Source organism: Curtobacterium sp. MCBA15_001 (assembly GCF_001864835.1).
Taxonomy (GTDB): domain Bacteria; phylum Actinomycetota; class Actinomycetes; order Actinomycetales; family Microbacteriaceae; genus Curtobacterium.
Map to the genome: position 1 here is coordinate 271355 of NZ_MJGI01000027.1, position 56364 is coordinate 327718.

Annotated in this window: 55 protein-coding genes (1 of these 55 running past the window's edge); 29 read left to right on the forward strand and 26 right to left on the reverse strand. The window is 72.1% G+C overall.

Going from position 1 to position 56364, the window contains the following annotated elements:
* Positions 1-137: 137 nt before the first annotated feature.
* Genes BIU90_RS17295 through BIU90_RS17305 form a run of 3 tightly spaced genes read right to left on the reverse strand, consistent with a single transcriptional unit; the run spans position 138 to position 3563 of the window.
* Positions 138-866 (reverse strand): copper homeostasis protein CutC, encoded by a 729-nt coding sequence (locus tag BIU90_RS17295; RefSeq protein ID WP_071301413.1) that lies wholly within the window; start codon positions 864-866, stop codon positions 138-140.
* Complete coding sequence (locus tag BIU90_RS17300; protein ID WP_071301414.1) at positions 863-2386, reverse strand: M81 family metallopeptidase; 1524 nt, start codon at positions 2384-2386, stop codon at positions 863-865. Before BIU90_RS17300 ends, BIU90_RS17295 begins: the two co-directional genes overlap by 4 nt.
* The gene (locus tag BIU90_RS17305) at positions 2379-3563 is read right to left on the reverse strand and encodes an ROK family protein (RefSeq protein WP_083404059.1); all 1185 of its coding nucleotides are present in this window, start codon (positions 3561-3563) and stop codon (positions 2379-2381) included. The genes BIU90_RS17300 and BIU90_RS17305 overlap by 8 nt, the downstream gene beginning before the upstream one ends.
* Positions 3564-3750: 187 nt before the next feature.
* Here BIU90_RS17305 and BIU90_RS17310 point away from each other — a divergent pair, with 187 nt between their 5' ends.
* The 5 genes from BIU90_RS17310 (at position 3751) to BIU90_RS17330 (ending at position 10106) form a co-directional block, all read left to right on the forward strand.
* Positions 3751-5547: a peptide ABC transporter substrate-binding protein gene (locus BIU90_RS17310; RefSeq protein ID WP_071301416.1), complete on the forward strand. Its 1797-nt coding sequence runs from the start codon at positions 3751-3753 to the stop codon at positions 5545-5547.
* Between the two features lie 95 nt (positions 5548-5642).
* The gene (locus BIU90_RS17315) at positions 5643-6602 is read left to right on the forward strand and encodes an ABC transporter permease (RefSeq protein WP_071301417.1); all 960 of its coding nucleotides are present in this window, start codon (positions 5643-5645) and stop codon (positions 6600-6602) included.
* Positions 6599-7504, forward strand: coding sequence for an ABC transporter permease (locus BIU90_RS17320; RefSeq protein ID WP_071301418.1), 906 nt, complete (start codon positions 6599-6601; stop codon positions 7502-7504). Before BIU90_RS17315 ends, BIU90_RS17320 begins: the two co-directional genes overlap by 4 nt.
* A complete protein-coding gene (locus tag BIU90_RS17325; RefSeq protein ID WP_071301419.1) occupies positions 7501-9198 on the forward strand; it encodes an ABC transporter ATP-binding protein in 1698 nt (565 codons plus the stop codon). Before BIU90_RS17320 ends, BIU90_RS17325 begins: the two co-directional genes overlap by 4 nt.
* A complete protein-coding gene (locus BIU90_RS17330) occupies positions 9195-10106 on the forward strand; it encodes an ROK family protein (protein ID WP_071301420.1) in 912 nt (303 codons plus the stop codon). Before BIU90_RS17325 ends, BIU90_RS17330 begins: the two co-directional genes overlap by 4 nt.
* Positions 10107-10244: 138 nt before the next feature.
* Here the strand turns inward: BIU90_RS17330 and BIU90_RS17335 are convergent, their stop codons facing one another.
* Entirely contained in the window at positions 10245-10703 is a 459-nt protein-coding gene (locus BIU90_RS17335) for a DUF4383 domain-containing protein (protein WP_071301527.1), read from the reverse strand.
* 220 nt (positions 10704-10923) lie between these two features.
* Between BIU90_RS17335 and BIU90_RS17340 the strand changes: the two genes are divergently transcribed.
* From BIU90_RS17340 to BIU90_RS17350, 3 genes are all read left to right on the forward strand, one after another.
* On the forward strand, positions 10924-11655 hold the full coding sequence (locus tag BIU90_RS17340) for a trypsin-like serine protease (RefSeq protein WP_071301421.1): 732 nt from the start codon (positions 10924-10926) through the stop codon (positions 11653-11655).
* A gap of 110 nt (positions 11656-11765) precedes the next feature.
* Entirely contained in the window at positions 11766-13235 is a 1470-nt protein-coding gene (locus BIU90_RS17345; RefSeq protein ID WP_083404060.1) for an ATP-binding protein, read from the forward strand.
* 115 nt (positions 13236-13350) lie between these two features.
* Positions 13351-14238: an SDR family oxidoreductase gene (locus tag BIU90_RS17350; protein ID WP_071301422.1), complete on the forward strand. Its 888-nt coding sequence runs from the start codon at positions 13351-13353 to the stop codon at positions 14236-14238.
* Position 14239: 1 nt separating this feature from the next.
* Here the strand turns inward: BIU90_RS17350 and BIU90_RS17355 are convergent, their stop codons facing one another.
* The gene (locus BIU90_RS17355) at positions 14240-15091 is read right to left on the reverse strand and encodes a helix-turn-helix transcriptional regulator (RefSeq protein WP_071301423.1); all 852 of its coding nucleotides are present in this window, start codon (positions 15089-15091) and stop codon (positions 14240-14242) included.
* An 86-nt stretch (positions 15092-15177) separates the two neighbouring features.
* Here BIU90_RS17355 and BIU90_RS17360 point away from each other — a divergent pair, with 86 nt between their 5' ends.
* The gene (locus BIU90_RS17360) at positions 15178-15963 is read left to right on the forward strand and encodes an SDR family NAD(P)-dependent oxidoreductase (RefSeq protein WP_071301424.1); all 786 of its coding nucleotides are present in this window, start codon (positions 15178-15180) and stop codon (positions 15961-15963) included.
* 53 nt (positions 15964-16016) lie between these two features.
* On the opposite strand, the gene BIU90_RS17365 is transcribed toward BIU90_RS17360, so the two are convergent.
* Complete coding sequence (locus tag BIU90_RS17365; RefSeq protein WP_071301425.1) at positions 16017-16868, reverse strand: helix-turn-helix transcriptional regulator; 852 nt, start codon at positions 16866-16868, stop codon at positions 16017-16019.
* Between the two features lie 103 nt (positions 16869-16971).
* Between BIU90_RS17365 and BIU90_RS17370 the strand changes: the two genes are divergently transcribed.
* Entirely contained in the window at positions 16972-17655 is a 684-nt protein-coding gene (locus BIU90_RS17370) for an SDR family NAD(P)-dependent oxidoreductase (protein WP_071301426.1), read from the forward strand.
* 66 nt (positions 17656-17721) lie between these two features.
* On the opposite strand, the gene poxB is transcribed toward BIU90_RS17370, so the two are convergent.
* A complete protein-coding gene (gene poxB / locus BIU90_RS17375) occupies positions 17722-19446 on the reverse strand; it encodes a ubiquinone-dependent pyruvate dehydrogenase (RefSeq protein ID WP_071301427.1) in 1725 nt (574 codons plus the stop codon).
* A 69-nt stretch (positions 19447-19515) separates the two neighbouring features.
* Here poxB and BIU90_RS17380 point away from each other — a divergent pair, with 69 nt between their 5' ends.
* Complete coding sequence (locus BIU90_RS17380) at positions 19516-20235, forward strand: phosphatase PAP2 family protein (RefSeq protein ID WP_071301428.1); 720 nt, start codon at positions 19516-19518, stop codon at positions 20233-20235.
* 284 nt (positions 20236-20519) lie between these two features.
* On the opposite strand, the gene soxR is transcribed toward BIU90_RS17380, so the two are convergent.
* Positions 20520-20990 carry a redox-sensitive transcriptional activator SoxR gene (gene soxR / locus BIU90_RS17385; RefSeq protein ID WP_071301429.1) on the reverse strand — a complete coding sequence of 157 codons (471 nt, stop codon included), beginning with the start codon at positions 20988-20990 and terminating at the stop codon, positions 20520-20522.
* Positions 20991-21087: 97 nt separating this feature from the next.
* Here soxR and mgrA point away from each other — a divergent pair, with 97 nt between their 5' ends.
* Together mgrA and BIU90_RS18855 are read left to right on the forward strand one after the other, a co-directional pair.
* Positions 21088-22131 carry an L-glyceraldehyde 3-phosphate reductase gene (gene mgrA / locus BIU90_RS17390; protein ID WP_071301430.1) on the forward strand — a complete coding sequence of 348 codons (1044 nt, stop codon included), beginning with the start codon at positions 21088-21090 and terminating at the stop codon, positions 22129-22131.
* 94 nt (positions 22132-22225) lie between these two features.
* Complete coding sequence (locus BIU90_RS18855) at positions 22226-22396, forward strand: hypothetical protein (RefSeq protein ID WP_175470252.1); 171 nt, start codon at positions 22226-22228, stop codon at positions 22394-22396.
* A 180-nt stretch (positions 22397-22576) separates the two neighbouring features.
* Here BIU90_RS18855 and BIU90_RS17395 read toward each other — a convergent pair whose 3' ends face one another.
* Entirely contained in the window at positions 22577-23392 is an 816-nt protein-coding gene (locus BIU90_RS17395; protein ID WP_071301431.1) for a hydrolase, read from the reverse strand.
* A 154-nt stretch (positions 23393-23546) separates the two neighbouring features.
* Between BIU90_RS17395 and BIU90_RS17400 the strand changes: the two genes are divergently transcribed.
* The gene (locus BIU90_RS17400; RefSeq protein ID WP_071301432.1) at positions 23547-24776 is read left to right on the forward strand and encodes an MFS transporter; all 1230 of its coding nucleotides are present in this window, start codon (positions 23547-23549) and stop codon (positions 24774-24776) included.
* Between the two features lie 201 nt (positions 24777-24977).
* Here BIU90_RS17400 and BIU90_RS17405 read toward each other — a convergent pair whose 3' ends face one another.
* From BIU90_RS17405 to BIU90_RS17435, 7 genes are all read right to left on the reverse strand, one after another.
* The gene (locus BIU90_RS17405) at positions 24978-25331 is read right to left on the reverse strand and encodes a monovalent cation/H(+) antiporter subunit G (protein WP_083404061.1); all 354 of its coding nucleotides are present in this window, start codon (positions 25329-25331) and stop codon (positions 24978-24980) included.
* Entirely contained in the window at positions 25328-25657 is a 330-nt protein-coding gene (locus BIU90_RS17410) for a hypothetical protein (protein ID WP_083404062.1), read from the reverse strand. The genes BIU90_RS17405 and BIU90_RS17410 overlap by 4 nt, the downstream gene beginning before the upstream one ends.
* Positions 25654-26238 (reverse strand): Na+/H+ antiporter subunit E, encoded by a 585-nt coding sequence (locus BIU90_RS17415; protein WP_071301433.1) that lies wholly within the window; start codon positions 26236-26238, stop codon positions 25654-25656. The genes BIU90_RS17410 and BIU90_RS17415 overlap by 4 nt, the downstream gene beginning before the upstream one ends.
* Positions 26235-27902 carry a Na+/H+ antiporter subunit D gene (locus tag BIU90_RS17420; protein WP_071301434.1) on the reverse strand — a complete coding sequence of 556 codons (1668 nt, stop codon included), beginning with the start codon at positions 27900-27902 and terminating at the stop codon, positions 26235-26237. The genes BIU90_RS17415 and BIU90_RS17420 overlap by 4 nt, the downstream gene beginning before the upstream one ends.
* On the reverse strand, positions 27899-28351 hold the full coding sequence (locus tag BIU90_RS17425) for a Na(+)/H(+) antiporter subunit C (RefSeq protein WP_071301435.1): 453 nt from the start codon (positions 28349-28351) through the stop codon (positions 27899-27901). Before BIU90_RS17425 ends, BIU90_RS17420 begins: the two co-directional genes overlap by 4 nt.
* The gene (locus tag BIU90_RS17430; RefSeq protein ID WP_071301436.1) at positions 28348-31230 is read right to left on the reverse strand and encodes a Na+/H+ antiporter subunit A; all 2883 of its coding nucleotides are present in this window, start codon (positions 31228-31230) and stop codon (positions 28348-28350) included. Before BIU90_RS17430 ends, BIU90_RS17425 begins: the two co-directional genes overlap by 4 nt.
* A 111-nt stretch (positions 31231-31341) precedes the next feature.
* A complete protein-coding gene (locus BIU90_RS17435; protein WP_071301437.1) occupies positions 31342-32301 on the reverse strand; it encodes a zinc-binding alcohol dehydrogenase family protein in 960 nt (319 codons plus the stop codon).
* A 75-nt stretch (positions 32302-32376) separates the two neighbouring features.
* On the opposite strand from BIU90_RS17435, the gene BIU90_RS17440 reads away from it, so the two are divergent.
* Positions 32377-32790: a MarR family winged helix-turn-helix transcriptional regulator gene (locus BIU90_RS17440; RefSeq protein ID WP_071301438.1), complete on the forward strand. Its 414-nt coding sequence runs from the start codon at positions 32377-32379 to the stop codon at positions 32788-32790.
* On the opposite strand, the gene BIU90_RS17445 is transcribed toward BIU90_RS17440, so the two are convergent.
* Positions 32791-33540 (reverse strand): SDR family NAD(P)-dependent oxidoreductase, encoded by a 750-nt coding sequence (locus tag BIU90_RS17445; protein ID WP_071301439.1) that lies wholly within the window; start codon positions 33538-33540, stop codon positions 32791-32793.
* 59 nt (positions 33541-33599) lie between these two features.
* Between BIU90_RS17445 and BIU90_RS17450 the strand changes: the two genes are divergently transcribed.
* From BIU90_RS17450 to BIU90_RS19205, 6 genes are all read left to right on the forward strand, one after another.
* On the forward strand, positions 33600-34334 hold the full coding sequence (locus BIU90_RS17450) for an SDR family oxidoreductase (protein ID WP_071301440.1): 735 nt from the start codon (positions 33600-33602) through the stop codon (positions 34332-34334).
* 104 nt (positions 34335-34438) lie between these two features.
* Positions 34439-35545: a sorbosone dehydrogenase family protein gene (locus tag BIU90_RS17455; protein ID WP_071301441.1), complete on the forward strand. Its 1107-nt coding sequence runs from the start codon at positions 34439-34441 to the stop codon at positions 35543-35545.
* A 21-nt stretch (positions 35546-35566) separates the two neighbouring features.
* Positions 35567-36388 (forward strand): aldo/keto reductase, encoded by an 822-nt coding sequence (locus BIU90_RS17460; protein ID WP_071301442.1) that lies wholly within the window; start codon positions 35567-35569, stop codon positions 36386-36388.
* Entirely contained in the window at positions 36388-37287 is a 900-nt protein-coding gene (locus BIU90_RS17465) for an SMP-30/gluconolactonase/LRE family protein (RefSeq protein WP_071301443.1), read from the forward strand. The genes BIU90_RS17460 and BIU90_RS17465 overlap by 1 nt, the downstream gene beginning before the upstream one ends.
* Positions 37288-37294: 7 nt before the next feature.
* Positions 37295-38446, forward strand: a complete 1152-nt coding sequence (gene rlmC / locus BIU90_RS17470) for a 23S rRNA (uracil(747)-C(5))-methyltransferase RlmC (protein WP_071301444.1) — start codon at positions 37295-37297, stop codon at positions 38444-38446.
* 385 nt (positions 38447-38831) lie between these two features.
* A complete protein-coding gene (locus BIU90_RS19205) occupies positions 38832-39506 on the forward strand; it encodes a transglycosylase family protein (RefSeq protein WP_071301445.1) in 675 nt (224 codons plus the stop codon).
* 102 nt (positions 39507-39608) lie between these two features.
* Here BIU90_RS19205 and BIU90_RS17480 read toward each other — a convergent pair whose 3' ends face one another.
* The gene (locus BIU90_RS17480; RefSeq protein ID WP_071301446.1) at positions 39609-40649 is read right to left on the reverse strand and encodes an LCP family protein; all 1041 of its coding nucleotides are present in this window, start codon (positions 40647-40649) and stop codon (positions 39609-39611) included.
* A gap of 68 nt (positions 40650-40717) precedes the next feature.
* The gene (locus BIU90_RS17485) at positions 40718-41125 is read right to left on the reverse strand and encodes a MarR family winged helix-turn-helix transcriptional regulator (RefSeq protein ID WP_071301447.1); all 408 of its coding nucleotides are present in this window, start codon (positions 41123-41125) and stop codon (positions 40718-40720) included.
* Between the two features lie 74 nt (positions 41126-41199).
* Here BIU90_RS17485 and BIU90_RS17490 point away from each other — a divergent pair, with 74 nt between their 5' ends.
* The 5 genes from BIU90_RS17490 to BIU90_RS17510 all read left to right on the forward strand — a co-directional run bounded on the left by BIU90_RS17490 (position 41200) and on the right by BIU90_RS17510 (position 47108).
* Complete coding sequence (locus BIU90_RS17490; protein WP_071301448.1) at positions 41200-43338, forward strand: efflux RND transporter permease subunit; 2139 nt, start codon at positions 41200-41202, stop codon at positions 43336-43338.
* A 74-nt stretch (positions 43339-43412) separates the two neighbouring features.
* Positions 43413-44063 (forward strand): GntR family transcriptional regulator, encoded by a 651-nt coding sequence (locus tag BIU90_RS17495; RefSeq protein WP_071301449.1) that lies wholly within the window; start codon positions 43413-43415, stop codon positions 44061-44063.
* Between the two features lie 105 nt (positions 44064-44168).
* Positions 44169-45695, forward strand: a complete 1527-nt coding sequence (locus BIU90_RS17500; RefSeq protein ID WP_071301450.1) for an LCP family protein — start codon at positions 44169-44171, stop codon at positions 45693-45695.
* Positions 45696-45737: 42 nt separating this feature from the next.
* Positions 45738-46316 carry an RNA polymerase sigma factor gene (locus BIU90_RS17505; RefSeq protein ID WP_139195356.1) on the forward strand — a complete coding sequence of 193 codons (579 nt, stop codon included), beginning with the start codon at positions 45738-45740 and terminating at the stop codon, positions 46314-46316.
* A 9-nt stretch (positions 46317-46325) separates the two neighbouring features.
* Positions 46326-47108 (forward strand): endonuclease/exonuclease/phosphatase family protein, encoded by a 783-nt coding sequence (locus BIU90_RS17510; protein WP_071301452.1) that lies wholly within the window; start codon positions 46326-46328, stop codon positions 47106-47108.
* 60 nt (positions 47109-47168) lie between these two features.
* On the opposite strand, the gene BIU90_RS17515 is transcribed toward BIU90_RS17510, so the two are convergent.
* On the reverse strand, positions 47169-47897 hold the full coding sequence (locus BIU90_RS17515) for a hypothetical protein (protein WP_071301453.1): 729 nt from the start codon (positions 47895-47897) through the stop codon (positions 47169-47171).
* A gap of 176 nt (positions 47898-48073) precedes the next feature.
* Here BIU90_RS17515 and BIU90_RS17520 point away from each other — a divergent pair, with 176 nt between their 5' ends.
* The gene (locus BIU90_RS17520) at positions 48074-48955 is read left to right on the forward strand and encodes an SDR family oxidoreductase (protein ID WP_175470256.1); all 882 of its coding nucleotides are present in this window, start codon (positions 48074-48076) and stop codon (positions 48953-48955) included.
* A gap of 78 nt (positions 48956-49033) precedes the next feature.
* Here BIU90_RS17520 and BIU90_RS17525 read toward each other — a convergent pair whose 3' ends face one another.
* Complete coding sequence (locus BIU90_RS17525; protein WP_071301454.1) at positions 49034-49342, reverse strand: hypothetical protein; 309 nt, start codon at positions 49340-49342, stop codon at positions 49034-49036.
* 194 nt (positions 49343-49536) lie between these two features.
* Between BIU90_RS17525 and BIU90_RS17530 the strand changes: the two genes are divergently transcribed.
* On the forward strand, positions 49537-50214 hold the full coding sequence (locus BIU90_RS17530) for a TetR/AcrR family transcriptional regulator (RefSeq protein ID WP_071301455.1): 678 nt from the start codon (positions 49537-49539) through the stop codon (positions 50212-50214).
* 24 nt (positions 50215-50238) lie between these two features.
* Here the strand turns inward: BIU90_RS17530 and BIU90_RS17535 are convergent, their stop codons facing one another.
* Positions 50239-51756, reverse strand: a complete 1518-nt coding sequence (locus tag BIU90_RS17535; RefSeq protein WP_071301531.1) for a threonine/serine exporter ThrE family protein — start codon at positions 51754-51756, stop codon at positions 50239-50241.
* A gap of 70 nt (positions 51757-51826) precedes the next feature.
* Here BIU90_RS17535 and BIU90_RS17540 point away from each other — a divergent pair, with 70 nt between their 5' ends.
* Positions 51827-52531: a hypothetical protein gene (locus BIU90_RS17540; protein ID WP_071301456.1), complete on the forward strand. Its 705-nt coding sequence runs from the start codon at positions 51827-51829 to the stop codon at positions 52529-52531.
* Positions 52532-52618: 87 nt separating this feature from the next.
* Here BIU90_RS17540 and BIU90_RS17545 read toward each other — a convergent pair whose 3' ends face one another.
* The 4 genes from BIU90_RS17545 to BIU90_RS17560 form a co-directional block, all read right to left on the reverse strand.
* A complete protein-coding gene (locus BIU90_RS17545; protein ID WP_071301457.1) occupies positions 52619-53059 on the reverse strand; it encodes an OsmC family peroxiredoxin in 441 nt (146 codons plus the stop codon).
* A 159-nt stretch (positions 53060-53218) separates the two neighbouring features.
* Positions 53219-53920 (reverse strand): GntR family transcriptional regulator, encoded by a 702-nt coding sequence (locus tag BIU90_RS17550; RefSeq protein ID WP_254787102.1) that lies wholly within the window; start codon positions 53918-53920, stop codon positions 53219-53221.
* A 13-nt stretch (positions 53921-53933) separates the two neighbouring features.
* A complete protein-coding gene (locus tag BIU90_RS17555; RefSeq protein ID WP_071301458.1) occupies positions 53934-55601 on the reverse strand; it encodes an ABC transporter ATP-binding protein in 1668 nt (555 codons plus the stop codon).
* Positions 55585-56364, reverse strand: partial view of a gamma-glutamyltransferase family protein gene (locus BIU90_RS17560; protein ID WP_071301459.1) — the 3' portion only. It continues 1104 nt past the right edge of the window; the window shows 780 of its 1884 coding nt (coding positions 1105-1884); its start codon lies beyond the right edge, outside the window — the gene reads right to left on this strand; its stop codon occupies positions 55585-55587. Before BIU90_RS17560 ends, BIU90_RS17555 begins: the two co-directional genes overlap by 17 nt.

The window sequence follows — 56364 nt, forward strand, 5'->3', positions numbered from 1 at the left end:
TGGCACCGGGCCTCCCGTCCTGCGTGTGGTCCGGTCGCGACGCGGTGCGGTGCAGGCGTTCGCACCCCGCTGCGGACATCGCACCCCGGTGCACCGGGGTGCGATGTCCGTCACGGGGTGCGATCCCGCCGCACGCGTCAGGCGTCGAGCGCTGCGCGTGCCGCGGCGACGACCGAGGCGTCGGTGACGAAGTGCGCCGAGCCGTCGTCGCCGGTGCCCATCGGGACCCCCTCGTGCGCGGACCCGGCCGAGCGCTTGGCCGACAGGTGCACCGCGGCGACGCCGGTCCCGACGAGTGCGGGCACGTCGTACGGGGTGACCCCGGCCCCGGACATCACCTGGACGGGGCCGGCGGCCGACACCATGCGGCTGATCGTCGCCGCACCGGCAGCTGCCGTCGTGGCGCCGCCCGAGGTCAACACGCGGGTGAACCCGAGGTCGGCGAGCAGGGCGACCGCGGCGACGGGGTCGACGGCGTGGTCGACGGCCCGGTGCAGGGTGACCTCGGCGGTGGCCCGGACGGAGCGTGCGGCGTCCACGAAGCGCCGGAGGGCGTCGACGTCGAGCGTGCGGTCCGGTCGGAGGGCCCCCACCACGACACCGGCGGCACCGGAGCGGAGGACCGAGGTCACCTCGCGCACCATGAGGTCGACCTCGTCGGCGTCGTGCACGAAACCACCCGGACGGCAGCGGACGAGCGCGTGCGCCGGGATGCCGGTCTCGTGGGTGGCCTCGACGAGGGCCTGCGACGGGGTGAGCCCGCCGAGTTCCAGCCCGACGCAGAGCTCCACCCGGTCGGCCCCGCCGTCCCGGGCGACGACGGCTCCGGCGGGCGAGGTCACGGCGATCTCGAGCGCGACGGTCACAGGACGACTCCGAGCGGTTCGTTCGACGGCGGGATGATCCGGGCGCCGAGGTCGGGCGCCGTGTCGAACTCCCGATCGTACGGGAACACCGGGCGCACGATCCGGTGGTGGCCCAGGCGCTCGAGGTCCTGGTCGACCCCGCCGGGCGTCAGCGCGAGCATCCAGTCCGCGGCCATGTCGAACAGCTCCGGCTCGAGGTACCCGATCTTCACGACGACCACGTCGGCCTCGCGCGGGCGGAGGTCGAGGTCGGTGAAGTCGTGCTCGTGGTGGTAGGGCTTCCGCAGCTTCGTCAGGATCGCGAACACGCTGCCGACCTGCAGCACGACCTCGGTCTCGGCGTCCCGGTCTCCTTGCTTGACCGCGTGCACCCGTCCGGTCATGGTGATCGGTCCGGCGTGCAGGTCGTCGACCGCGGCACCGGCCGTGACGGTGACGGTCGCACCGACCCCGGCCGCGACGGCGGTGGCGACGGCCTCGGGTCCGGGCACGCTCGCGTAGATGAGCGTCGGTCCCGCGGGGTCGGCGAACGCCGGGTGCGCCAGCACCTGCGTGAGCCCCCACGTCATGTCGCCGGACCCGCCGGCGGTCGGGTTGTCCCCCGAGTCCGAGACGAAGTACGGTCGCGCGGCACCGGGTGCGAGCGCAGCGGCCAGGCACGCGTCGAAGGAGCCCGTCGGTGCGACGAAGACGAAGTCCTCGCGGACGTCCCAGAACGCGCGGGCCAGTCGCTCGGCACCGGCTGCCACGGCGTCCCGGTCCCAGCCGGTCACGACGGTGACGGCACGGTCGCGGGGTTGGTCGGCCCAGGCGTACCCGACCCAGATCGCCGCGTCGAGCACGCCGTCGGTGGCCTCGACCGCCGGCACCTGGGCGTACAGCGACGCCGCGGGCTCGATGCGCGTCGAGGTCTGCTCGCCGGGCAGCAGCACCGGGATCGGCACCCACGCCTTGACCGGGCGCTGCGACCCGACCGGACGGGTGGTGAGCACGTCGACCAGGTTCCGGACGGCACGCTCCTTCGTCTCCGTCGCGTCCTCGTGCGGGGCCATCCGGTAGCAGGTGACCAGGTCGACCTGGTGCGCGAGCTCGGCGGTGACGTTGCCGTGCAGGTCCATCGACGCCGACACGATGACGTCCGGCCCGACGACGGCGCGGATGCGGCCGAGCAGGTCGGTCTCGGCGTCGTCCAGGCCCTCGACGACCATCGCCCCGTGGATGTCGTACCAGAGGCCGTCGACGGGGCCGATGTCGGTCAGGCGCGACACGATCTCGGACGCGAGCGACTCGTAGGCGTCCCGCGCGACGATCCCGCCGGGCAGCGCGTGCCCGATGAGTGCCCCACGGAAGTCCGCCTCGAGCGATGCCAGGAACGGGTAGCGCGCCACGACCTCGTCGCCGCGGTCCGGGTGGAACGCCGGCGCCAGTGTCCGGGTCGGCGTGAACGTCGAGGTCTCGATCGCCAGTCCGGCGATGGCGATGACCGGGCGACGGGCGGTGGTGGTGGTCGTGTCAGACACGGACGCTCCTGTTCCTGGTGGTCGACTGGGGTATCGGTGCCGAGCGCTCCTGCAACGACGCCGCCAGGCCACGCTGCAGGGCGAACTGCCCGGCACCGACGAGACCCGCGTCCGCCCCGAGCGAGACGCGCTCGATGGCGAGGTGTTCGGTCATGAGCGGGTGGCAGCTCTCGTAGAGCTGACTCCGCACGGCCGCGACGAACGGGTCGAGGGTCGAGAGGATGCCGCCGAGGTACACGGCGTCGGGGTTGAAGAAGTTCACGTTGGCGGCCAGCACCTCACCGAGGTACCGGCCGGCCAGCCGGACCGCACGGGTGGCCTCGGGGTCGGCGTCGGAGGCCAGCCGGACGACGTCGGCGGTCGAGGCGACGGGCGCGCCGGCGGTCGAGAGGATCCGGACGAGGGCAGCCCCGGACGCCACGGTCTCCAGGCACCCGGTGTTGCCGCACGAGCACGGGGTGTCCCCGGCCGCGTCGATGCGCACGTGGGTGATGTCCCCGGCCGCCCCGGTCGATCCGCGGTACAGCCGACCGTCGATCACGATGCCCGCACCGATCGCCGACCCGGCCTTGATCGTGATCGCCTGGCGTCGGGCCGGGTCCTGCACGGTCTGCTCGCCGGCGGCCATGCAGTTCGCGTCGTTGTCGACCGCGGCGGGCACCCCGAACCGCTCCTCGAGCCACGCCGCGACCCGGAAGCCGTTCCACCCGGGCATCCGGCTCGGCAGGTCGACGACGCCGGCCTCGACGTCGACGGGTCCGGGCAGGCTCAGGCCCACGCCACGCAGTCCGTCGGCACCGCGCGACTCGACCAGGTCCGACAGCAGGGCCGCCAGGCGCGTCAGCCCGGCGGTCGGACCGTCGGAGAGCGCGAACGGGACGTCCGCGACCGACTCGAGCGAGCCTCCCGGCAGGACGATGCCGATGCGCGCGTGCCCGCCGCCGACGTCCGCGGCGACCGCGTACTCGTCCACGCCGCCGATCCGCAGCACCTTGCGGGGGCGACCCCCGGTGGACACGTCGGTGCCCTCCTCGGCCAGGATCCCGTGCTCGAGGAGCTGTGCGACCACGTGCGAGACGGTCGACGGTGCCGCGCCGAGGAGCTGGGCGATCTCGGTGCGGCTGGACGCCTGGCCGGTGGCGATGAGCTCCAGGACCCGGGAACTGAGGTCGGCCACGACTTTCTCCAATCACGCACGAAGCACGACCAGATCGGCCGCCTACAGCCCAACGTAGGGCCTCGGGCGCCGTGGTCTGTTTCGCCCGATCGGCAGAAACAGACTATTTACACGAGAACGTTTGTTTTTTCGATCACTTCGGCCATTGACTGTGCACATCCCGACATCCCTTGCACAAGGAGTCCCCATGATGAAGCCCCGTCGCTGGGCACTGCTCACCGGAGCAGCCCTCGCGGTGAGTGCCCTGCTCGCCGGTTGTTCCGGAGGCGGTTCCGCCACCACGAGCACGAAGTCCGACACGATCAACTACGCGCTGCCGGCGAACTTCACACCGAACTGGCTCCTGCCGATCGGCACCGCCGCGCACCTCAACACGAACAACGGCTCCATCGCCCAGTCGCTCTACGAGCCCCTCGTGGCCTACGACGGCTCGACCGGCAAGATCGCCTGGAACAAGGCCGGCTCGGTCGCCACGGCCGCGGACTTCGCCAGCGACGGCACCAGCGTCACGATGACCCTGGGTGACCGGCACTGGTCGGACGGCAAGCCGATCACCAGCCGCGACGTCGAGTTCTGGTTCAACCTGATCAAGGCGAACAAGGACCAGTGGGGCTCGTACTCCGAGGGCAAGGCGCCGGACAACTGGACCTCGTTCACGGCCGTCGACGACACGCACTTCACGATCACCTTCGACAAGGCGTACAACAGCGACTGGATGCTCGCGAACCAGCTGAGCCACATCATCCCGCTGCCGCAGCACGCCTGGGACAAGACGGGTGCGAGCGCGAAGGTCACCGACGCCGACCGGACCACCGACGGCGCCAAGGCCGTGTGGAAGTACCTCAACACCGCCGCGGGCAAGATCTCCGACTACGCCAGTGACGACCTGTGGAAGACCATCTCCGGCCCGTACGGCGTGACGTCGTTCACCACGGCCGGCAAGGTGCAGCTCACCGCGAACAAGCAGTACGACGGCGGCGAGAAGCCGTCGATCACGACGGTGAACCTGCTGCCCTACACGACCACCGACGCCGAGACCAACGCGGTTCGTTCGGGCGCGGTCGACTACGGCTACATCAACGCGACCGACCTCGACCAGAAGGACTCCTTCACGTCGAAGGGCTACGACGTGAAGCCGTGGACCGGGTGGGCCATCACGTACATGCCGTACAACTTCAACAACCCCACGATGGGTGCCGTCTTCAAGCAGCTGTACGCCCGCCAGGCCGTCCAGATGTCGATCGACCAGACCAGCCTGTCCAAGGTCGTCTTCAACGGCACCGCGACCTCGACCTACGGGCCGATCCCGCAGGCCCAGGCGTCCGACTACGTGTCGAGCACGCAGAAGGACAACCCGTACCCGTTCAGCACGTCGAAGGCCAAGGCCCTGCTCACCAGCCACGGCTGGACCGAGAAGGGCGGCACGATGGTCTGCTCGGACGCTGGTTCCGGCGACAGCCAGTGCGGCGAGGGCGTCGCGGCGGGCACGAAGTTCACGATGTCGGTCCTGTCGCAGTCCGGCTCGACCGTCACCGACAACATGATGAGCGCCATCCAGTCGTCGCTGCAGAAGACCGGCATCGGCTTCACCATCAAGACGGCCCCGGTGTCGAGCGTGCTGTCGCAGACCCCGACCTGCACGAGCGACGAGGCCAGCTGCGACTGGGACCTGTCCTTCTTCGGCACGGCGGGCAGCTGGTACTTCCCGGCGTACCCGACCGGTGAGTCGCTCTTCCAGACCGGCGGTTCGGCGAACTTCGGCAGCTACTCGAACAAGGAGGTCGACGGGCTCATCAACGCGACGACCACCTCGACCGACGCCGCAGCGGTGCAGGACTACAGCGCCGCGGTCGCGAAGGACCTGCCGGTGATCTGGCTGCCGAGCCCGGACTACCAGATCTCGGTGGTCAAGCAGGGCCTGACCGGGTTCGACCAGGACTCGCTGGCCAACTTCCACCCGGCCCAGTGGAAGTGGAGCAAGTAGGTCGCTGACGCGACCACGGCCTGGAGGCGCGGTGCGGGTCCGACCCGCACCGCGCCTCCCGGGTCCTCACCATCCATCCCGATGACGGAAGCCGCATGACCACAGTCCTCTACCTCACCAGGCGGGTGCTCCAGGCACTCGCGGTGGTCTTCATCGTCACGATCGTCGTGTTCTGCCTGCTGCACGCCCTGCCGGGCGGACCCGCCCGCGGCGTGCTCGGCGTCTCCGCGACGCCCCCGCAGATCGCCGCGTTCAACCAGGCGCAAGGGCTCGACCAGGCGCTGCCGATCCAGTACCTCCGGTTCCTCGGGCGGCTGCTCAGCGGCGACCTCGGCACCTCGTACACGCTCAACGAACCGGTCGCGCAGCTCATCCGCGAGCGCCTGCCGAAGACCCTCGTGCTCACCGGCCTGTCCGCGGTGCTCGGTCTGGTCATCGCGATCCCGGTCGGCATGTGGCAGGCGGCCCGTCGCAACGGCGCGGTGGACTACACGGTCACGGCCCTGGCGTTCGTCTTCTACTCGACGCCGGCGTTCTTCCTCGGGCTCATCCTGATCGTCGTCTTCAGTCAGCAGCTGCCCTGGCTGCCGTCCCAGGCGCCGAACGGGAACACCCTGGCCGAGGTCTTCGCGGACCCCGCCGGACTCGTGCTGCCCGTGCTGACCGGGGCGCTCGCGATGATCGCCGTGTTCAGCCGGTACATGCGGGCCGCGACGCTGGAGAACCTGCAGGAGGACTACGTCCGCACCGCCCGCGCCGGTGGGGCGTCGACGGCGACGATCCTGCGGCGCCACGTGTTCCGGAACTCGCTGACGCCCGTGGTCGCGATGCTCGGGTACTACCTGCCGGTGCTGTTCGGCGGCGCGCTCGTCACCGAGCAGCTCTTCAACTACCCCGGGATGGGCCTGCTGTTCTGGAACGCGGCGCAGTCCTCGGACTACCCGACGCTGCTCGGCTGCGTCCTCGTCATCTCGGTCGCGACGGTCATCGGCACGCTGCTGGCCGACGTCGCGCAGTCCCTGATCGATCCCCGTGTGAAGGCAGGTCGCGCATGACCGTCCAGCTCGCTCCCGAAGCACCCGGCAGCACCGGCGGCGGCGTCGCGCCCGTCGCGGCCACCGGGTTCCGCCTGGCCGCCCGCCGCTTCCGGCACAACCGACTCGCGGTGATCGGCCTCGTCGTCATCGTCGTCATCGTGCTGTTCTGCTTCGTCGGGCCGTTGGTGTACCCGACCGACCAGACCCACACGCTGCTCGAACAGGCCAACCGCGGGCCGAGCGCCGCCCACCTGCTCGGCACCGACGCCGTCGGGCACGACGTCCTCGGCCGCCTGATGTACGGCGGCAAGGTCTCGCTCCTGGTCGGCATCGCCGCCGGGGTGCTCGCGACGGTGGTCGGCACGCTGTGGGGCTCGGTCGCCGGGTACGTCGGCGGCTGGGTCGACGCCGTCATGATGCGCATCGTGGACGCCGGCATCGCGATCCCCGCACTGTTCATCCTGCTCGTCATCTCGGCGATCACCACGCCGGGCGTCGCCGGGCTCATCGTGATCCTCGGACTCGTGTCGTGGCTCGTGCCCTCGCGACTCATCCGCGCCGAGACCCTGACGCTGAAGAACCGCGACTACGTCCTGACGCTCCGCGCGATCGGCGGGTCCCACGCCCGCGCGATCGGCAAGCACCTGCTGCCGAACTCGGTCTCGACGATCGTGGTCGCGGCGACGTTCCAGGTCGCCGACGCGATCCTGCTCGTCGCCTACGTGTCGTACCTCGGTCTCGGGGTGCAGCCGCCCGCGACGGACTGGGGCGGGATGCTCTCGGCGGGACTCACCGCCGCGTACTCGGGACGGTGGTGGCTGATCGTGCCACCGGGTCTCGCCGTGATCCTGGTCGTCTGCGCGTTCAACGCGGTGGGCGACGGGCTCCGGGACGCCTTCGACGTGAGGGGCCGCGGATGACCGCCGACCAGATCCTCCGGATGACCGACCTCGGGGTCGCGTTCAGCACCGAGTCCGGCACGGTCGACGCCGTGCACGGGGTCGCGCTCCACGTGGCGCCGGGCGAGACGCTCGCGCTCGTCGGCGAGTCCGGCTCGGGCAAGTCCACGGTGGCGCTCGCCGCGATGGGGCTGCTCTCCGGCAACGCGACGGTCACGGGCAGCGCCGAGGTCGCCGGCCACCAGGTCATCGGCGCCGGGGAACCCGAGCTGCGCCGCCTGCGTGGCAGCACGGTGTCGATGGTGTTCCAGGAGCCTGCCACCGCGCTCGACCCGCTCACCCGCGTCGGCGCCCAGATCGCCGAGGTCGTCCGCAACCACCGGCAGGTCTCGGCAGCGGCAGCACAGGCCGAGGCCGTGGCACTCCTCGCGAAGGTCGGCATCCCCGACCCGGAGCAGCGCGCGAAGGCGTTCCCGTTCCAGCTCTCCGGCGGGCAGCGGCAGCGCGTCGTCATCGCGATGGCGATCGCCAACAGCCCGGCGCTGCTCATCGCCGACGAGCCCACGACCGCGCTCGACGTCACGGTGCAGGCCGAGATCCTCGAGCTGCTCCGCGCGCTCGCCGTCGACAGCGGCACGGGCGTGCTGCTCGTCACCCACAACATGGGCGTCGTGGCCGACTTCGCGGACCGGGTGGCGGTCATGCTCCAGGGCTCGATCGTCGAGACCGGGTCCGTCGAGGACGTCCTGCTCCGCCCGCAGCACGAGTACACGAAGCGGCTGCTCGCCGCGGTGCCGCGGCTCGACACCCCGGAGACGCTCGCGCTCCGGGACCGCGACGCCGCACCGGTCACAGCCGCCGACGCACCGGCCGGGAGGCCCGACGCGGCCCCGGTGGTCGACCTGCGGGACGTCTCGGTGACGTTCGGGCGCGGGGCGCGCGCGGTGCACGCCCTGCAGGGCATCGACATCGCCGTGCACGCCGGTGAGACGGTCGGCCTGGTGGGGGAGTCCGGCTCGGGCAAGTCCACCGCAGCCCGGGTCGCCCTCGGTCTGGTGCCGCCGACGTCGGGCACGGTCAGCCTGTTCGGGCAGGACCTGCGTCGGGCACCCCGGCGGGACCGTCGGGCGCTGCGCTCGGGGATCGGTGTCGTGCTGCAGGACCCCGTGGCCTCGCTCGACGCCCGGATGTCGGTCGGGGAGTGCATCGCTGAGCCGCTCGCCGTGCACCGCCGTGGGATGTCCTCGAGCGACCGTCGGCAGCGCGTCGACGAGGTGCTCGACGCCGTCCGGCTGCCTCGTGCGCTGGCGGCCCGGGCACCTCGTGAGCTCTCCGGCGGGCAGCGACAGCGGGTCAGCCTGGCCCGGGCGCTGGTGCTCGACCCGCGGCTGCTCGTCGCCGACGAACCCACCTCGGCGCTCGACGTCAGCGTGCAGGAGGCCGTACTCGAGGTCCTCACCGAGCTGCAGGCCGACCTCGGCTTCGCGTGCCTGTTCGTCTCGCACGACCTGGCCGTCGTGCAGCACTTCGCCGAACGCGTCGTCGTGATGCGCCGCGGTGCGATCGAGGAGCAGGGCACCACCGGCACGACCCTGTTGCACCCGACGACGGACTACACGCGTCGCCTGCTCGCCGCGGTGCCCGTACCGGATCCGGTGCTGCAACGACAGCGACGGACCGAACGGCTCGCCACGCTCGGGGCGGTGACCTCGTGACCCGGGTCCTCGCCGGCATCGACGTGGGTGGGACGAACACCAAGGTCGTGCTCGCGACCCCCGCGCTCGACGTCGTCGACCGGATCGACCTGCCGACGCCCGCTCACGCCGGCGGCGCGGCGATCGTGGCGAGTGCGCTCGGAGCGGTGGCCGGTCTGCTCGAGACGCACCGGGCCTCCCTGGCGGGGGTCGGGATCGGCGCGGCCGGCGTCGTCGACGCGGCCACGGGGACCGTCCTGGTGACCGGCAACTCGTTCACCGGCTGGGCCGGGTACGGCGTCACCGAAGCGGTCACCGAGGCGCTCGGCGTCCCCGCGACGCTCGACAACGACGTGAACGCGTTCCTGCTCGGCGAGGTCGCCGCCGGAGCCGTCGCGGGGGAGCGTGACGTGCTCGGGATGACCCTCGGCACCGGTGTCGGCGGCGCCCTCGTGCTCGACGGCGCCCTGTTCGCGGGGCCGCGCGGTGCCGCCGGCGAGATCGGCCACGTGCCGGGCTTCGGCGACGGACGCTGCACCTGCGGACAGTACGGGCACCTGGAGACCATCGCGGCCGCCCGGGGGATGGCCGACCGCTACGAGGGCCTGACCGGCACACGACTGCCGGTGCACGCGATCGCCGAGGCAGCTCGCGCCGGGGACGACCACGCCGCCGCGGTGTTCCGGACCGCCGGGTGGGGGATCGCCCGCGGCATCCTGCTCACCGCCGGGATCCTCGACGTGACGACGGTCGTCATCGGGGGCGGTGTGGCACGGTCGTGGGACCTGCTGGCCCCGGCGATCCAGGACGCGATCGCTGCCGAGCCCCCGGTGTCCGGGGCGACCATCCGCGTCGAGCCCGCGCTGCTCGGGTCCGACGCGGTCGCGCTCGGCGCTGCGGCGCAGGTGCGCGCCCGCGTGCTCGACTGAGCGCGGCTGCGGCGGCTGCGGCGGCGCCGCGGTGGCTGCTGCGGCGGCGGCGCCGTTCGCTCCCGCACAACCAGAAGCACCCCGCGCCACGGACTTCCGTGGTGCGGGGTGCTTCCGGTTGTGCGAACCGCGGTCGGGTCAGGCGCGACGGGCTCCGACGCGGGGCAGGACGACCCCGAGCACGATCATCGCGACGGCCAGCACGGCGTGCAGCGCGTTGTCGGCGGTGTTGAGCGGGACGAAGTTCGCGGCGCTGGTCATGTTCGCGGTGAACAGGCCGTAGACGAACAGCACCGCGTAGACGATGCCGCCGACGAGCAGGTACAGGCGAGCGCCACTGCCGGAGCGTGCGGCGATCAGTCCGACGATGCCGAAGAGCAGGTGGACGATGTTGTGCAGGACGGACACCTGGAAGATGCCGAGCAGATGCGCCATCGAGCCGTCACCGGCGGCGGACATCGTGCCCATGTCCATCGTCAGGCCGGGGACGAACCCGGCGATGCCGACGATCAGGAACACGACGCCGAAGACGAGCGCGCCCTTCTGGGTCCAGGTCGAGCCGTACCCGGTGCGGCCGGCTGCTGTGTGTGCGGTCATCATCAGACCTTTCGTGAGGGTGAGCCGCGCCTGATCGGCGGCTTGGACACCGTGTGTGTACTCAGCGTATTCGGAGCAGATGCGCTGACGGTTTGCAGTTCCCAGGCTTGACTTTCCCGGTCCCCACAAGTGCGGACTGGCGCTCCCCCGAACGGGGGGTCAGGATGCTGCCCAGTTGCACAACACAACTGGCAGGTCCTTCCCCGACAGAGGAGTCGTCATGAAGAAGTCCATCGCCACCGCGTTCGTCGCGGCCGCCGTCGTCGCTACGGGTGTGTTCGCCGCCGCCCCGGCCTCCGCCCTCGCCGCCAGCCCACAGGTCGTCGGCGGGACCCGAGCACCGGCGACCGGGTGGGCCGTCCAGCTCGAGGCCTCGGGCGGGTCGATCCCCTCGGGCTACGTCAGCAACTGCACGGGCGAGCAGATCAACGCCTCGTGGGTGCTCACGGCCCGCCACTGCATCGACGGCATCGGCGCGATGAACGTCTACCACTCGAACTCCACCGCGAACCGCGGCACCCCGGCCGTCGTCGACCGGGTCTCCGCGGCACCGACCGGCGACATCGCCCTCGTGCACCTGCGCAGCTCGTACGCGCTGTCGACGTACGCGGCGCTCGACCTCGGCGCGACGGCGAAGTCGAGCGGCACCGGCACGATCGAGGGCTACGGCCTGCGGGCGAACGCGCAGCAGTCCGACGGGCTCTACCAGGCGACGGTGTCCCTGACGGGTGCCAGCCGGGATGCCTTCAACGGCAGTGCGCAGCACGTCACGGGCGTCACCGGCGCGTCGAACCACGGTGACTCAGGCGGTCCGCTGCTGGTGAACGGCGTCGTCGTCGGCGTCTGCTCCACCGGTGACAGCGCGGACCCGGGTGCGAACACGACCGCCGGGTCGAACTACGCGCTGCTCGCGCAGTCCGCGTCCTGGATCCGGTCCACGGCCGGCGTCTGATCCGACCGGGCTCCGGACGGAAGGCTCGTGGCGGCGCCGCCACGAGCCTCCCGTCCTTCCTGTGGTCGCGTTCATGGCGGCCGCTGCCTCGGCCCTGACAGGATGCTGCTGTGCTCGACGACGCCGACCGGTCCCTGATGCTCGCACTGACGCGCTACCTCGAACACGCGAACGAACTCGCGGGGCGCGAGACCCGCACCGAGCTGACGCCCATCGGGCTCCGCGTCCGGGACCACCTGGGCGTCGACCCGCAGACGGTCCCCGTCGTGACCGAGGAGATCGCCGACCACCGCCTGGTCGACGCGGACATCGCGCTCGAGGAGCTGAGCGGCGGCGACCCCGATGCGCTGGTCGGCATCGCCGGGGACGACGGCCGCTTCCACAGCTCCATGAGCGAGTTCATCGCCCACGCGGCCTCGCGGTGGTCCATCGGTCCGGTGAGCTACGCAGCGCGTGCCAGCGGGCCGGACACCACCCGGCGGGTCGTCTCCTTCGGCCTGTGGCTGCTGACGTTCGACGGCACCCCACTGGCAGTGCTGCAGCGTGCGGCGAAGCCCGAGTACGGACGGTCTCGGGCCACGCTCGAGGTCCTGTGCGCCGACCAGGACCGCGCGACGGCGTTCCTCGGACGGCTGCGGACCCTGATGATCGAGCGCAGCGTGCTCCGCGGGCAGGTCCTGTCCTTCACCCGCTCGGAGTACGGCTCCGATGCCGGGGCCACCTTCCTGCGACGACCGGACGTCGGCGCCGGGGACGTCGTGCTGCCCGACGGCCTGCTGGACGAGGTCGTCGCGCACGTCGTCGGCATCGGCGAGCAGCGGGACGCACTGCTGGCGGCGGGCCAGCACCTGAAGCGCGGGGTCCTGCTGTACGGGCCTCCCGGAACCGGCAAGACGCTGACGATCCGCCACCTGCTGACCCGGACACCGGCGGTGACCGCCGTCCTGCTGACCGGGTCGAGCATCGCCGCGATCGGTGCGGCCGCCGAGATCGCCCGGACCTTCCAGCCCTCGATCGTCGTGCTCGAGGACATCGACCTCGTCGCGATGGAGCGCAGCGCCTCGCCCCAGCCGCTGCTGTTCGAGGTGCTCGACGCCCTCGACGGCCTGGACGGGGACGCCGACGTGGCCTTCGTCATGACGACCAACCGCGTGTCCGTGCTCGAGCGCGCGTTGGCCGACCGGCCCGGACGCGTCGACCTCGCCGTGGAGGTCCCACTGCCGGCACTGCCCGAGCGCACCCGGCTGTTCCGCCGGTACGCGGGGTCCTTGCCGTTCTCGGACCAGGCGATCGACGACGCTGCGGAGCGGGCCGAGGACACGACGGGCTCGTTCGCGAAGGAACTCATGCGGCGGAGCGTCCTCGGGGCGGCGATGCGCGGTGCCGAACCCGCGGACGAGGACCTGGCCGCCGCGCTCGAGTCGCTGCTGACGGCGCGGTCGAGCCTGACGCGGAAGCTCCTCGGCACGCGGGACGGCGACGAGGACCAGGGCGTCGACGTCGAGGACGACGAGTCCGACGACGGCGGCGTCTGGACGGCGTACGCGCCGCTGTCCGACACGATGTTCACCACGGACTGAGCCCCGTGCCCGCCGCGGACCTCGGTCCTGCCGCGGAACCGTGTCCGTCGGACCTGAGCGTCCGTCCGGCGCGGACCTGAGCGTCCGTCCGTGTGCCTCCGAGGACCGTGGGTGCATGAGCCAGTACGACAAGCGTGACCCGAACTCCCTCTACCCCGCACCGCCGTACCCGGAGCAGGAGCAGTCGCTGCCGGGTGCCGCGTGGAAGATGGACCCGAAGCCCGACCACGGCGAGACGAGCTACGTCGGCAAGGAGCGCCTGACCGGGTTCCGCGGCATCGTCACCGGCGCCGACTCCGGCATCGGTCGCGCCGCCGCCATCGCCCTGTCCCGCGAGGGCGCCGACCTGGTGCTGTCCTACCTGCCCGACGAGCAGGAGGACGCGGAGGAGGTCCGCGACCTGCTCGAGTCCGAGGGACGCCGCGCGGTGCTCGTGCCGGGCGACATCTCCGACGAGCAGTACTGCACCGACCTGGTCCAGAAGGCCGTCGACGAACTCGGCGGGCTGGACACGCTGGTGATGGTCGCCGGTCGGATGGAGAGCAACGAGGACATCCTGACGCTCGACACCCAGATGTTCGACTCCACGTTCAAGACGAACATCTACTCGCTGTTCTGGTTGACCAAGGCCGCGATCCCGCACCTGGAGCCAGGCTCCACGATCGTGACGACGGGGTCGATCCAGGCGTCGACGCCGTCGCCGGACAAGATCGACTACGCCGTGTCGAAGGGCGCGATCAAGCTCTTCACCGAGGCCGTCGCACAGCAGCTCGCACCGAAGGGCATCCGCGTGAACTCCGTCGCACCGGGCCCCGTGTGGACACCGCTGCAGCCGGGCTCCGACGATGCCGAGACCGTGGCGCACTTCGGGGAGCAGTCGCCGTTCGGACGTCCGGGTCAGCCCGCCGAGCTCGGTGCCGCGTACGTGCACCTGGTCAGCCCGGAGTCGAGCTACCAGTCCGGCTCGACGATCACCATCGCCGGCGGCACCCCCGCGTTCTGAGTCACGCCCCGGACAGGACGCCCTCCGCTCCCAACACACCGAGGAGCGCGAGGGCGTCCGCGTCCGGGGACCCGACGGGTGCGGTGTAGAGGACGAGGAACTGGTCCTGGTCCACGAGGGCCAGACTGTCGCAGTCAACCGTCACCGGCCCGACCACGGGGTGATGGAAGGTCTTCGTCAGCACCGGTGCCCCCTGGACGTCGTGCTGGTCCCACAGCCGAGCGAACTCCGCGTTGCCGTCGCGCAGCTCGTCGATCAGCGCGGTGACGGTCGGGTCGGCAGCGTGCCGTGCCAGCGTCGTGCGGAGCTGCATGACCACGTGGTGCTGGAACTCGGCGCCGTCCGCGATGCCGTACGGCGGCTCGGACGGGAGCGGTCCGGACGGGAACGCCCGCCGAGCGAGGTTGCGTCCGTCAGGGTCGACCGCCCCGAAGTCCTCCATCAGCGCCGCGGCCAGGTCGTTCCAGGCGAGGACCTCGAACGTCGCCGACAGCACGATCGCCGCGGTCTGGGGCATCCGGTCGATCATGGCGAGGATGCTCGGCCGGACCGCACGCCCCACCGGTCCCGAGTCCAGTGACGCCGTCCCCGCGAGCACGTGGAGGTGCTCGGACTCGGCGGCGGTCAGACGCAGGGCACCCGCGATGCCGGCGAGGACCTCGGCCGACGGCCGGGGAGCGCGTCCCTGCTCGAGCCGGACGAAGTACTCGGTCGAGATGTGCGCGAGGACCGCGACCTCCTCGCGGCGGAGCCCCGGTGTCCGTCGCCGCGGGCCGGACGGCAGGCCGACGTCCTCGGGTCGCAGACGCTCGCGTCGGGACCGGAGGAAGGCGGCGAGTTCCGTGGTGTCCATGGCTCGAGTCTGCGCCGGCCGTCCGCGCGCATCCTGGTACGGGTCGTACCTGGCTGCCGGCGGGTGTCCGACCCGACGCTGGACGCATGACCAACGAGACCCACACCATCCCGTCCATCGGCCTGCTCACCGGCAAGGTCCTCTTCATCACCGGCGCCAGTCGCGGCATCGGTGCCGCCGCGGCGCACCTGTTCGCCCGTGAAGGCGCTGCGATCGTCCTCGCCGCACGCAGCACCGACGTGCTCGACAGCGTGGTCCGTGCGATCCGCACCGCGGGCGGCACCGCGGACGCCGTGGCGCTCGACCTGGCCGACCCGGCGAGCATCCGTGCCGCGGTGGCCCGGGTCGAAGAACTGCACGGTCGCCTGGACGGGGCGTTCAACAACGGTGCCGCCATCCAGCAGCCGGGTCCGCTCGACACCACCTCGGACGAGGACCTCGACACGCAGTTCGCCGTCAACTTCCGCGGGCACTGGGTCGCGATGACTGCCGAGGCCGCGCTGATGCGCCGGTCGGGCGGTGGCGCGATCGTCAACACGTCGAGCATCGGCAGCCGTCGAGCGAACCCGGCGCTGCCGGCCTACGGCGCGATGAAGCGGGCGCTCAACAGCCTCACCGAGACCGCCGCCGTGACGTGGGCGCCGGAGCAGATCCGGGTGAACGGCATCACCCCGGGCGGGACCGCGACCGAGATGATCGACGCGTGGGAGGCCGCGACGCCCGGCATCACCGAGCAGATCAACGCCTCGGTGCCGCTCGGTCGGATGGCCCGCCCGGAGGAGGTCGCCGAGGTCGCGGCGTGGCTGCTGAGCGACCGCGCTGCGATGGTCACCGGCGCGATCGTACCGGTCGACGGGGGCGCCGGGGCCTGACCGCGATCGCCGCCGACCGCCGACCACCGCCGCCGCGATCAGCCGCCGACCGGTCAGCGCTCCTCGACGAGCTCCTGCGTCCCGAGCACGATCGCGAGCGCCAGCCGTTCGGCGTCGGGAGTGCCCGGCTCGGCCGTGTACGCCATGATCCGCAGGTCCTCGGGCCCGACCACGAGCGTGTCGCAGTCCACCCGGATCGGACCGACGGTCGGGTGGACGATCGTCTTCTGTCGCGAGGGCTCGTCGCCCGTCGCCGGCGCCGCGGACTCCCAGAGCGCCACGAACCGTGGGCTCGCTGCGCGCAGGTCCCGCACGAGCTGGCGCAGCTGCCGGTCGAGCGGGAAGCGGGCCGCCGTCGAGCGCAGGTCCGCCACGATCCGCTCCTCGAACACGGCCCGCTCGGCCGCGGAGTGCACGGCGCGGCTGCCCGGCCCGACCAGGTGGCGCCAGGCGGTGTTCCGCTCGTGCCCGCGGAGTGCACCGACCGGCCCCATCAGCGCGTCGTACGGCGGGTTCGCCACGAGCAGGTTCCCGGCCGCGTCGAGGACGGCGACGGGCGTGTCCGCGAGTCGGTCGAGCAGCCGTTGCACGCTCGGCGGGATCCGCGTGGGCACGACGTCCGCGCCGGGCGCCGCGTGCCCGGCGAGCGTGTAGAGCAGCTCGCGGTCGGCGTCGGCCACCCGCAGCGCGCGGACCAGCGCCTCGACCACCTGCGCGGACGGTGACGTCGCGCGCCCCTGCTCGAGACGGGTGAGGTAGTCCGCCGAGATGCCCGCGAGCCCGGCGAGCTCCTCGCGCCGCAGCCCGGTCGCACGCCGCCGCGGTCCGATCGGCACACCCACCGCCGACGGGGTGACGTGGTCACGCAGCCGTCGGAGGGTCCGGCCGAACTCGGAGTGGTCCATGCGGCCAGTCTGCCCCGGCGCGTCCGGTCCGGACCTGGCCCTGCCAGTCCTACGACAACCGGGCGGCTGCCTGCACCCAGCGGCGGGAGCCAGGCTGCCGGGCATGACAACGACACTCGTGACCGGAGCCACCCGTGGCCTCGGTAAGGAAACCGCCCGCCAGCTCGTCGCCGCCGGGCACACCGTCTGGATCGGGGCCCGCGACCTGGCCGCCGGCACCGCCGTCGCCGACGCTATCGGCGCCCGCGCGGTGCAGCTCGACGTGACGGACGACGCCTCCGTCGCCGCCGCGCTGGCGCACGTCGACGCCGAGGGCGGGCTGGACGTGCTCGTCAACAACGCCGGCATCGCGCTGCTCGGACTGGACGGCCCCGAGGCACTCGCCGTGTTCGACACGAACGCCGTCGGCATCGTCCGGGTCACCGAGGCGGCCCTGCCGGTCCTCCGACGATCGGAGGCCCCGCTCGTGGTGAACATCGGCAGCGCGCTCGGCTCGTTCGCCGCCACCCACGACCCGGCCAAGCCCGCGTCCACCGTGCACGCGATCGTCTACGGCGCGAGCAAGGCAGCGGTGTCGATGCTCACGTCGCAGTACGCTCGCGCCGTGCCGGAGGTCCGCTTCGTGGTGCTCGAACCCGGGTACACCGCGACCGAGCTGGGCGGGGCGCCGAACCCGCACGGACGCCCGGTCGAGGTCAGCGCCGCGACCGTGGTGGCCGCCGCCTCGGCGGGCCCGGAGGGCCCGACCGACGCGTTCCTGGAGGACGGCGAACCGCTCGGTTGGTGACCACGAGACGGACGGGAGGCTCATGGCGGCGCGGCCACGCGCCTCCCGTCCGTCAGGTGGTGACGGTCAGAGCAGCTGCCGCGCGTTGGTCGCGGCCAGGTCGAGCAGCTCGTCACCGCGCCCGCTCAGCACGGTGCGGATCGCGTAGAGCGTGAACCCCTTGGCCTGCTCGAGCGTGACCGCCGGCGGCATCGACAGTTCCTGGCGGTTGGCCTTCACGGACACCAGCGCGGGGCCGTCGTGCGCCAACGCCGCCGCCATGGCCGACTCGAAGTCCGCCGACTCGTCGACGCGGAAGCCCTTGATGCCGATCGCCTCGGCGACCGCTGCGAAGTCGGGGTTGACGAGTTCCGTGCCGAAGTTCACGAACCCGGCGGCCTTCATCTCGAGCTCGACGAAGTTGAGCGACGAGTTGTCGTAGACGACGACCTTCACCGGCAGCTTGTTCTGCACGATCGTGACGAGCTCGCCGAGCAGCATCGTCAGCCCGCCGTCGCCCGCCATCGCGATGACCTGCCGGTCCGGGAACGCCGTCTGCGCACCGATCGCCTGGGGCAGTGCGTTCGCCATCGAGCCGTGCCAGAACGACCCGATCAGCCGCCGCTTGCCGTTCAGCGTCAGGTACCGCGATGCCCAGACGACCGGCGAGCCGACGTCCGGGATGAACACCGCGTCCTCGGCGGCCAGCCGGTTGAGCACGCGGGTGACGTACTGCGGGTGCAGCGGCTTGTGCTTCCCTGCGGGGACGGCCAGGTCGTCGAGCTTCTCGCGGGTCTTCCGGTAGTGCTTCCGAGCGTCCTCCAGGTGCCGGGTGGGCTTCGAGTCGTCCAGCAGCGGGACGAGCGCGAGTGCTGTGTCCTTCACGGTGCCGACGAGCCCGATGTCGACGGGGTGTCGACGCCCGAGCTGTTCGCCGCGGATGTCCACCTGGACGTGCTTGGCCTTCGCCGGGAAGAACTGCGGGTAGGGGAAGTCCGTGCCGAGCATCAGCACGACGTCGGCGTCCTCCATCGCGCGGTAGCCGGACGCGAACCCGAGCAGCCCGGTCATCCCGACGTCGTACGGGTTGTCCCACTCGATGTGCTCCTTGCCGCGGAGGGCGTGCACGATCGGGGCCTGCAGCCGTTCGGCGAGGGCGACGACCTCGTCGTGGGCACCCGCGACACCCGCGCCCGCCAGGATCGTGATCTTGTCCGCGCCGTTGAGCAGGTCGGCGGTGCGGCGCAGCTCGTCCTCGGAGGGGATGACGCGCGGGGTGGCGCGCTCGATGCGGGTGGTCCGGGTGTCCTTCGCCTCGGCGAGCAGCACGTCCCCGGGGATCACGAGCACGGCGACCCCGCGCTGCTCGATCGCCGCGCGCATCGCGATCTCGAGCAGGCGTGGCATCTGCGACGGGTCCGCGACGTACTCGGCGTAGACGGAGCACTCGCGGAACAGCTCCTGCGGGTGCGTCTCCTGGAAGTAGCCGGTGCCGATCTCCGTCGTGGGGATGTGCGCCGCGATCGCCAGGACCGGGACCCGCGAGCGGTTCGCGTCGTACAGGCCGTTGACCAGGTGCAGGTTCCCCGGACCACAGCTGCCCGCGCAGACGGCGAGCTCTCCGGTGAGCTCCGCCTCGGCCGACGCGGCGAACGCGGCCGCCTCCTCGTGCCGGACGTGCTCCCAGCGGATCGTGCCGTCCTTGCGCAGTGCGTCGGTGAACCCGTTGAGGGAGTCCCCGGGCAGGCCGTAGACCCGCTGGACGTCGTTCACGCGGAGGGTGGCGACGATGTTCTCGGCAACGGTGGGCATGTGTGTCCTCTCACGCGGGTGGGTGTGCCCCTCCTGTCTAGTCCCGCGCGGTGCTGGGACGATGGACGGATGACCATCGGTGATGCGCCCCTGCTCCGACCCCGCCGCAGCGCGCCCGATGCGAACGGCATCCTGGTGCGCTCGCCGTACCCGTTGGCCTCGTTGGCGATCGGCATCGGCGCGGTCCTCGTCATCACCGTGGTCGGGTTCTTCCTCGGCACCGTCGACATCGGGCTCGCCAGGGCCCTCAACGCGCTGCACACCGGTGCGCTCGGCTCCTTCACCGACGGGGTCTACCACGCGATCAGTCCCGCACCCGCCCTCGTCGTCACGATCGTCGTCACCGCCGTGACCTGGGTCGTGCAGCGGAACGTGCGCCCGGCCGCGGCGTTCGCCGGGGTCGTCGCGATCACCTGGGTGCCGTCGGCGATCGTCAAGGAGATCGTGCACCGCGCCCGACCCGACGTCGCCGTCCTGCCGCACCCGTTCCCGGTCCAGCCGGACCCGGGCTACCCGAGCGGGCACACCGTGTTCATGGTGGCGTTCACCATCGCGATCTGCTGGGTCCTGCGCGACACGCGGTGGCACCGGGTCGCGGTGGTGCTCGGCACGGTCGCGGTCGTCGTCGTGTGGTTCTCGGTGACGATCGACGCGGTGCACTACCCGACGGACGCCCTGGCCTCGGTGGCATGGGCGCTCGCCGTGGCGCCGGCGGCGCGGGTGCTGTGGGTGGACCTGCTCATGCCGCGGCTGCCCTGGCTGCGTCCGGCGAAGCCCGTCACGCGCTGAGGTCGGGCGGGGCCACAACCTGCGCGGACCGCCGCTGCTACGCCGTCTCGCTCCACGGATGGCCGACGCGAAACGACATGGCCGCTGTCGTCCGACATCGGAGTTGTCGCGCGCTCGGGAGTCAGCGTGGACAGCCGACTCGGAACGACACAGCCGCTGTCGTACGACATCGGAGTTGTCGCGCGCTCGGGAGTCAGCGTGGACAGCCGACTCGGAACGACACAGCCGCTGTCGTCCGACGACGGGGATGTCGCGCGGGCCGCAACCCGCGCGGACCGCCGCTGCTACGCCGTCTCGTCCTCGATCGGCAGCAGTCGGCGGGCGCCGTGCCCCTCGGCACCGAGGGCGTCGCCGGGGTTCATCACCAGGCAGGCGTTGAGCGAGACGCACCCGCAGCCGATGCACTGCGTCATCTCCTGCTGCAGGCGCTCGAGCTCGAGCTGCCGGGCCCGCAGCCGCGCACGCCACCGCTCGTTCAGCCGGCTCCAGTCCCGGAGCGATGGCATCCGGTCCTCGGGCAGTGCCCGGAACTGCTCGGCCACCTCGGCGAGCGGGATGCCCAGGCGTTTGGCCACCTGGATGATCGCGATCCGGCGTTCCACGTGTCGCGGGTACAACCGCGTGCCGCCGTCCGAGCGCTCCGGGTGGATCAGGCCCTTGCGTTCGTAGAAGTGCAGCGCGCTGGCGGCGACCCCGGTCCGGGCGACGACCTCTCCGATCGTCAGCAGGTCGGTCGGTCGCAGGATCTCCACCATGGTCGAGATCCTAGGACGACGACGACCGACGGACCAAGCCCCGGCCAGAGGCCCCGCCGCACGCGCCTGTGCACGGCCCCCGTGCCAGGCTCGGAGCATGACCTACATCGCCTGCGACGACCGCTACGACTCGATGACGTACCGCCGCACCGGCCACTCCGGCCTCGACCTGCCGCTCCTCTCGCTCGGGTACTGGCACAACTTCGGCGACGAGGTGCCCTTCGAGACGCAGCGCGCAGTGAGCCGCCGCGCCTTCGACCTCGGCATCACGCACCACGACCTCGCGAACAACTACGGCCCGCCCTACGGTGCCGCCGAGGTCAACTTCGGCCGTCTGATGCGGGAGGACTTCCGCCCCTACCGTGACGAGATGGTCATCTCGACGAAGGCCGGCTGGGACATGTGGCCCGGGCCGTACGGGCAGGGTGGCGGAGGACGGAAGTACGTGCTCGCATCGCTCGACCAGTCCCTGACCCGCATGGGCCTCGACTACGTCGACGTCTTCTACTCGCACCGCCTCGACGCATCGACCCCGCTCGAGGAGACGATGGGCGCCCTGCACACCGCCGTCCAGCAGGGGAAGGCGCTGTACGTCGGCATCTCGTCCTACGACGCCGAACGCACCCGCCAGGCTGCCGCGATCCTCCGGGACCTCGGCACGCCCCTGCTCATCCACCAGCCCTCGTACTCGATGCTCAACCGGTGGATCGAGACCGAGGGGCTGCTCGACACCGCGGGCGAGCTCGGCTTCGGCGTCATCGGCTTCACCGCCCTGGCGCAGGGGCTGCTGACCGGCAAGTACCTCGACGGGGTGCCGGCCGACTCACGCGCCGCGGCGGGCAAGTCGCTCGACGCATCGAGCATCACCCCCGAGGTCGTCGAGCACCTCCGCGCGCTCAACGACGTCGCCGAGTCCCGCGGGCAGTCGATGGCGCAGCTCGCGCTCGCGTGGGCGTTGCGCGACGAGCGGGTCACGTCGCTGGTGATCGGTGCCTCGCGGGTGTCGCAGCTCGAGGACAACGTCGCGGCCCTGGGGAACCTGACGTTCTCCGACGACGAGCTCCGCGCGATCGACGAGCACTCGGTCGGCATCGCGGACGTCGACCTGTGGGCGGGAGCGCGCGCCGGCGAGGTCTCCTGATCCCGGGATCACATCGCACTTGACAGTCAATATGACATCCAATATGTTGAGTGCATCGAGCCGGATCAGGTGCTCGCCCACAGCAGGAGTTACCATGACCGCCACCGCCACGATCATCCGCCCCGCAGTCCCCGTCGTCGTCCCTGCGCCGCTCGTGGAGTCGGTGCTGTCCGGGCTCGAGCGCGCGGGTGCGCGCCTGCCGCACGCCCTCGCCGTGCCGGTGATCGTGGCGCACGCCGCGCTCGCGACGGTCGCGTACCGCTGACGTCACCCGTGACGGACGGGAGGCCCGGTGCCAGCTGGCACCGGGCCTCCCGTCCGTCACGGGGTGCGTTCTGACCCATGACGCTCGCCATCGAAGGTCAGTCCGCGCGTTGGAGGTCGGGACTTCCGACCTCCAACGCGCGTTTCGACCTCCCATGCGCGGGGCGGCCTGGATGACCCGTCACTCCGGGAAGTCCCCGCGGAGCCACCCGACGTACCGCTCCAAGGACCACTCGACGATGCCTGAGGCGTCCGCCGGCAGCTCGCCGAACGCGCTGTAGAGCCGGTCGAACGACAGCCCGCGCGCGGTGGCCTGGATCCGTCGCACCGCCCGTTCGGGCAGCGGGATGTTGTTCACGAAGCTCCGCATCACGTTCGCGGAGCGCCGATCGCCCCCGACGGCGATCGTGTCACCCGTGAGGAGCACGCCCCGACCGTCGGCCCCGTGTGCCCAGTGCACGACGCTGCTGCCCGCGAAGTGTCCGCCGGCCTGGATCATGAGCAGCCCGTGGAGCAACTCGACCCGGTCGCTCCACAGTGCGACGACCGGGTCCGGGCGCCGGATCCACCGTTCGTCCTCCGCCGCGACGAGCACGGGCGCCCCGTCGAAGGCATGGCTCCACTGGATCGACGACCCCGTCAGGTGTGGGTGGCTCGAGGCGATCACCGCGACGCCGCCGAGGGCGCTCACCGCTGCGACACCGGCTCCGTCGATGAACCCCGGCGGTTCGAAGAGCAGGTTGCCGCCCTCGGTCTGCACGAGGAGCCCGCGCTGACCGATGCCGAGTGCGGGCGTCGTCGTGACCGCGTGCAGGCCGGGCTCGAGCTCGGAGACGACGATGCGGAAGCCCTCCGCTTCGAGGGTCTCCCTCGTCGTCCACCGTTGTCCGTCGGCCGGGACGAACTGTCGTTCGTCCGAGCAGATCTCGCATCGAGCTGGTGGCTCGTCGGTGTCTGCGTGTTCGATCGCGCACGTCGCGCAGGTCCAGATCGTCATGAGGCGAGTGAACGACCTCAACCAATGTTCAGATCAACCCCCTGGTACCGTGGACGGACGCAGTGTGTATCTACCGGCCGTCGCACCTCGACGGACAACGGCGGCACCCGATGGGTCCGCCGCACAGACGCGGGCCGAGAAGGCACACCTCGACATGCTCCACCCCCGTTCCTCAGACGTCTCCCTGATCGCCCACGCCGGACGGTCGTACTTCCCGGTCGCGTTCGTCGCCAGGCTCCCCTTCGCCATGATGGTCGTCGGCGTGCTCACGCTGGTGGTCGCGTCGCGCGACTCCGTCGCCCTCGGCGGCATCAACTCCGCGTCCGTCGGCATCGGCTCGGCGGTCTTCGGCCCGATGGTCGGGGCAGCCGCTGACCGACTCGGCCAGCGGAAGGTCCTGGTCCCCGTCGGCCTGGCGAACGGCGTGCTGCTCGGCGTGCTGCCGTTCGTCGTGCAGAGCGCCGCACCGGACCTCGCGGTGCTCGCGCTGTCGTTCCTGATCGGAGCGACGGCACCACAGGTCGCCCCGATGTCCCGGACCCGACTCGTCGCCATCATCCGGCAGCGCATGTCGGGCGAGCGACGTGACCGGGTGTTCAGCGGCACGATGGCGTACGAGTCCGCCGCCGACGAGACGGTGTTCATCATCGGCCCGTTCCTCGTCGGGCTCCTGGCGAGCGCGATCGCGCCGTGGGTCGCGGTCGCGGGTGCCTCGGCGCTGACGTTCGTCTTCGTGACCGCCTTCGCACTCCACCCGACGGGGCGCCTGGTGCTCGGACAGCACGCGGCCGTCGCGCAGGCGCCCGCACGGCAGCTGCTGCGCCCGAGGCTGGTCGTCGTGGTCGTCGGCATCCTCGGGATCGGGTGCTTCTTCGGCTCGACCCTGACGTCGCTGACCGCGTTCATGGAGACGCACGGCGAGGCTTCGCAGGCGGGGCTCCTCTACGGCCTGATGGGCATCGGGTCGGCCGGGCTGGCGCTCGGGTCGGCAGCGTTCCCACGGGCCTTCGGCGTGGGGTGGCGGTGGCTGGCGTTCGGCGTCGTGCTGCTGGGCGGGACGATCGCCTTCGCGGCGGCGGACTCCGTCGTGGCGGTCGCCGTCGTGCTCGCGGTGATGGGGATCGGCGTCGGCCCGACCCTCGTCGCGCAGTACAGCCTGGGGTCGGACCGGTCACCCGTGGGGCGCTCGGCGACCACGATGACGATCCTCGGCTCGGCGGTCATCGTCGGGCAGTCCCTGGCGTCGGCCGTCGTCGGCGAGGTCGCGGAGCGTGCCGGCACCCCGACCGCGATGCTGTTCCCCGCCGTGTCCGCCGCCGTCGTGGTGCTGGCCGCGGTGGTGAACCTCGTGCTGTCCCGCCGGGGAGCGTCCGCGTCCGCCTGACCGTCTGACCGCCTGACGGCCTGACGGACGCACCGTGCGGGGCCGGTGGCGTGGTGCGTGGCCGCGCACCGTGCGAGATCGGTGGCCGGTGCAGCGTTGATCGCCCTGTGACGGGTTGTTGCGCGGCACCACCCGATCAACCTCGCACCAGGGTGCAACCTCGCACCGTGCGCGCGTCCGGGCCCCGCCGCCCCCGCTTCGCTACTCCGTGTCGTCGACGAGCAGGTCCTCGTGCCGGTAGTCGCCCGACCGGACCCCGGCACGGGCGATCATGTGCGTCGACACCGGCACCAGGAACAGCTGGAACACCATGATCGGCAGCACGACCCAGAACGCCGTCCACGTCCCGACGGCCACCACGATCGCAGCCAGGGCCAGCGCCAGGCCGAGCACCTGCGGCTTCGCCATCGCGTGCAGACGCACGAGCGGGTCGGGGAAGCGCACGATGCCCACGGCCGCCCCGAACGACAGCACCGCGGCGACCAGCAGCAGCACGAGCGCGATCCACGCCCGCACCCCCGCGGTGTCGATGAAGGACTGCAGGATCTCGGTCACGACTCGCTCCGTTCCGGGGTCGCCACGTCGGTGCCCTCGTCGGACGGGTCGGACGACGGCGTCACCGCCCGGGCGACCGCGACGGTGGCGAACACGCTCGTCGCGGCGATCACCACGAGCACCGGGATGCCCGTCAGGTCGCGGCGGATGACCATCGCGGCGGCGATCACCACGAGCGCCGTCGTCAGCACCAGGTCGGAGCCGATCATCCGGTCGAGGATCGTCGGCCCGCGCACGATGCGGAACACCGCGAGCGCGAGGGTCGCCCCGAGCAGCAGGAGCACGAGCGCGATGCCGATGCCCATCACGACCAGCCCCGCGTTCACCGGGTCACCTCCGGCAGCGGGTCGGACAGCTCGGAGACGTCCTGCTTCGACCCGAGCGCCCGGATGACGAGGGCGTCGATGCGCAGCGCCATCCGCTTCTCGGCCTCGACCTGGGCATGCTCCTCGGTGTCGAGGACGTGCAGCAGCAGTCGGCGTCGGTGCAGGTCGACGTCGGCGACGTAGGAGCCGGGCACCAGCGAGACCGCCAGGGTCGCGAGGGTGAAGGTCATCTCCGACGTGGTGTGCAGTTGGACGAGCACGATCGAGCTCCGGCGCACCCCGCGGGGCCGGAACGCCACCCACGCGACCTTGAACGACGCGGCGATCACCAGACCGGTCCAGACGACGAGGAACCGGAGTGCGTTCGGGACCGAGAACCGCGACGACAGCGGGACGGGCGGCAGCGGCAGTGCCTGTGTCACCAGGAGCGCCACGACGACACCGCACAGCAGGGTCAGGGGCGTCCACGACCCCCAGAGCAGCGCCCACAGCACGGTGAGCCCGATGCCGAGCGGCACCTCGTAGCGCCAGGCGACGACGATGCGGCGAGCCCGGCTGATGCGACGCGTCTCGTCCGTCACCGTGCACCCCCGAGGACTGCCTGCACGTAGGACACCGGCGACTCGAGCGACTCGGCCGCACGGGTCGCGTACCCGTACAGCGGTCCGGCGACCACGGTCAGGGCGACGGAGCCGAGCACCGCGACGGTCGTCACGCCCACCAGCATCCGGGGCAGACGCGCCTTCTCACCGGTTCCGAGATCCGGACGGGAGGCCGCGCCTGCGGGAGCAGCGTCGGTGACGGTCACCGAGCCTCCCGCGACGACACTGCCGTCGGTCTCGGAGCGCGTCACGGGGGCCGGCTCCGGGGCACGCAGGTGCTCGTGCGGTTCGGCGGTCGCCGCGTGCGGCGCCGCCGCCTCGGCGGCGGGCTTCGGGCGCCAGAACGCCGCGTCCCAGACGCGCATGAGCGCGTACAGCGTGAGGAGCGAGGTGACGATCCCGGCGCCGATCGTGACGTAGGCCATCGGACTGCCCTCGACGGCGGCGGCGCGGAACAGGCCGAGCTTGCCGATGAACCCGGAGAACGGCGGGATGCCGCCCAGGTTGAACGCGGGGACCAGGTAGAGCGCGGCCAGCAGCGGCGCGGCCTTGAGCAGCCCACCGAGCGACCGGGTCGATGTCGTCCCGCCGACCCGTTCCATCAACCCCGACACCAGGAACAGGGTCGTCTGCACGACGATGTGGTGCACGGTGTAGAACACCGCGGCGGCGGTGCCCGCGACCGTGCCGAGCCCGATGCCCATCACCATGAAGCCGATGTGGCTGATGAGCGTGAAGGAGAGCAGCCGTTTGACGTCGGTCTGCGACACCGCGCCGAGCACCCCGACCACCATCGTCAGGGCGGCGACCACCAGCAGGACGGTGTTCAGCTGCGGCCGCGGGAAGATCACGGTCTCGAGCCGGATGATGGCGTAGATGCCGACCTTGGTGAGCAGGCCTGCGAACACCGCCGTGACGGGGGCCGGTGCGGTCGGGTACGAGTCGGGCAGCCAGAACGCCAGCGGGAAGACGGCGGCCTTGATGCCGAACCCGATGAGCAGCATCGTGTGCAGCAGCAGCTGGACGTGCTCGGGCAGCCCGGCCATCCGCTCGCTGATCTGGGCGATGTTGACGGTCCCCGTCGCGCCGTAGACCAGCCCGATGGCAGACAGGAACAGCGCCGACGCGATCAGGCTCGTGACGATGTACGTCGTGCCCGCCCGGACGCGCTGCTCGCTGCCACCGAGGGTGATGAGCACGTAGCTGGCCACGAGCAGCATCTCGAACGCGACGTAGAGGTTGAACAGGTCGCCGGCGATGAAGGAGTCGAGGACGCCGGCGGCCAGCACCAGGTAGGTCGGGTAGAAGATCGTGACGGGCGCCTCGCCGTCGTCCGCGGCCAGCCCCTGCCCGATCGAGAACAGCAGGACGAGCAGCAGCACGCTCGCGGACACGGTCAGCAGCAGGGCGCTCAGCCGGTCGACCACGAGCGAGATGCCGTACGGCGCCTGCCACCCGCCGACCTGGACCACGATCGTGCCGTGCTGGTCGACGAGCACCATGAGGGTGGCGGCGACGGCCAGGGCGATGACGAGCACGGCGACGGTGATGGCGCGCTGCAGCTTCTGGTGCCGGAGCAGCCCGAGGGCGACCGCGGCACCGAGCAGCGGCACCAGGACCAGGAGCGGGGCGAGGAAGGTCATCGGGACTCCTCGCGCTCGCCGTGGGGTTCGTGGTGCCGTTCGTGCTGGTCGTCGGACTCGGGGTCGGTGTCGGTCTCCGGGTCGTCGTGCTCGGCGGCCGAGCGGTCCCGCCGGATCGCGACGTCGGCCTCGTCCACCTCGACCTCGTCCGCGCGGGACAGCGTCCACGACCGGTGGATCAGCGCGAGCAGGAACGCGCTGACGGCGAAGGTGATGACGATCGCGGTCAGGGCGAAGGCCTGGGGGAGCGGATCGGTGATGCCGTCGGCCGACTTGCCGATCGGCGGGTTGCCCGCGGCGCCGGACATGATGAGCAGGAGCAGGTTGAGCGCGTTGCCGAGCAGCAGGAACCCGAGCAGCATCCGGGTCAGGGAGCGTTCGAGCAGCAGGTAGACCCCGCAGGCGAAGAGCACGGCCATCGCGATGACCAGGACGAGGGTGATGGTCATGCGGAGACCTCTTCCGGGTCGCGGTCGGCTTCGGTGGTGTTGCGGACGGGGACGCGGGAGTCCTCGAGGCGCTGTCGGTCGACCTCGGCCCCCAGGCTGCGCAGGACGTCGAGGACCAGGCCGACGACGACCAGGTAGACGCCGATGTCGAAGAACGTGGCGGTGACGAACTCGACGTGGCCGAGGACCGGGACCGTGGCTTCGAAGAACTCCGAGTACAGCGCGTCCTTGCCGAAGAACAGCGGCGTGATCGCGGTGACGGCAGCCGTCGCGACCCCGAGGCCGAGCAGGCGCCCGGCGCGGACCGGTGCGGCGGCCCCGAGCTCGGCGGCCCCGCCGGCCAGGTAGCGGGCCGCGAGGGCGATGCCCGCGACGAGTCCGCCGGCGAACCCGCCACCGGCGGCGTTGTGCCCGGCGAACAGCAGGTAGAGCGACAGGACGATGAGCCCGTGGAACAGCAGCCGGACGACGACGTCGAGCAGGGCGGAGCGGCCGGTCGGCAGCGCCGCGCTCGTCGGCAGCCAGGCGCGGGGTTCGCCGTCGGCGCGGTCGTCGGACCCGCCGCCGGGCATGTCCCGCAGGCGGGGCAGGGTGTCCTCGCGCGAGTTCACGAAGATCAGGCTCGCGACGCCCGTGGCCGCAGCGACCACGACGGTCAGCTCGCCGAGGGTGTCCCACCCGCGCAGGTCGACGAGTGCGACGTTGACCACGTTGAGGCCGTGCCCGAACGAGCTGGTCAGCGCGGGGATGTCCGGCCAGATCGGGGCGGCGGTCCGTGCGGACGCGGACACGATCACGACGATCGCCAGGGTCAGTCCGGCCAGCCCGGCGAACAGTGCCCGCAGCACCCGGAAGCGCGACGGGTTGGCGGTGTTGATGCGCGGGGGGAGCCGGCGGAGCACCAGCACGAAGGCGATCAGCGTCACGGTCTCGACGACGAGCTGTGTGAGCGCCAGGTCGACGGCGCCGTGCAGGACGAACAGCACGGACATGCCGTAGCCGGTGACCCCGACCAGCACGGCGGCCGCGAAGCGGGTCCGGGCGGCGGTGACGGCGATCGCGGCGATCGACATCACGATGACGACCGGTACCTGCCCCCACGAGTCGGCGAAGCGCACGTGGAACTCCCACGGGCCGCCGACGACCAGGTTGGCGAGGGCGCCGGCGACGAAGACCGACAGGATCACGGTCAGGTAGTAGGGGAGCGACCCGCGCTGCAGGTTCGCCGTCAGGGACGTGGCGCCGCGGTCGAGCCCGCGCATCAGCCGCCGGTACGTGCCGGCTGCGCTCGGGGAGCCGGCGAGCCGGTGCTGCAGGGCCTCGACCCAGGTCCGGCCGGCGAAGAGCGCCAGGCCGCCGAGCAGGGTCAGCGCGGAGATGCCGAGCGCCGGCTCGAGCCCGTGCCACAGCGCGAGGTGCGGGACCTCACCGGGCAGCGATGCGGCGCCGGCAGCGGGCTCGATGCCGTGCGCGACGAACGGGGTCAGGAGTCCGAGCGTCAGGCCGGCCAGTCCGAGCACGCTCGGGACGACGCCGAGTCCGTGCAGCGCGTGCGGTTCGGTCTGCTCCACGCCGGGCTTGGTGCCGAACGTGCCCCAGAGGAACCGGAGCGAGTACGCCACGGTCAGCACGGAGCCCACCGTGATGCCGACCAGTGCGACCCACGCCCACCCGGCGTCCGGACCGTGCAGGGCCTCGACGAAGCCGGTGAGCACGGCTTCCTTGGCGACGAACCCGATCGTCGGCGGGATGCCGGCCATCGACACCAGCGCCAGGACGGCGACCGTGGCGAGCCAGGGCATCTTCCGGCCGAGACCGCTCAGGCGACCGAGGTCCCGTGTCCCGGTGACGTGGTCCACCGTGCCGACGACCAGGAACAGGGTCGACTTGAACGTGGCGTGGGCGACCAGCAGCGCGATGCCGCCCAGGGCCACGGCCGGAGCGCCCCACCCGGCGGCGAGCACCAGGAAGCCGAGCTGTGCCACCGTGCCGTACGCCAGCAGCAGCTTGAGGTCGGTCTGGCGGAGGGCGCGGTACCCACCGACGAGCATGCCGAGCACGCCCAGCACGGTGATGGTCTCGCGCCAGCCGCCGAGCAGGGCGAACGCCGGGGCCAGACGGGCCACCAGGTAGATGCCGGCCTTCACCATCGCGGCGGCGTGCAGGTAGGCGCTCACCGGGGTCGGCGCAGCCATCGCCGCGGGGAGCCAGAAGTGGAAGGGGACGATCGCGGACTTCGTCAGCGCGCCCAGCAGGACGAGCACGACCGACACCGACACGACCGTGCCCGTCGGGGCCTGGGCGATGATCGCGGAGAGCTGCGTCGTGCCGGCCGCGACCGAGAGCATGACGAGCCCGGCCAGCATCGCCAGGCCGCCGGCGGTGGTGACGACGAGGGCCTGCATCGCCGCGGCCCGGCTGGCGCGCTTGGCGGCGTCGTGGCCGATGAGCAGGTAGGAGAAGACCGTGGTGGCTTCCCACAGGACGAACAGCACGATGACGTCGTCGGCGATGACCAAGCCGTACATCGAGCCGGCGAACGCGGTCAGGACCCCGGCGAACCGACCGAGGCCCGGTTCGTCGTCACCGAAGTACGCCGCGCAGTAGACGAGCACCAGGGCACCGACCACCGACACCACGAGGGCGAGCACCCACGACAGGGCGTCCACGCGCAGGCCGATCGCCAGGTCGAGCTGCGGGATCCACGAGAAGGACTCGGTCACACCGCCGTGCAGCGCACGGTCCGTCTGGGTGAGGGTCAGGACGGCCGCGGCAGCGGGTGCCAGTGCCGCGACGAAGAAGACACGGCGGCCGAGCAGCGGTGTCAGCGCCGGGACGACGAGGGCGACGACGGCGAACGCGACGAGGACGGTGACCATGGGGCGCCTCCTCGGGGTCGGGCGTGCAAGTCCGGCTCTGGGTGGCTCACAGGCTACCGAGAGCCGGATGGGCAGAACCTGTGCGACCGGACAGGACTCCCGACGCGCAGGTCAGACTGCGAGCACCACTCTGCTCGCTCCGCGGGGCCCCTGCTCGGTCGGCACCCGCCCGGTCCAGGCGTCCGCTACGTGGGGCATCGGGACGCGGGTCGCGTCGACGGCGATCGTGCCGTCGGCGATCGCTCCGACGATCCCCGGCAGCTCGGTCATGAACCCGCGGACGCCGACCGATCCCTGGCCGCTGCCGACGATGGTCAGGCCCGAGGCGCGGAGCGCGGCGGACGGGACCGGGGCCTCCGAGCCGGCGGTCGAGCCGATCGCGACCCAGTCGAGCCGGTCGCTCGCGGAGCGACGGGCGGTGACGAGGGCTGCCATCGCTGCCGCTGCCGGCGCCCCCCACACGTAGTCCAGGACCACGTCCACGTCGGCCGCCGCGGCGGCGAGCGCTCGGACGTCGTCGATCGGTACGAGCGTGTCCGCCCCGAGTGAAGTCAGACTCGCGAGTCGTTCGGGATCGCGGCCGCTCGCGACGACGTGGGCGGCGCCGAGGTGTCTGGCGACCTGCACGGCGGCTCGTCCCGAGGCGCCGGTGGCCCCCAGCACCAGGACGCGGGCACCGGGGGTGAGTGCGATGCGCTGCCGCAGGGCGACCCAGGACGACATCACCGGGTTGGCGCCGGCAGCGACGGCGATCGGGTCTGCGCCGGCGGGCAGGACCACACTGGCGCGGGGGTCGACGGCGACCTGCTCCGCCATCGATCCGCGGGTGTCGCTCCGGACGGCGAAGTACCGGAGCGTGCCGTCGGGGAACCGGCCCACCCCGTCGACGCCGGGGACCAGGGGCAGGGCACCCTCGCTGGTGTAGTGCGATCCGTCGGCCTGCGAGCGGACGCGCGGGTGGAGGCCCGCGGCGACCACGTCGACCAGGACCTCGTCTCCGGTCGGCGACGGCTCCGGGAACGTGGTCCAGGACGGGGGGGTGTCGAAATGGGTGACGACTGCTGCATGCATCGCGATGCTCCTCAATGGTTCGTGTTACGAAGCAAACTAGTTCGCATCACGAAGCGCGTCAAGTAGCATGGGGCGATGGACACGACCGAGCAGGACCGCCTCGTCGACGCCCTCGGGCAGGCGGCGTTCACCACGATGGGCGCGCTGACGGACCTGGCGGCCGACGCGGGTCTGTCGTTGACGCAGCTCCGCGTGCTCGCGATCCTGCGCGACCGCCGCCTGCGGATCGGCGACCTGGCCGAGTACCTCGGGCTCGAGAAGTCGACGATGACGGGGCTCGTCGCCCGCGCCTCGACCAAGGGGCTGCTGGCGCGGGTGCCGAACGCCGACGACGCCCGCGCGGTCGACGTCGTGCTGACCGACCGCGGCCACGAGGTCGCTGCGGCGCTCGAGGACGCCATGCGTCGGGCGCTCCTGCCGCTCACCGAGAAGCTGCCGGCCCCCGACCGACGGCGGCTCCGCGAACTCCTCGACCGTCTGCTGCGCTGACTACCGCCCGTGCGCCCGCGACGGGATCTGGGTCGCGAGCTTGCCGCCGGACACGTCGAGCAGGGTCCCCGTGATGTAGGACGAGGCGTCGCTCGCCAGGAACACGAGCAGGTCCGCGACGTCGTCCGGCGTCTCCCACCGCCGGAGCGACAGGGTGTCGAGGAGCCGGTCCTGCGCCTCGGTCGGCATCGTGGCGAAGCCGTTCATCGCGGTCGGCACCATGCCCGGCGCGTACGCGTTCACGGTGATGCCCCACGGGCCGAGCTCGGACGCCAGCACCCGGGTGAACGCCACCACCGCCGACTTCGACGCGGCGTAGGCGGCGCTCCCGACGCTCGGCACGATCGCCGCGAAGGACGCCGCGTTGATGATCCGCCCGCGACCTGCGGCCTGCATCACCGGCGCCACCGCCTGGCTCATCAGGAACGTGCCACCGAGGTTGACGTCCATGCAGCGCTGCCACGCGGGCCACGTCAGGTCGGCGACCAGCCCGTCGACGTTGATGCCGGCGTTGTTCACGAGGACGTCGACCGTGCCGTGGCGCTCGACGACGGCTGCCACCGCTGCGGCGACCGAGTCCGGGTCGGCGACGTTGCACACGACCTGGTCCGGGTCGTCGGGGCCGTCGAACGCCAGGTCGAGCAGCGCCACGCGGGCGCCCTCGGTCCGGAACCGCTCAGCGAGCACCCGGCCGATGCCGCGGCCCGCTCCGGTGACGACGACCACGCGGTCGCTCAGGTCGAGGTGCATCACGCGCTCCTTGTCCGGCCGACGGACGTCGTCGACACCTCCACCTCTACCATCAGCGCATGACGAACGCAGCACCGGGACGGGTCCTCTGGGTGACGGGTGGCGGCAGCGGCATGGGTGCCGCTGCCGCTCGCACCGCTGCCGCAAGCGGGTGGACGGTGGTCCTCAGTGGTCGCCGGACCGACCGCCTGGACGCGGTCGCGGACGCGGTCCGGCAGGCAGGCGGCACCGCGGACGTGCTGCCGCTCGACGCGTCCGACCGGGAGGCCGTGGTCGCCGCCGCAGCGACCGTCGCGTCCCGACACGGTCGCCTCGACGGGCTGGTGCTCGCCGCCGGCCTGAACGCGCCCGAGCGGCGGTGGGACGACCAGTCGATGGACCGCTTCCGCGCGGTCGTCGACACGAACCTCACCGCGGTGGTCAGCGTCGTCGACGCCACGCTCCCGATGCTCAGGGCGAGCGGGTCCGGCGTGGTCGTCGTGGTCTCCTCGTACGCGGGGTGGTCCTTCCAGCCCGGTGCCGGCGTGGCGTACTCCGCGTCGAAGACCGCGCTGGGCTCGGTGGTCCGGACGCTCAACCAGCAGGAGGCCCCGCACGGCGTCCGCGCGACGCACCTCTGCCCCGGCGACGTCGCGACCGACTTCCTCGACCAGCGGCCGCAGGTGCCCGACGCCGCAGCACGCGCCGTGATGCTCACCCCCGAGGACATCGGCCGCACGATCGGCTTCGTGCTCGACGCCCCGCCGCACGTCCGCATCGACGAGCTCGTGGTCAGTCCCGTGTCCCAGCGCTGACCGGCGACGGTGGGAGCCGGCCACCTGACGGACCGCCGGGTGTCTGCCGGACAGGTGCCGTGCCTCCCGGCTGAGTGCCCGTACAGGCGCCTAGCGTGACGGCCATGCGCACCCGAACCGCTGCCCCGCTCGCGTCCCTCGCCCTGGTCGTCCTGGCGCTCGCCGGGTGCACGGCGGCATCCGACGACTCCGCCCGCGGCGGCACCAGTGCCTCTCCGCCGCGTGACCTGGCTCGAGACGAGGTCGCGCCGACCGGTGCCGTGCGGGACGTCGCGACCGACCTCGAGGCGCCGTGGTCGGTGGTGCTGACCGACGACGACGTGCCGCTGGTGAGCCTGCGCGACTCCGGCGACGTGCTCGAGCTCGCCGACGACGGCAGCACCCGGACCGTCGGGACGGTCGACGGCATCCGACACGGCGGCGAGGGCGGCCTGCTCGGGTTGGCGGTCGAGGACGACGACCTGTTCGTGTACTCCACCGGGCAGGACGGCAACCGTGTCGAGCGCTACCCGCTCACCGGCCGCGCCGGCTCCCACGCCCTGGGCGAGCCGACCACCGTGCTCGAGGACCTGCCCGCGAACAGCTTCCACAACGGCGGCCGGATCGCCTTCGGGCCGGACGACATGCTCTACGTGAGCGTGGGGGACGCCGGCGAGCGTTCTGAAGCGCAGGACCGGGACTCGCTGGCGGGGAAGATCCTGCGCGTGTCCCGGACCGGTGACGTCCCCTCCGACAACCCGTTCGCGGGCTCGCCGGTGTGGTCGCTCGGACACCGGAACGTGCAGGGGCTCGACTGGGCGGACGACGGCACGATGTTCGCCTCGGAGTTCGGGGAGAACACCTGGGACGAGCTCAACGTGATCGAGCCCGGGAAGGACTACGGCTGGCCCGAGGTCGAGGGGAAGGGCGGCACCGACCAGGGCTTCGTGGACCCCGTGCAGCAGTGGCGGACCGACGACGCGAGCCCGAGCGGCCTGGCCGTCGTCGAGGACACGGTCTTCATCGCGAACCTGCAGGGCGAGGTGCTCCGCTCGGTCCCCGTGGCCGACCCGACGACGTCGCGCGAGTGGTTCGGCGGGACGTACGGCCGCCTGCGCACGGTGCTCGAAGGGCCCGACGACACGCTCTGGTTCGTGACGAACAACACCGACGGTCGGGGCTCGTCGGGCGCCGGCGACGACCGGGTGCTCTCCGTGGACCTCACCGACTGAGGCGGGCGTACTGTCCGGGACATGCCTGCTCTCACCGACACGTTCGTCATGTCCAACGGCCTGCACATCCCGAAGATCGGCTTCGGCACCTGGCAGATCCCATCCGGTTCCGAGGCGTACGACGCCACCCGAGCCGCCCTCGACGCCGGGTACCGCCACATCGACACCGCGCTCGCCTACGGCAACGAGGCCAGCGTGGGCGAAGCGGTCCGCGACAGCGGCGTCCCGCGCGACGAGGTCTTCATCACGACCAAGCTCCCCGCCGAGGTGAAGACGGCGTCCGGTGCTCGTGACGCCTTCGCCGAGTCGTCCGGCAACCTCGACCTGGGCGTCGTCGACCTCTACCTGATCCACGCGCCGTGGCCCTGGAGCGACATGGGCAGCGACCACCGCGACGGCAACGTCGAGGTGTGGAAGGTGTTCGAGGAGCTCTACGACGCCGGGAAGACCAAGTCCATCGGTGTCTCGAACTTCGTCGTCCCGGACCTGGAGCACCTGCTCGAGCACACCGACGTCGTGCCGCACGCGAACCAGATCCGCTGGTTCATCGGCAACACCCAGGACGAGACCACGGCCTTCTGCGCCGAGCACGAGGTCCTGGTCGAGGGGTACTCACCGCTCGCCACCGGTGGCCTGCTGGAGAACGAGCAGATCGCGTCGATCGCCGCGCGCTACGACAAGAGCGTCGCGCAGGTCGCGATCCGGTACCTGCTCGAGAAGGACGTGCTGCCCCTGCCGAAGTCGACCACGCCGTCCCGCATCGCGGAGAACGCCGACGTCGACTTCGTGCTGTCCGCGGAGGACGTCGCCGCACTCGACGCGCTGCAGGACACGGCCGCGTGATGCCCGCGTTCTCCGACCTGGTCCCCGACCCCGGCGCCCTCGAGCGCATCGCGACCGGCAGCACCTGGGCCGAGGGGCCGATCTGGATGCCCGCGAGCCGGACGCTCCGCTGGTCGGACATCCCCGGCGACCGCATCATGCAGTGGCACCAGGACGACGGCTCGGTCGACGAGTACGCCACCGGGGTCGAGTTCACCAACGGGCGGACGCGCGACCGCGACGGCAGCGTCGTGCAGTGCTCCCACGGCAACCGGCAGGTCGAGCGGGACCGCGACGGCATCGTCAGCGTCATCGTCGACGCGTGGGACGGCGTGCGGTTCAACTCCCCGAACGACGTCGTCGTCGCCCGGGACGGCAGCGTCTGGTTCACCGACCCCGCCTACGGCATCACCCAGCCGCGCGAGGGGCACCCCGGCACCCGCGAGTACGGCGACCACTGGGTGTTCCGGTGCGGACCCGACGGCGAGGACCTGCGGCCCGTGGTGCTCGACACGGAGGAGCCGAACGGGCTGGCGTTCTCACCGGACGAACGCGTGCTGTACGTCGTCAGCTCGTCGGGCGACCGGCCCGTGATCCGTGCGTACGACGTCGACCCGACCCCGCGCGGCCCCGGTGACGCCCCGGCGGTCCGGGTGGAGAACGGCCGCGAGTTCGTCCGTCTCGCTGCGGGGGAGGGCGTGCCCGACGGCATCCGTGTCGACCGGGACGGCAACGTGTGGTCGTCCTCGCACCGCGGGCTCATCGTCTTCGGTCCCGACGGCGCGCGGCTCGGCGAGGTCGCCGTGCCCGAGGTCGTGTCGAACCTGTGCTTCGGCGGGGACGACGGCACGACGCTGTTCCTGACGGCGACGACGTCCGTGTACCGACTGCCGACGAGGGCGCGCGACGCCGTATCCTGACTCGGCCATGCAGTGCGACTACTTCGACCGCGGGGTGTGCCGCTCGTGCACGCTCATGGGCCAGCCGTACGCCGACCAGGTCCTCGACAAGGAACTCCGCACCCGCGAGCTCCTGCACGACGCGGTCGAGGCATCGGGTGGTCCCGGCGCCGTCGAGTGGCTCCCCGCGGTGCGCAGCCCGGAGTCCGGCTACCGCAACAAGGCGAAGATGGTCGTGGGCGGGTCGGCCGAGCACCCGACCATCGGCCTGCTCGACCACCGGCAGCGCGGTGTCGACATCCGCCACTGCGGCATCTGCACACCGGGCATCCGGCAGGCGCTCCCGGTGCTGGCGGACTTCGTCACGTCCGCCGGCCTGATCCCGTACGACGTCGCCACGCGTCGGGGTGAGCTGAAGTTCGTCCTGGTGACCGAGTCACCCGACGGCGAGCTCATGGTGCGCTTCGTCCTGCGCTCGGAGGGGCAGCTCGCGCGGCTCCGGTCGCGGCTGGGCGACCTGCTGCTCGCGCTGCCGAGCGCCGTGGTGGTCACCGCCAACCTGCTGCCGGAGCACAAGGCCGTCACCGAGGGGGAGCGCGAGGTCGTGCTGACGGACCAGGAGACGCTGCCGATGCGCCTCGGCCCGGTGACGATGCACCTGCGGCCGCAGAGCTTCTTCCAGACGAACACGACCGTCGCCGAACAGCTCTACGCGCAGGCGTCGGGCTGGATCGACGAGCTCGAGCCGGCATCGATGTGGGACCTGTACTGCGGCGTCGGCGGGTTCGCCCTGCACGCCGCGCGACCCGGACGGCACGTGGTCGGGATCGAGACCTCGCGCGAAGCCGTCCGTTCTGCCGGGCAGTCCGCACGGGAGGCCGGGCTCGAGGACGTCCGCTTCGCCGCCGACGACGCGACCGACCACGCCCTGCACGCCCGACCCGACCTGGTCCCCGAACTCGTGGTGGTGAACCCGCCCCGGCGCGGCATCGGGCCGACGCTGGCGGACTGGCTCGAGGCCTCGGACGTGCAGCACGTCGTCTACTCGAGCTGCAACCCGGTCACGCTGGCGTCCGACCTGGCTCGGATGCCGTCGCTGCGGTTGCGTCGGGCGCGGGTGCTCGACATGTTCCCGCAGACGGGCCACCTCGAGGCTGTGACGCTGCTGACGCGCGGCTGACCACGCGGCTGAACGGCGCTGACCGCGCCCTGGTCGTGACCTCGGTACGGCCTGGAGGCGCGTGGCGGTGCTGATCCGGGCCTCCCGTCCGCTGGAGGGCGGCCAGATCGGCGTTGCCAGCCAATTCGGATGTTCCTGTCCCCGGGTACAGCCGATCGGCGCGTGCGCGGCGATCGTCGCATACAGGAACGCCTGCGGGGTACACAACAGCCCTGGGTAGAACCTTTTGTCTCAGTTTGATAACGAGACGGAGTTGCCTATGGTTGCCGACCGTGACGCCGGCGCGGACCACTGCCCCCGGCGACACCTCAACAGACCGCGATCGGTCGGGGTGGGCAGTGGGGACGCCGTGCAGACGGCGTGCGGCCCCGGTGGAGCAACACACATGAAGAAGACCACCCGAACTCGCGCCGTCCTCGGCGGACTCGCCTTCGCCGGCATCGCCGCGGCCGGTGTGGGGCTCTCGGCCCCCGCCAACGCAGCTGACGGCTCGACCTGGGACGCCCTCGCACAGTGCGAGTCCGGCGGCAACTGGGCGATCAACACCGGCAACGGCTACTCCGGCGGTCTGCAGTTCACGCAGAGCACCTGGGCCGCGAACGGCGGCACCGGCAGCCCGGCGAGCGCCAGCCGCGAGACGCAGATCGCCGTCGCGGAGCACGTCCTCGCATCGCAGGGTTGGGGTGCATGGCCCGCCTGCTCGGCCAAGCTCGGACTGAGCGGCACCACCGGCGCAGCGCCGGCCGCCATCCCGCAGCAGTCGGCCCCCGCGGCTGCTGCTCCGGCCCAGAAGACGGCGCCGAAGGCCACGACGCCCTCGACCAGCGCGGCACCGAAGGCCGTGACGGCTGCCCCCGCCGCTCCGGCGGCGCCGGCGAAGCCCGCTGCGGTGCCGACCAGCGGCTCGACCTACCAGGTCGTCGCCGGTGACACGCTCGACAGCATCGCCACCAAGCTCGGCATCACGGGCGGCTACATGCACCTGTGGGCTGCGAACACCACCACGATCGACAACGCGAACCTGATCTACGCGGGTCAGACGCTGCAGCTGCCGGCCTGAGCCGACCTGCCTGCGCGGACGCCCCCACGACCGGACCGGTCGTGGGGGCGTTCGTCGTCTGCGGGGCGGCCCGCCTCTGGTCGGCGCGGGCGCCGCTCCTGGTCAGTGCGGGTTGGCGGCCAGCCAGCTCGTCAGGTCGTCGGACCGCAGTGCTGCGCTCAGCGACTGGACCGCGCCCTGGTTCACCGCGACGTAGGACTGGCCGTCCGCCGAGGTCCCACCGCCCGCGGTCGGCATCGTGAACGTCTGCAGGTCGCTCGGCGTGACGCCGCGGAGCGACCAGCCGAGGCCGACGAGCGTGCCGAAGTCGAGTCCGGCGTCGACGGACAGGTACTTGCTGGTCGCGGTCACGAAGTCCTGGATCCGGCCCGGGTCCGTGATGGTCCCCTTCGACAGCACCCCGTCGACGATGCCCCGCATGAACGCCTGCTGGTTGCGGACACGGGTGTGGTCGGCGTCGGCGAACGCGTACCGGGCGCGGACGAACGCCAGCGCGCCGGTCCCGTCGAGGCGGTTCGGTCCGGCGTCGAAGTGGCGGCCGTCGATCGAGAACGCCTTCGGGGACTCGACGGTGACGCCGCCGAGGGCATCGGTCATGCCGACGAACCCGGCGAAGTCGATCTCGGCGACGTGGTCGATGCGGACGTCGAGCAGCTGTTCGACGGTCTGGACCGTGAGCGGGATTCCGCCCCATGAGTACGCTGCGTTGATCTTGGCCGTGCCGTGGCCCGGGACGTCCACCCACGAGTCGCGCATGATCGACATGATCGACACCGACTTCCGGTCGGCCGGGACGTGCACGAGCATCAGGGTGTCCGATCGCCCGCCCGCGGCGTGGTCGCCGTTCGGGTCCAGGTTCGAGCGCGAGTCGGACCCGATCAGCAGGACGTTCATCGGTGCGTCGGCGCCGGCACCGTCGCCCGACGCGGCCGGACGATCGCCCGACGGGAACGCGTCGGCGATGGTGTCGGTGTTCCGGTCGTAGCTCCGGGCGAGCCCACCGACGAACACGCTCGCGACGACGGCCAGCACCGCGGCGATGCCGACGAGTCCGCCCACCGTCGCGATCAGTGCGACGAGGAACGGACGACGCCGGCGCGCGGGCCGATCGGGGTGCTTGCGGGCAGCTCGGCGACCGGACATGGAGACTCCTGGGGTCAGGTCGACCCTGATGCCGACACTCCAGTCTACTCCATGTGGTATTTCATACGCTAGGACTTCCGATTGCGGTCCATGATCCGTCCGAGTGCGGCGCGGAGTTCGTCGTCGTCCGGCAGGACCTCGCGCTCCACGTGCTTCGCTTCCTGCCAGGCGGCGCGTCCACGGTCGGTCACGGTGACCACCCGCCGCCGACGGTCCTCGGGATGCGGGCCCCGTTCCACGAGACCGTCCCGTTCCAGGCGTTCGAGCGTGCGGGACATCGTCTGGGGCTGCACCCGGGCGGTCCGCGCCAGGGTGTCCGCGCCGGTCGGCCCGGTCCGGATCAGGATGTCGATGGCGATGAGCGCCGCATGGGGCAGCCCGATCGCACGGAGGCGCTCGTCCCAGTCCCGCTCGACCGACCGTGCCGCAGCTGCCAGGAGGCGACCGAGTGGCCAGGCTGCGGGGTCGTCGTGCATGCGCCCGAGTCTATTGACCCCTGCTCGGCCGATCCAGGTGATCAGCATGCTGATGATCGGAGTACGCTCAGCCCGTGCCCCGCTTCCTCCGCATCGTCGTCCCCGCACTCGTCATCGTGGTCTGGCTCGTCGTGGCCTCGGTCGGCGGGCCGTTCTTCGGCAAGATCTCCGACGTCTCCACGAACGACCAGACCTCGTTCCTGCCCGCCTCCGCCGACGCGACGAAGGTGCAGGAGCAGGCCGCCGCGTTCCGTGACGAGACCGGGGCACCCGCCGTCGTCGTGCTCGAGCGGGACGGCGGCCTGCGTGCGTCGGACACCACGGCGGCCGCGGACCTCGCGCGGCAGCTGGGCGACCGGGACGACGTCGAGTCGGTCAGCCCGGTGATCCCGAGCGCCGACGGCGACGCCGTCGAGATCGTCGCGACGTTGACCAAGGCGGCCGAGACCGGTGACGCGGTCGCAGCGATCCGCGCCGACGTGGACGGCGTGCTGCCGTCGGGTGTCCAGGGGTACGTCACCGGACCCGCCGGGTTCACCGCGGACCTGACCGAGGCCTTCGCGGGCATCGACGGCATCCTGCTCGGCGTCGCGTTGGCCGCCGTGCTCGTCATCCTGATCGTGGTCTACCGCTCGCCGCTCCTGCCGTTCCTGGTCCTCGGCACGGCGACGTTCGCGCTGACGGCGTCGATCCTGGTCGTCTACGCGCTGGCGAAGGCGGACGTCGTGACGGTGAACGGCCAGGTGCAGGGCATCCTGTCGATCCTGGTCATCGGGGCCGCGACGGACTACGCCCTGCTCTACGTCTCCCGGTTCCGCGAAGCCCTCCGTGACGAGCGCACCGGGTGGGACGCGACGAAGGCAGCGCTCCGGGGGAGCCTCGAACCGATCCTGGCGTCCGGCGGCACGGTCATCGTCGGGGTGCTCTGCCTGCTGCTCTCCGACCTCAACTCCAACAAGGCGCTGGGCCCCGTCGCCGCGATCGGCATCGCCTTCAGCCTGCTCGCGGCACTGACGCTCCTGCCGGCCCTGCTGCTGGTCTTCCGCCGGGCGGCGTTCTGGCCGCTGCGGCCCACCTTCGGCAGCGCGCACAAGGCCGTCACCGGACCGGACGCCCGAGGTGTCTGGGCGGCCGTCGGCCGGCTCGTGGCGAAGCGGTCGCGCACCGTCTGGATCGTCTGCACCGTGGGTCTGCTCGCGATGGGGTCCGGGCTGATCGGGCTCCGTGCCGACGGCGTACCCCAGAGCGACCTGGTGATCGGGTCGTCGCAGGCGCGGGACGGACAGGCCGTGTTGGCGGACCACTTCCCGGCCGGTTCCGGCAGCCCGGCCCAGGTCATCGGCGAGGCGGACCGGCTCGACCGCCTGGTCACGGCGATCGAGCGCACCGACGGCGTCGACGGGGTGGTCGCGGTGTCGAAGGAGTCCCGCTCCGGCACGGTCCCGGTCGGTGAGGACGCGAGTCAGCAGAGCGCACCGCCGACGCAGGGGAGTCAGGCCTACCCCACGGTCGTCGACGGCCGGGTCCTGCTCCAGGCGACCCTGACGCACACGGCCGACTCGGACGCTGCCGAGCAGACCGTCCGGGACCTCCGGACCGCGGTCGAACGCGCCGACCCGGGAGCGATCGTCGGCGGTGTCACCGCGACCGCTGTGGACACGAACGACACCGGTATCCGCGACCGCACGCTCATCATCCCGGTCGTGCTCGTCGTGATCCTGCTGATCCTCATGCTGCTGCTCAGGAGCATCGTCGCGCCGCTCGTCCTCATCGGCAGCGTGATCGTGTCCTTCGCGGCAGCGCTCGGCGTCGGCGCCCTGGTGTTCGACCACCTGTTCCACTTCCCCGGCGCGGACCCGTCGGTGCCGCTGTACTCGTTCGTGTTCCTGGTCGCCCTGGGCGTGGACTACAACATCTTCCTGATGACCCGGGTGCGCGAGGAGACGATCCGGTCCGGGCCGCACGAGGGCGTCCTGCGTGGACTCGGGGTGACCGGTGGGGTGATCACCTCGGCCGGCGTCGTCCTGGCCGCCACGTTCGCGGCGCTCGGGGTGATCCCGATCCTGTTCCTGGTGCAGATCGCCTTCGTGGTCGCCTTCGGCGTGCTGCTCGACACGATCGTGGTCCGGTCGCTGCTGGTCCCCGCAATCGTGTACGACCTCGGCCGACACGCATGGTGGCCGTCACGCCTTTCGCGCCGCACGAGCCGGTAGCGCCGGTCCCGGCTGCGCCGATCTGCCGGTCGCGCCGGTCGCGCCGACGTGCCGACATGTGACACGCTGAGCGCATGCCAGTCCCCTCGACGCAGCCCGCCGCAGAGCGGAAGCTCCTCCGTGACACCGTGCAGGACAAGATCCGCGACGCCATCATGGACGGCACCCTCGAGCCTGGCGAGCGACTCAACGACGACGACCTGATCGCCTGGCTCGGGGTGTCCCGCACCCCGATCCGCGAGGCGCTCGCCGAACTGGCGCGCGCCGGCCTGATCGAGATGGCCCCGAACCGGTACACCCGCGTCGCGGCGCCGTCGGCGGCCGAGCTGCTCGACGCCTTCCGCACGCTCGGGGTGATCTACGGCGGTGTGGTCCGGCTGGCGGTGCCACGGTTCACCGCCGCCGAGCGCAAGCAGGTCGTCGCGATGCTCGACGACGTCGTCAAGCGGACCGAGCAGTCCGAGCAGGCGGCACTCGCGCACGACGGCGCGGACCTGTACTCGATGTGGGTGGGGGCGTGCGGCAACGCGGCGCTCGAGCAGCTCTGCCGGTCCACCACGGACGGATTGGCGTTCAAGCTCCGCGTGCCGGAGCTCGCCGAGCTCGTGCCGGCAGACGTCGTCCTGCCGCAGGTGCGCAAGCTGCGTGACGCCGTGGTGGCGAAGGACCCGATCGCGGCGGAGCTGGCGATGGAGGCCGTGCACCTGCTGCCGACGCGCGACTGACGCCGTTCCGGACAGGAGGCCCGTGGCGGGCCCGCCACGGGCCTCCCGGCCGTTCCGGATGCGGATCTCACGCTCGGCTCACCTTCCAGCGGTTATCGTGCTGCAGTGAGCACGCAGCCTGAAGAGACGACCGAGCGCCGCCGTCGCGGCACCGTGCCGCCCCGGCACGGCCGCCAGAAGCGCGGTCCGGGCGTGGTCTTCCCCGCCGTTGCGGGGGTCCTGACGATGGCCCTGCTGCTCAGCGGCGGGTACGCCGCGTACGCGTACAACCGACTGGCCTCGAGCGTGACGAAGGTCGACGCGATCACGGGGTCGACCAAGCAGGAGGACGACGTCGACGGCAAGGCGATGAACATCCTGCTCGTCGGTGACGACCACCGGCCGGACAACGCGACGCCGGAGCAGATGGCGGAGCTCAGCACCGAGTCGGACGGCGGTGCGACGAACACCGACACGATGATCGTGTTGCACATCTCGGCCGACGGCAAGGACGCCACGATGATCTCGTTCCCGCGGGACTCGTACGTCGCGATCCCCGGGGTCGGCAAGGGCAAGCTCAACAGCGCCTTCTACTACGGCACCCTCAACGGCGGCGGTGCTGGCGGCGGCGCGCAGTTGCTCATCAAGACGATCGAGGGCCTGAGTGGGCTGTCGATCGACCACTACGTGCGGGTGTCTCTGCTCGGGTTCTACGAGATCGTCAAGCAGCTCGGGCCGGTCAGCGTCTGCCTGAAGGAGCCGGCGCAGGACTCCTACTCCGGTGTCGACCTCCCGGCGGGCAACTCGGAGCTCGACCCGAAGCAGGCGCTGTCCTTCGTGCGGCAGCGCCACGGTCTGCCGAACGGCGACCTGGACCGACAGGTCCGGCAGCAGTACTTCCTGTCACAAGAGGCTCGGAAGATCCTGTCGGCGGGGACCCTGCTCAACCCGGTGAAGACGACGAACATCATCGACGCGATCGGGGGGTCGATCGAGACCGACCAGGGCCTCGACATGCTCTCCCTGGCGGCGCAGCTGCGGAACCTGCGTCCGGCCGCCATCAAGTCCGCCACGATCCCGATCCTCGGGACGCCGACCATCTCCGTCGGCGGTTCCGCGCTGTCGATCGTCGAGGTCGACACCGCCGGCATGCCCGCGTTCGTGCAGAGCCTGGTCGGCCAGCCCGAGGCGTACACGTCGGCGACCGCGGCAGACCCGACCACGGTCCAGGTCACGGTGCTCAACGGCAGCGGCGTCACCGGGGCGGCCGCCGCAGCGGGAGCGACGCTCACGGCCCGGGGCTTCCAGGTCGGCGCGCCGGGGTCCTCCACCAGCACGGCGGCGACCACCGTGCAGTACCCGGCGGGGTCCGAGGCGCAGGCCAAGGCCGTCGTCGCTGCCGTGCCCGGCGCGATCGCCGTGCAGACGGGGAGCGTGACGGGTGTCACGCTGCTGCTCGGCACCGACGGCCGGACCGCGGTCGCGGCGGCCCCGACGGACACCGGGGCGACCGATGCGGGATCGAGCGACGCCGGAGCAGCCGACGCGGGATCGTCCGACGCGGGGTCAGCGGCCGCGTCACCCTCGGACGAGCCGAGTCCGTCGTCGACGGCCGTCCACGCGTACGGCGAAGCGGACAGCTGCATCTACTGACCTCGGCTTGCGGATCAACCGCCCAAATGTCACATTTGAGTTGTGCCTGATGATCTGACCGCCGTCCGCGCAGAGGAACGGTCGCTGATGACGGCGGTCGGTCGCGGCGACCAGACCGCCTACGCCGAGCTCTCCGTCCGATACCGTCCGCTGATCGCGCACTGGGTGCGCCGGTACCTGTCCGACGCCTGGGTCGTGGACGAGGTGACCCAGGACGTCCTGCTCGAGCTCTGGACCATCGCCGACCGCTTCGACCCCGCCCGGGCCGTCGCGCCGTGGGTCCGCACCATCACCCAACGCCGGGCGATCGACCGCCTCCGCAAGCTGTGCACCGAGCGCGAGCGCGACCTGCGGATCGGCGCCCGCGACCTGGACGTCGTCGACCACGCGAGCGTCGAGCGCGCGGAGTCAGTGCTCGACCGCCTCGCCCTGCGGCGTGCCCTGCGGGTGCTCCCGGCCCGGCAGCGCGAGGCGGTCGTCCTGCGGCACCTGGTCGGACTGAGCGGGCCGGAGCTCGGGGTGGTCCTCGGGGTGCCGACCGGGACTGCGAGGACACGGGCGCGCGACGGGGTCCTGGCGCTCCGACGCGTGATGACGGCGCCGTCAGGGACGTCCCCGTAGGTTCGACGCGTGACCACCCCAGCGCAGCCGATCACCCTCATGACGTACAACATCAAGAACCCGGACCCGGCGCACGACTGGCCCGCGCGGCTGCCGGTGGTGCTCGACGTCATCCGGCGCCACGACCCGGACGTGCTGTGCGTGCAGGAGGCCTTCGACCACCAGATGGAGGACCTGCGGCAGGGGCTCGGGCACCTCGGCGACGTCGGGCAGGGACGCGAGGGCGGGTCGGCCGGCGAGCACGCTGCGGTGTTCTTCCGGCGTGACCGGCTTCGCCCCGTCGACGAGGGGTCGTTCTGGCTGTCGGACACCCCGGACGAGCCGGTCTCGAACACCTGGGGCAGCGTGTACCCGCGCATCGCGAACCATGCGCGCTTCCTGGACCTGCACGGTCCGGACTTCACCCTGGTGACGACCCACTTCGACCACGAGGAGAACGCCCACGGCGACCAGGTACGGGCGCGGAGCGCGGCGTTGGTCGTCGAACGGTTCGCCGGGGTCGACGGGCCGCTGGTGTTCGCCGGCGACTGCAACGAGCCGGCGGGCGCCGGGGCGGCGTCCCAGGTGTTCGCCGACGCGGGCTGGGCGGACGCCTGGGCGGTCGCCGGCGACCCCGAGGACCGGACCGCGACCTACAACGACTGGCGGGCGCCCGTCGACTCGGGCGAACGGATCGACTGGGTCCTGACGCGCGGGGTCGCCGCGGTGGACCGGGTCGTCATCGACCACGACGGACCGGAGACGTGGTTCGCGAGCGACCACTTCCCGGTCGTCGCGACCATCCGCGTCTGACCGACGGGTCGGCGTCCGGCCGTCGGGTCGGCGTCCGGCCGTCGGGTCGGCGTCCCGCCCTCAGCAGGCTCGGGCGGAGTGCACCGGCATCGGTGCGCCGATCACGGTGACCGTCGTGTCGTCGGTCAGCGCGGAGACGCCGTTGGTGCCGGCGCCCTGCTCGTCCGAGGGCCACCCCTCGGCGAGCAGCACCTGCCATGCCGGAGCGTCGTCGGAGCCGAGGGACTCGCGGTCGCCCGCCCGGGCATCGTGGATCACGTCGGTGGCGTCGTCGCCCACCTGGATACCGTCCGGGCCGCTCAGCTCGACGATCCCGCCGGTGCGCGCGCGGACCTCGGACCGCAGGATCCGGACCTCGAGCGCGTTGCCGAGTTCGGACGGTGCGGCGAGGGCGGCGACCCGGAAGGCCCCACCCCACGTGTAGGTGACCCCGGCGGGGAAGCACCGGCCACCGTCGCCCTCGGCGGTCTGGGTCCGCGCCGGCGTGCCGAACAGGCGGTCGAGCAGCGCCACGGTCTCGGACGCGTTGCGCATCGAGGCGACCGCGACGGTGCGGTCCCCGCGACGCAGGGTCATCGACTCGGCATCGAGCTCGAGACCATCGACGCGCTTGAGCTTGACGGTCGGGACGTGCGCCGCGTCGGTCACAGGTGTCATCGGCCCGGGGGTCATCTCGGCAGCGACGGCCCGGTCGTCCTGGTCAGCCCCGCGCGACAGGTCGGCGGTCGTCGTGCCCACCACGAGGGCGAGCGCGGCGGCGCCGATGGCGAGCCAGGTCCGAGCAGTCACCGTTCGACGGTACGTCCCGGTTCGCCGCTGGACGACGGGTGTTACCGAATCGGGTCCGGGCCGTCACCGGACCGTGACCTCGGGATCGACGGGGGACAGGCGTCTGACGGGGCCGTGAGGCCGTGCTGCGTACCGTCGGGACCATGACGGACGAGACAGCGGTTGACCAGTACACGATGCAGGACCCGACGGCGATGTACGCCGACAAGAAGCCGGACGAGCAGTACCTGCCCGGCGCCGGCACCGACGAGGAGATGGCCCAGAACGTGCCCGCCGACCACGGCGAGGACACCTACCGGGGCTCCGGTCGTCTGGCGGGGCGCAAGGCGCTCGTGACCGGTGGCGACTCCGGCATCGGCGCCGCCGTCGCGATCGCCTACGCCCGCGAGGGCGCCGACGTGGCGATCGGGTACCTGCCCGAGGAGCAGGAGGACGCCGAGCGCATCGTCGGGCTCATCGAGGCAGCTGGGCGCAAGGCCGTCGCGATCCCAGGCGACATCACCTCGCTGGCGTTCTGTGAGGAGCTCGTCGCCACCGCGGTGCGTGAGCTCGGCGGGCTCGACATCCTGGTGAACAACGCCGGCAAGCAGCAGAACGTGTCCTCGATCGTCGACATCTCGGACGAGGAGTTCGACGAGACCTTCAAGACGAACGCCTACGCGACGTTCCGGATCACCAAGGCGGCGGTCCCGCACCTGCAGCCGGGCTCGACCATCATCAACACGACGTCGATCCAGGCGTACGCACCGTCACCGCACCTGGTCCACTACGCCGCCACCAAGGCGACCGTGAACAACATGGCGAAGGGCCTGGCGGCGCAGCTCGCGCCGAAGGGCATCCGCGTCAACGCCGTCGCGCCGGGGCCGATCTGGACCCCGCTGCAGCCCGCCGGTGGCCAGCCGCCGGAGGCACTGCCCTCCGCCGGCGAGCAGACGTACCTCGGCCGCTGGGGCCAGCCCGCCGAACTCGCACCGGCGTTCGTCTTCCTGGCGAGCGGTGAGTCGTCGTACGTCGTCGGTGAGACCCTGCACGTCGACGGCGGCATGCCCACGCCGTAGGCGTCTCCGACCGCTGACGGGAGGCCCGGTGCCAGCTGGCACCGGGCCTCCCGTCCGTCTCGGGGGTCCGTCCCGACGTCAGTCGCGAGCCATCCGCTCCAGGAGCTCGCGCGCCTCGAGCGCGGCGGTGAGCTCGACCTCGACGGGGTTGATGCCGAACGCCCGCTCGAGGCGCCGGCGCTCGGCCTGGGCAGCGACGGGGACCTCCGGACGCTGCGGCAGGACGGCGACCGCGCGGGCAGCGGCCGCGAAGGCGCCGGGCGGACGTCCGAGCTGCTCCCACATCGTCCGGACGTCGTGGGCCACCTGGTCTGGACTGCCGCCGAACTCGAAGCCGGCGGACGCCATGGTCGCCAGGCCCTGGGCGGTGGGGTCTTCCGGGGTCACCCTGGCATCGTCACACAGCCCGACGGTGACGCGCCAGGGCCGGACCGGTCGTCCTGTCCCCCACAATGCCGACCCCCGGACCGGGGATTCTGTCGCGCCCCGGAACACGTCAGGCTGGGTCCGCGGACAGGACGTCCGCGATCGGACACGGGTCCCAGCGACGTCGACCCACCGTCTGAGGAACGACGGAGGGCATGATGCTCGAGGACACCAGCGCGGACACCGCGGCAGCCGCCGCCGCTGCCGCGACCCTGCACCTGCGGATCACGATCGTCGGTGCGACCGTCGACCTGCTCCGGGACGTGCCGTTCCACGAGGCGCGGCCCGACGCCGTCGCCGAGCGGCTCGACATCTCCGTCGCGGAGCTCCGCCAGCACTTCCCGTCCTGGGACGGCCTGGTCCTCGCAGCGCTCGACCGGTGGAACGGCGGCCGGATGGACGAGGTCACGCGTGAGGTGGGCGACGGCAGCACCGTCGAGCTGCTCCGCGCGATCGTCGCCTCGAACGCCGAGGACCCCGCGCTGATGCGCCTGCTCGTCGCCCTGCTGTCGGTCGCGGGCAACCCGGGACACCCGATGGCGCCGTACCTGCGGTCCCGTTACCAGCTCTTCTTCGCGCAGATCCGCCGCGGGCTCGAGCACGACGTCGCGGTCGGACGGGCCCCGCACACGATGGAGCCCCGCCGCGGAGCCGAGCAGCTCATCGCCCTGTACGAGGGCCTCCAGCTGCAGGCACTGCTGCGGGCCGACCTGGACCTCGTGCCGGCGTTCGACCGTGCCGTGGCACGCCTGGAGCGCGGCTGGATGGAGCGCTACCAGCCCCAGGCGGTCAGGCGGCTCTCGACGTGGTCCGACGACGGCTGGGACCTGTAGCCCGTCCCTGCCTGCAGGTCGTGGTCAGGGCGTGCGGGGGAGTCGCGGCACCGTCCCGTTGCCGGGGTCGTAGCCGCTGTCGCGGATGACCCGGAGCGCGGTGGTGTCACTGTGCACCGAGTGGACGACGACCTTGCGCGAGCGGCGGAGTGCACGCCGTGCGCCCGGCGTCGCGAACAGGCTCCCGAGCACCAGCCCGGCGCCGATCCCGAGCGCCACCGACACCGCGGCGACGAAGTCCAGTGCCGCGCTCGACGTGCCGGACATGAAGTTGAGCAGGGCGTTCGACACGGCCACACCGGGCAGCAGCGCGCCGCAGAACGCCGGCACGGAGATCGCCGACACCGCGGTCCGCATCCGCACCGCGGCGTAGGTGGACAGCACACCGAGCAGCACCGCCGCCAGGAACGTCGCGCCGAGCAGCGGGAGTCCGAGCTGCCGGAGCCCCCACAACGACGCCGCCGCGGTCACCGAGAACACGACTGCGACGGGGATGACCCGGGCGCTCGCCTGCTGCACGAAGCAGTTCGCTGCCGCCGACACGACCGTCAGGGACAGCGAGGCCCACAGCGGGAGGGTCTGCGTCACGATGCCCGACGGGTCGACCTCCAGGTGCAGCCACTTCGTCATCGCGATCCCCGCGGGCACACCGACGACGATCGCGGCGATCACGAGCCCGATGTAGAACGCCCGCGCCACGGCCATCGCCCGGAACCCGGAGATCGCGTCCTGCGCCCAGGTCACGAGCGACACGTGGGGCAGGAGCAGCACCACGATCGCCGCGACCATCGTGGCCGCGCCCGCCGGTTGCAGGACACCGGCACCGATCGCCAGGGTGCCGATCACCGACGCGACGGCACCCTGAGCCCCGGAGACGAAGAACTGCGGGTAGCCCCGGTTCGTCAGCCACCGCCCGGACAGGATGATCCCGAGCATGAGCACGAACGCGCCGACCCCGGCACGCCAGCCGCCGCTCGCCTGCATCGCGATCGACGTGCCGAGGATCGACAGCCCCACGTCGGCCACCCAGCTCGGCCACCGGGACGGCATCCGCAGCACGGCCACCAGGGCACTGACGGCGGAGGTCATGTCGCGCTCGTCGTGGATGACGTCGTCGACGATCTGGTTCGCCCACGCCAGGCGGTTCAGGTCGGACCCGTCGGAGCGCACGGTCCGCATCTTGACCAGTGCCGGGCCCTCGGCGGGTGCGTACTGGATCGTCACGGAGCTGCCCGTGAAGTCGAGTTCGAGCGGTGCGAGGTTCCACTTCGTCGCGACGGCGACCAGGGCGATCTCGACGCTGCGGGTGTCGGCACCGGAGGCCAGCATCACCTCGGCGACGTCGAGGCAGAAGTCCACGATCTGCACCGCGGTGTACTGGGCAGCCGCCCGACGGTCGGGTTCCACGTGCTCGTAGATCGAGCCGCGGAGCCGAGCGCGGATGTCCCGCAGGTCGTGCTGGGCGACGTCACGGGCCCGGGCGCGATGGGGCGGACGCGGGGGACGGCCCGTCCGGGGAACAGGGTGGAGCGGGTCGGGCATCCCGCCATTGTGCCTGCCGAGCGCCGTGCCGTCCTCCATGCGCGCTGGGTGCGTCGTCTACCGTGGCCGGATGACATCGACGGGGGAGTCCGACGGCCACCGGGTGCTCGACGACCTGGCCGCCGACGCGACGCACGTCGACGTCGACGCGTCGCTGCGCGCCGCCGGGTGGGCGCCCTGCGGCGTCGGGGACTGGGCCTGGGCACTCCGGGCGCCGGACGGACGGTCGGTCGCGCGGATCAGCCCGTTCGACCCGGCAGCGCCGTACGCCGCCGAGCTCTACCGCGTGGCGGCGTCGACCGGGCAGGTCCCCGTGCTGCTCGGACACCGCGCGCTGGCCGGGGGCGGTGACGTCACGCTGATGGAACACCTCCGACCCGTGCCGGAGGCCGAGGCGGCGGCGTTCCACCGTGCGCTCGCGAGCGGTGCACCCGAGGTCGCGACCCTGGTCGGACACGTCCGCTCGGTGCACGCACGGGGCGCCCGGGAACAGCCGTGGTGGGGTCCGCTCGACGACAACCCCGCCAACGTGATGCGCCGCGACGACGGGCGACTGGTGCTGACGGACCCGTACTACGCGGACGGACCCCGGCTGTACCGCGCGGTGGTCGAGGACCCCGACCGCGTCGTCCGCGCGTACCCGCCCGAGCGACGGCGGTACATGACCGAGTTGCCCCTGGCATCGTCCGCCGCGTGGGACGCCGAGGAGGCAGCGCGGATGCGCGCGGGCCTCGCCGCAGCGGACGCGCGCCTCGCCGGGTCCGCCGGGCACTGAACCGGGGTACGGACGGACGGGAGGCCCGTGGCGGTGTCGCCACGGGCCTCCCGTCCGTCAGCAGTGCTGACTCCTGCTTGGTGCCTGCTACTGCTCGAACGTCGCGTTGAGCGAGATGTCGACACCCGTCAGCGCCTTGCTGACCGGGCAGGTGGCCTTGGCCTCGTCGGCGGCCTTGAGGAACGTCGCCTCGTCGATGCCGGAGACCTCGCCGTTCACGGTGAGGACGATGCCGGTGAGCTTGAACCCGCCCGCGCTGTCCGGGCCGAGCGAGACGTCCGCCTTGACGTCGAGGGCCTCGACCGTGCCGCCGGCCTCGCCGAGGACGGCGGAGAACTGCATCGCGTAGCAGGCCGAGTGGGCCGCAGCGATGAGTTCCTCGGGGCTGGTGGCGCCGTTCGCGTCGTCAGCGGCGCGCTTCGGGAACGACACGTCGTAGGTGCCGACCTTCGAGCTGGAGAGTTCGACCTGGCCGGAGCCGTCGTTCAGGCCGCCGTTCCAGGCGGTACGTGCGGTACGCGTGGGCATGGCCGCTCCTTTCGTGTGGGGGTGCGGGCCCGTCCGGGACCGCCGGAGCCGAGTCAATCGGAGAACGGTCGTTCTCGCAAGCCGTTCTCGGCGAAGACGCAGTCTCACGGTCCGAGTGCGCGCCCCCCGTCGCACCCGTGGGCCGCGCCGGGGTACACCTCAGACGGCGGGGCCGACCGTGCGCAACGCGTCCGCCCGGTCGGCGGAGGACCTGGCGGCGTAGCCGATCCGGCTCTCGCGCACGTGCCACCCCATCCGCTCGGCGGCCTGATCGGCGTCGCCGGAGTCGATCGCGGCGGTGATCCGACGGTGGTCCGGCCACAGGCGCTTGCCACGCGACGCGGTGTCGAGCGCGTATAGCCACTCGATCTTGCGGGAGAGCTGCATGAGCAGGGTCGCCAGCGTGCTGCTGCCCGAGAGCTCGGCGACCAGGAAGTGGAAGCGCTCGTTGAGCTCGACGAGCAGGTCGAGCTCGTCGCGCTCGACGGCGTCGTCCCCGGCGTCGAGCACCTCGCCGAGTTCACGGCGGACGCGCCACCACCCCTCGGGCGGGGTGTCCGCGGCGAACAGCGTGCGGGCACGGACCGCGGCGCGGCGCGCGGTCGCGATCTCGAGGGCCTCGCGCACGGCGAACAGGTCGTCGGCCTCGTCGAAGGGGATCTCGGCGATCCGCGAGCCGACGTTCGGGCGGGACACGACGAAGCCCTCGCCCTCGAGCCCGCGCAGGGCCTCGCGCACGGGCACCCGGGAGACGCCGTAGCGCTCCGCCAGGAACGCCTCGGTGACGCGGGTCCCCGGCGCGAGCACGCCCGCGACGACGTCGCGACGGATCGCGTCGAGGACCCCGTTACCGTTCAGCACGGTGCTGATCGTCTCACGCGGCGGCCTCGGCGATCCTGCGACCCGGCACGGCGTCGAGCAGGTCGCGCGTGTACTGGTCCTGCGGCGCGTCGAACACCTGCGCGACGCTCCCGTGCTCGACGACCTCGCCGCGCCGCATGACCACGACGTCGTCCGCGATCCGGCGCACCACGCCCAGGTCGTGCGTGATGAACAGGTAGCTCAGGCCGAGACGGTCCTGCAGGTCGTCGAGCAGCGTCAGGACCTGCTCCTGCACGAGCACGTCGAGCGCCGACACCGCCTCGTCGAGGATGAGCACCTCGGGTTCGAGGGCGAGCGCCCGGGCGATGGCCACACGCTGGCGCTGCCCGCCGGACAGTTCGTTCGGCCGGAGCTGCGCGATCGACCGGGGCAGGGCGACCTGGTCGAGCAGCGTCGCCACCCGTTCGCTCCGCGATGCCCGGTCGCCGACGCCGAACACCCGCAGCGGTTCGTCGATGACCCGCTCGATCGTCGAGGTCGGGTCGAGCGAGCCGTACGGGTCCTGGAACACCGGTTGCACCTGCCGTCGGATCGCCCGCCGCTCGGCGCCGCGGGCCGTCCCGATCGCGCGCCCGTCGACGAGCGCGGTCCCCGAGGTCGGCTGCTCGAGGCCGAGCAGGATGCGCGCCACGGTCGTCTTGCCGGACCCGGACTCGCCGACGACCGCGGTGGTCGTCGCCCGGCGCACGGTGAACGAGACGCCGTCGGCCGCCCGGAGCGTACCGGCGCCCCGGCCGCGGAGCCGGTACTCCTTGACCAGGTCGGTGACGACGAGCACCGGGTCGCCGTGCTGCGTCGGCTCGGGTGCGGTGCCGGACAGGGCGGGCTCGGCCGCGATGAGTCGCTTGGTGTACTCGTGCTGTGGGTCGCGGAGGATCGCCTCGGGCGGGCCCTGCTCGACGACCTCGCCGTCGAGCATCACCACGATCCGGTCCGTCCGGTCCGCCGCGACGCCGAGGTCGTGCGTCACGAACAGCAGCGTGGTGCCGTGCTGGTCGACGAGCGTCTGCAGGTGGTCGAGGATCTGCCGCTGCACCGTCACGTCGAGCGCACTGGTCGGCTCGTCCGCGATGAGCAGCTCGGGCTGCCGTGCGAGCGCGATCGCGATGAGGATGCGCTGCCGCATGCCGCCGGAGAACTCGTGCGGGTACTGGTCCGCACGTCGGCTCGCCTCGGGGATCCCGGCCTCGGTCATGAGCGCCACGACCCGGTCGCGGACCGCCGACCGCCCCCGCATCCCGCCGGCACGGAGCGTGTCCGCGATCTGCGCACCGACCCGCATCGACGGGTTCAGGTTCGTCGAGGGGTCCTGCGGCACCAGGCCGATCCGGCCACCGCGGACCGGCCGCATCACGGACTCGTCCGCGGCCCCCAGGTCGAGTCCGCCCAGGTGGATCGAGCCGCCGGTGATGTGCCCGGCACCCGGCAGCAGGCGCAGGACGGCGGCGATCAGGGTCGACTTGCCAGAGCCGGACTGGCCGACGATGGCGACGCGTTCGCCACGGCGGACGTCGAGGTGGACGCCGTGCAGCACCTCGCGGCCGCCGAAGGCGACCCGCAGGTCGCGGACGGCCAGCAGCGGGTCGCGCTGGTCGGCGTCGGTCGGGAGGCCCGGCTCGGCTCCGGTGGTCGGGCGGCGGTTCTCAGCGTCCTGTGGCATGGCCCTGTGCTCCTCTGGGGTTGGCGGCGGCGCCGAGGACGCCGGTGGCGGGGTCGCGCGTGACGCACGACAGGCGGCCGAGCGACCAGTCGCCGGCGCGGGTGACGACGTGCCCGAGCGCTTCGAGCCCGGCGATCACCGCGTCCCCGAGCCGGTCCTCGACGACCAGGCCGCCGGGGGTCCAGGTCCGGGGCCAGAACGACCCCGGGAAGGACGTCGTGTGCAGGGCCGGTGCGTCGATGGCCTGCTGCGGCGAGTACCCGCCGACGATCGTCCGGAGCAGGAACAGCAGCTGCCACTGGTCCTGCTGGTCGCCGCCGGGGGAGCCCAGCGCCATGACCGGTTCGCCGTCACGCAGCACCAGGGTCGGGGTCAGCGTGGTGCGCGGGCGCTGCCCGGGCGTCAGCGTCGAGGCGGTGCCCTCCTCGAGCCAGGTCATCTGCATCCGGGTGCCCAGGCAGAACCCGAGCTCGGGGACCGTGGGGCTCGACTGCAGCCACCCGCCGGACGGCGTCGCGCTGACGATGTTGCCCCAGCGGTCGACGACGTCGATGTGGCAGGTGTCGCCGCGGGTCTCGCCGGTCTCCATCACGACGGGCTCGCCGCGGTCCTCGACGGGGGCTGCTCCGCGCGCTCCCGGAACGGTGGGCTCCCCGACGCCGGCGATCGGCTCGCCGCCCGGTGTGTAGGTCTCGCGCAGCGGCGGGAGTGCTCCGGCTCGGGTCGAGACGCTGCCCGGACGGAGCTCGTGCGAGGCGCGCTC

Coding starts and splice junctions, on each gene's coding strand:
- BIU90_RS17310 (WP_071301416.1), top strand. CDS start 3,751: ATGATGAAGCCCCGTCGCTGGGCACTGCTCACCGGAGCAGCCCTCGCG.
- BIU90_RS17315 (WP_071301417.1), top strand. CDS start 5,643: ATGACCACAGTCCTCTACCTCACCAGGCGGGTGCTCCAGGCACTCGCG.
- BIU90_RS17320 (WP_071301418.1), top strand. CDS start 6,599: ATGACCGTCCAGCTCGCTCCCGAAGCACCCGGCAGCACCGGCGGCGGC.
- BIU90_RS17325 (WP_071301419.1), top strand. CDS start 7,501: ATGACCGCCGACCAGATCCTCCGGATGACCGACCTCGGGGTCGCGTTC.
- BIU90_RS17335 (WP_071301527.1), bottom strand. CDS start 10,703: ATGACCGCACACACAGCAGCCGGCCGCACCGGGTACGGCTCGACCTGG.
- BIU90_RS17340 (WP_071301421.1), top strand. CDS start 10,924: ATGAAGAAGTCCATCGCCACCGCGTTCGTCGCGGCCGCCGTCGTCGCT.
- BIU90_RS17350 (WP_071301422.1), top strand. CDS start 13,351: ATGAGCCAGTACGACAAGCGTGACCCGAACTCCCTCTACCCCGCACCG.
- BIU90_RS17355 (WP_071301423.1), bottom strand. CDS start 15,091: ATGGACACCACGGAACTCGCCGCCTTCCTCCGGTCCCGACGCGAGCGT.
- BIU90_RS17360 (WP_071301424.1), top strand. CDS start 15,178: ATGACCAACGAGACCCACACCATCCCGTCCATCGGCCTGCTCACCGGC.
- BIU90_RS17365 (WP_071301425.1), bottom strand. CDS start 16,868: ATGGACCACTCCGAGTTCGGCCGGACCCTCCGACGGCTGCGTGACCAC.
- BIU90_RS17370 (WP_071301426.1), top strand. CDS start 16,972: ATGACAACGACACTCGTGACCGGAGCCACCCGTGGCCTCGGTAAGGAA.
- poxB (WP_071301427.1), bottom strand. CDS start 19,446: ATGCCCACCGTTGCCGAGAACATCGTCGCCACCCTCCGCGTGAACGAC.
- BIU90_RS17380 (WP_071301428.1), top strand. CDS start 19,516: ATGACCATCGGTGATGCGCCCCTGCTCCGACCCCGCCGCAGCGCGCCC.
- soxR (WP_071301429.1), bottom strand. CDS start 20,990: ATGGTGGAGATCCTGCGACCGACCGACCTGCTGACGATCGGAGAGGTC.
- mgrA (WP_071301430.1), top strand. CDS start 21,088: ATGACCTACATCGCCTGCGACGACCGCTACGACTCGATGACGTACCGC.
- BIU90_RS18855 (WP_175470252.1), top strand. CDS start 22,226: ATGACCGCCACCGCCACGATCATCCGCCCCGCAGTCCCCGTCGTCGTC.
- BIU90_RS17395 (WP_071301431.1), bottom strand. CDS start 23,392: ATGACGATCTGGACCTGCGCGACGTGCGCGATCGAACACGCAGACACC.
- BIU90_RS17400 (WP_071301432.1), top strand. CDS start 23,547: ATGCTCCACCCCCGTTCCTCAGACGTCTCCCTGATCGCCCACGCCGGA.
- BIU90_RS17420 (WP_071301434.1), bottom strand. CDS start 27,902: ATGACCTTCCTCGCCCCGCTCCTGGTCCTGGTGCCGCTGCTCGGTGCC.
- BIU90_RS17425 (WP_071301435.1), bottom strand. CDS start 28,351: ATGACCATCACCCTCGTCCTGGTCATCGCGATGGCCGTGCTCTTCGCC.
- BIU90_RS17430 (WP_071301436.1), bottom strand. CDS start 31,230: ATGGTCACCGTCCTCGTCGCGTTCGCCGTCGTCGCCCTCGTCGTCCCG.
- BIU90_RS17435 (WP_071301437.1), bottom strand. CDS start 32,301: ATGCATGCAGCAGTCGTCACCCATTTCGACACCCCCCCGTCCTGGACC.
- BIU90_RS17440 (WP_071301438.1), top strand. CDS start 32,377: ATGGACACGACCGAGCAGGACCGCCTCGTCGACGCCCTCGGGCAGGCG.
- BIU90_RS17445 (WP_071301439.1), bottom strand. CDS start 33,540: ATGCACCTCGACCTGAGCGACCGCGTGGTCGTCGTCACCGGAGCGGGC.
- BIU90_RS17450 (WP_071301440.1), top strand. CDS start 33,600: ATGACGAACGCAGCACCGGGACGGGTCCTCTGGGTGACGGGTGGCGGC.
- BIU90_RS17455 (WP_071301441.1), top strand. CDS start 34,439: ATGCGCACCCGAACCGCTGCCCCGCTCGCGTCCCTCGCCCTGGTCGTC.
- BIU90_RS17460 (WP_071301442.1), top strand. CDS start 35,567: ATGCCTGCTCTCACCGACACGTTCGTCATGTCCAACGGCCTGCACATC.
- BIU90_RS17465 (WP_071301443.1), top strand. CDS start 36,388: ATGCCCGCGTTCTCCGACCTGGTCCCCGACCCCGGCGCCCTCGAGCGC.
- rlmC (WP_071301444.1), top strand. CDS start 37,295: ATGCAGTGCGACTACTTCGACCGCGGGGTGTGCCGCTCGTGCACGCTC.
- BIU90_RS19205 (WP_071301445.1), top strand. CDS start 38,832: ATGAAGAAGACCACCCGAACTCGCGCCGTCCTCGGCGGACTCGCCTTC.
- BIU90_RS17480 (WP_071301446.1), bottom strand. CDS start 40,649: ATGTCCGGTCGCCGAGCTGCCCGCAAGCACCCCGATCGGCCCGCGCGC.
- BIU90_RS17485 (WP_071301447.1), bottom strand. CDS start 41,125: ATGCACGACGACCCCGCAGCCTGGCCACTCGGTCGCCTCCTGGCAGCT.
- BIU90_RS17495 (WP_071301449.1), top strand. CDS start 43,413: ATGCCAGTCCCCTCGACGCAGCCCGCCGCAGAGCGGAAGCTCCTCCGT.
- BIU90_RS17520 (WP_175470256.1), top strand. CDS start 48,074: ATGCAGGACCCGACGGCGATGTACGCCGACAAGAAGCCGGACGAGCAG.
- BIU90_RS17530 (WP_071301455.1), top strand. CDS start 49,537: ATGATGCTCGAGGACACCAGCGCGGACACCGCGGCAGCCGCCGCCGCT.
- BIU90_RS17535 (WP_071301531.1), bottom strand. CDS start 51,756: ATGCCCGACCCGCTCCACCCTGTTCCCCGGACGGGCCGTCCCCCGCGT.
- BIU90_RS17540 (WP_071301456.1), top strand. CDS start 51,827: ATGACATCGACGGGGGAGTCCGACGGCCACCGGGTGCTCGACGACCTG.
- BIU90_RS17545 (WP_071301457.1), bottom strand. CDS start 53,059: ATGCCCACGCGTACCGCACGTACCGCCTGGAACGGCGGCCTGAACGAC.
- BIU90_RS17555 (WP_071301458.1), bottom strand. CDS start 55,601: ATGCCACAGGACGCTGAGAACCGCCGCCCGACCACCGGAGCCGAGCCG.